The sequence below is a fragment of the Fibrobacter sp. HC4 genome (genome assembly GCF_023373925.1).
Classification (GTDB): domain Bacteria; phylum Fibrobacterota; class Fibrobacteria; order Fibrobacterales; family Fibrobacteraceae; genus Fibrobacter.
On record NZ_JALCZV010000007.1, the window covers coordinates 1 to 57671 of the forward strand.

42 protein-coding genes and 3 pseudogenes (1 of these 45 running past the window's edge) are annotated in these 57671 nt (G+C 48.2%); 30 read left to right on the plus strand and 15 right to left on the minus strand.

Annotated elements, in window-relative coordinates; all coding sequences use genetic code 11:
• Positions 1-376: 376 nt before the first annotated feature.
• The 7 genes from MMG03_RS06045 to MMG03_RS06075 all read left to right on the plus strand — a co-directional run bounded on the left by MMG03_RS06045 (position 377) and on the right by MMG03_RS06075 (position 7486).
• A complete protein-coding gene (locus tag MMG03_RS06045; protein ID WP_158236700.1) occupies positions 377-2233 on the plus strand; it encodes an alpha-amylase/4-alpha-glucanotransferase domain-containing protein in 1857 nt (618 codons plus the stop codon).
• A gap of 2 nt (positions 2234-2235) precedes the next feature.
• Positions 2236-2925, plus strand: coding sequence for a hypothetical protein (locus MMG03_RS06050; protein ID WP_073160230.1), 690 nt, complete (start codon positions 2236-2238; stop codon positions 2923-2925).
• An 85-nt stretch (positions 2926-3010) separates the two neighbouring features.
• Positions 3011-3619: a transglycosylase SLT domain-containing protein gene (locus tag MMG03_RS06055; RefSeq protein ID WP_249505877.1), complete on the plus strand. Its 609-nt coding sequence runs from the start codon at positions 3011-3013 to the stop codon at positions 3617-3619.
• A 156-nt stretch (positions 3620-3775) separates the two neighbouring features.
• Positions 3776-5095: a TolC family protein gene (locus tag MMG03_RS06060; RefSeq protein WP_249269474.1), complete on the plus strand. Its 1320-nt coding sequence runs from the start codon at positions 3776-3778 to the stop codon at positions 5093-5095.
• Positions 5096-5103: 8 nt separating this feature from the next.
• Positions 5104-5685: a phospholipid-binding protein MlaC gene (locus tag MMG03_RS06065; protein WP_249505878.1), complete on the plus strand. Its 582-nt coding sequence runs from the start codon at positions 5104-5106 to the stop codon at positions 5683-5685.
• 5 nt (positions 5686-5690) lie between these two features.
• On the plus strand, positions 5691-6755 hold the full coding sequence (locus tag MMG03_RS06070) for a hypothetical protein (RefSeq protein ID WP_249505879.1): 1065 nt from the start codon (positions 5691-5693) through the stop codon (positions 6753-6755).
• Positions 6755-7486: a pseudouridine synthase gene (locus MMG03_RS06075; protein ID WP_083539831.1), complete on the plus strand. Its 732-nt coding sequence runs from the start codon at positions 6755-6757 to the stop codon at positions 7484-7486. Before MMG03_RS06070 ends, MMG03_RS06075 begins: the two co-directional genes overlap by 1 nt.
• 101 nt (positions 7487-7587) lie before the next feature.
• On the opposite strand, the gene MMG03_RS06080 is transcribed toward MMG03_RS06075, so the two are convergent.
• Positions 7588-7962 (minus strand): HU family DNA-binding protein, encoded by a 375-nt coding sequence (locus MMG03_RS06080; RefSeq protein WP_073160238.1) that lies wholly within the window; start codon positions 7960-7962, stop codon positions 7588-7590.
• A 105-nt stretch (positions 7963-8067) separates the two neighbouring features.
• Here MMG03_RS06080 and MMG03_RS06085 point away from each other — a divergent pair, with 105 nt between their 5' ends.
• On the plus strand, positions 8068-9237 hold the full coding sequence (locus MMG03_RS06085) for a tRNA-dihydrouridine synthase (protein ID WP_249505880.1): 1170 nt from the start codon (positions 8068-8070) through the stop codon (positions 9235-9237).
• Between the two features lie 157 nt (positions 9238-9394).
• On the opposite strand, the pseudogene MMG03_RS16060 reads toward MMG03_RS06085, so the two are convergent.
• Positions 9395-9663: pseudogene (locus MMG03_RS16060) on the minus strand (ATP-binding protein); the annotation flags it as partial.
• Positions 9656-9976 (minus strand): annotated as a pseudogene (locus MMG03_RS06095) (virulence RhuM family protein); the annotation flags it as partial. The pseudogenes MMG03_RS16060 and MMG03_RS06095, both read right to left, overlap by 8 nt.
• Positions 9977-10218: 242 nt before the next feature.
• On the opposite strand from MMG03_RS06095, the gene MMG03_RS06100 reads away from it, so the two are divergent.
• Complete coding sequence (locus MMG03_RS06100) at positions 10219-10740, plus strand: hypothetical protein (RefSeq protein ID WP_249505882.1); 522 nt, start codon at positions 10219-10221, stop codon at positions 10738-10740.
• A 370-nt stretch (positions 10741-11110) separates the two neighbouring features.
• Here MMG03_RS06100 and MMG03_RS06105 read toward each other — a convergent pair whose 3' ends face one another.
• From MMG03_RS06105 to MMG03_RS16320, 5 genes are all read right to left on the minus strand, one after another.
• Complete coding sequence (locus MMG03_RS06105; protein WP_249505883.1) at positions 11111-13120, minus strand: glycoside hydrolase family 5 protein; 2010 nt, start codon at positions 13118-13120, stop codon at positions 11111-11113.
• A gap of 735 nt (positions 13121-13855) precedes the next feature.
• On the minus strand, positions 13856-14095 hold the full coding sequence (locus tag MMG03_RS06110) for an AAA family ATPase (RefSeq protein ID WP_073238781.1): 240 nt from the start codon (positions 14093-14095) through the stop codon (positions 13856-13858).
• A gap of 175 nt (positions 14096-14270) precedes the next feature.
• Positions 14271-16292 carry a glycoside hydrolase family 43 protein gene (locus MMG03_RS06115; protein ID WP_249505884.1) on the minus strand — a complete coding sequence of 674 codons (2022 nt, stop codon included), beginning with the start codon at positions 16290-16292 and terminating at the stop codon, positions 14271-14273.
• A gap of 812 nt (positions 16293-17104) precedes the next feature.
• The gene (gene rhuM, locus MMG03_RS06120) at positions 17105-17668 is read right to left on the minus strand and encodes a RhuM family protein (RefSeq protein ID WP_249269473.1); all 564 of its coding nucleotides are present in this window, start codon (positions 17666-17668) and stop codon (positions 17105-17107) included.
• A 5-nt stretch (positions 17669-17673) separates the two neighbouring features.
• Positions 17674-17949, minus strand: a complete 276-nt coding sequence (locus MMG03_RS16320) for a hypothetical protein (protein ID WP_212668384.1) — start codon at positions 17947-17949, stop codon at positions 17674-17676.
• Positions 17950-18748: 799 nt separating this feature from the next.
• Here MMG03_RS16320 and MMG03_RS06130 point away from each other — a divergent pair.
• The 6 genes from MMG03_RS06130 to MMG03_RS06155 all read left to right on the plus strand — a co-directional run bounded on the left by MMG03_RS06130 (position 18749) and on the right by MMG03_RS06155 (position 26881).
• A complete protein-coding gene (locus MMG03_RS06130; RefSeq protein ID WP_088659018.1) occupies positions 18749-19606 on the plus strand; it encodes a Dam family site-specific DNA-(adenine-N6)-methyltransferase in 858 nt (285 codons plus the stop codon).
• 13 nt (positions 19607-19619) lie between these two features.
• The gene (locus MMG03_RS06135; protein WP_249505885.1) at positions 19620-21353 is read left to right on the plus strand and encodes a hypothetical protein; all 1734 of its coding nucleotides are present in this window, start codon (positions 19620-19622) and stop codon (positions 21351-21353) included.
• Positions 21346-22785, plus strand: coding sequence for an LlaJI family restriction endonuclease (locus tag MMG03_RS06140; protein WP_249505886.1), 1440 nt, complete (start codon positions 21346-21348; stop codon positions 22783-22785). Before MMG03_RS06135 ends, MMG03_RS06140 begins: the two co-directional genes overlap by 8 nt.
• A 163-nt stretch (positions 22786-22948) precedes the next feature.
• The gene (locus MMG03_RS06145) at positions 22949-23260 is read left to right on the plus strand and encodes a UPF0175 family protein (RefSeq protein WP_212668386.1); all 312 of its coding nucleotides are present in this window, start codon (positions 22949-22951) and stop codon (positions 23258-23260) included.
• Positions 23253-23738 carry a DUF3368 domain-containing protein gene (locus MMG03_RS06150; protein ID WP_249505887.1) on the plus strand — a complete coding sequence of 162 codons (486 nt, stop codon included), beginning with the start codon at positions 23253-23255 and terminating at the stop codon, positions 23736-23738. Before MMG03_RS06145 ends, MMG03_RS06150 begins: the two co-directional genes overlap by 8 nt.
• 98 nt (positions 23739-23836) lie before the next feature.
• Positions 23837-26881, plus strand: a complete 3045-nt coding sequence (locus MMG03_RS06155; protein ID WP_249505888.1) for a discoidin domain-containing protein — start codon at positions 23837-23839, stop codon at positions 26879-26881.
• 86 nt (positions 26882-26967) lie between these two features.
• Here MMG03_RS06155 and MMG03_RS06160 read toward each other — a convergent pair whose 3' ends face one another.
• From MMG03_RS06160 to MMG03_RS16065, 4 genes and pseudogenes are all read right to left on the minus strand, one after another.
• A complete protein-coding gene (locus MMG03_RS06160) occupies positions 26968-27465 on the minus strand; it encodes a hypothetical protein (protein WP_139258404.1) in 498 nt (165 codons plus the stop codon).
• A gap of 89 nt (positions 27466-27554) precedes the next feature.
• Complete coding sequence (locus MMG03_RS06165) at positions 27555-28844, minus strand: citrate synthase (protein WP_073160268.1); 1290 nt, start codon at positions 28842-28844, stop codon at positions 27555-27557.
• A gap of 230 nt (positions 28845-29074) precedes the next feature.
• Positions 29075-30370 (minus strand): aminotransferase class I/II-fold pyridoxal phosphate-dependent enzyme, encoded by a 1296-nt coding sequence (locus MMG03_RS06170; RefSeq protein WP_249505889.1) that lies wholly within the window; start codon positions 30368-30370, stop codon positions 29075-29077.
• A gap of 216 nt (positions 30371-30586) precedes the next feature.
• Positions 30587-31387, minus strand: a pseudogene (locus tag MMG03_RS16065) (virulence RhuM family protein).
• Between the two features lie 162 nt (positions 31388-31549).
• Here MMG03_RS16065 and MMG03_RS06180 point away from each other — a divergent pair.
• The 13 genes from MMG03_RS06180 to MMG03_RS06240 all read left to right on the plus strand — a co-directional run bounded on the left by MMG03_RS06180 (position 31550) and on the right by MMG03_RS06240 (position 46105).
• Complete coding sequence (locus MMG03_RS06180; protein ID WP_249505890.1) at positions 31550-32743, plus strand: hypothetical protein; 1194 nt, start codon at positions 31550-31552, stop codon at positions 32741-32743.
• A gap of 617 nt (positions 32744-33360) precedes the next feature.
• Entirely contained in the window at positions 33361-34071 is a 711-nt protein-coding gene (locus tag MMG03_RS06185) for a PDDEXK nuclease domain-containing protein (RefSeq protein WP_212668369.1), read from the plus strand.
• Between the two features lie 550 nt (positions 34072-34621).
• Positions 34622-35644 carry a branched-chain amino acid aminotransferase gene (locus tag MMG03_RS06190; RefSeq protein ID WP_073160365.1) on the plus strand — a complete coding sequence of 341 codons (1023 nt, stop codon included), beginning with the start codon at positions 34622-34624 and terminating at the stop codon, positions 35642-35644.
• Between the two features lie 195 nt (positions 35645-35839).
• Positions 35840-38680 carry an ATP-binding protein gene (locus MMG03_RS06195; RefSeq protein ID WP_088665952.1) on the plus strand — a complete coding sequence of 947 codons (2841 nt, stop codon included), beginning with the start codon at positions 35840-35842 and terminating at the stop codon, positions 38678-38680.
• Positions 38681-38715: 35 nt separating this feature from the next.
• Positions 38716-39243 carry a DUF177 domain-containing protein gene (locus tag MMG03_RS06200; RefSeq protein WP_073160276.1) on the plus strand — a complete coding sequence of 176 codons (528 nt, stop codon included), beginning with the start codon at positions 38716-38718 and terminating at the stop codon, positions 39241-39243.
• 17 nt (positions 39244-39260) lie between these two features.
• Positions 39261-39446: a 50S ribosomal protein L32 gene (gene rpmF, locus MMG03_RS06205; protein ID WP_073160278.1), complete on the plus strand. Its 186-nt coding sequence runs from the start codon at positions 39261-39263 to the stop codon at positions 39444-39446.
• A 72-nt stretch (positions 39447-39518) separates the two neighbouring features.
• Entirely contained in the window at positions 39519-40505 is a 987-nt protein-coding gene (plsX, locus tag MMG03_RS06210; protein WP_088665951.1) for a phosphate acyltransferase PlsX, read from the plus strand.
• Positions 40506-40806: 301 nt separating this feature from the next.
• Positions 40807-40956 carry a hypothetical protein gene (locus tag MMG03_RS06215; RefSeq protein ID WP_158535511.1) on the plus strand — a complete coding sequence of 50 codons (150 nt, stop codon included), beginning with the start codon at positions 40807-40809 and terminating at the stop codon, positions 40954-40956.
• Between the two features lie 270 nt (positions 40957-41226).
• Positions 41227-42147 (plus strand): ACP S-malonyltransferase, encoded by a 921-nt coding sequence (gene fabD / locus MMG03_RS06220; RefSeq protein WP_073160283.1) that lies wholly within the window; start codon positions 41227-41229, stop codon positions 42145-42147.
• Positions 42148-42266: 119 nt separating this feature from the next.
• The gene (fabG, locus tag MMG03_RS06225; protein WP_101479784.1) at positions 42267-43007 is read left to right on the plus strand and encodes a 3-oxoacyl-[acyl-carrier-protein] reductase; all 741 of its coding nucleotides are present in this window, start codon (positions 42267-42269) and stop codon (positions 43005-43007) included.
• A 52-nt stretch (positions 43008-43059) separates the two neighbouring features.
• On the plus strand, positions 43060-43296 hold the full coding sequence (gene acpP, locus MMG03_RS06230; RefSeq protein WP_073160288.1) for an acyl carrier protein: 237 nt from the start codon (positions 43060-43062) through the stop codon (positions 43294-43296).
• Between the two features lie 154 nt (positions 43297-43450).
• Positions 43451-44281: a ribonuclease III gene (rnc, locus tag MMG03_RS06235; protein ID WP_073160290.1), complete on the plus strand. Its 831-nt coding sequence runs from the start codon at positions 43451-43453 to the stop codon at positions 44279-44281.
• Between the two features lie 12 nt (positions 44282-44293).
• Positions 44294-46105, plus strand: a complete 1812-nt coding sequence (locus tag MMG03_RS06240) for an extracellular solute-binding protein (RefSeq protein WP_249505892.1) — start codon at positions 44294-44296, stop codon at positions 46103-46105.
• A gap of 76 nt (positions 46106-46181) precedes the next feature.
• Here MMG03_RS06240 and MMG03_RS06245 read toward each other — a convergent pair whose 3' ends face one another.
• The 3 genes from MMG03_RS06245 to MMG03_RS06255 form a co-directional block, all read right to left on the minus strand.
• A complete protein-coding gene (locus tag MMG03_RS06245) occupies positions 46182-47759 on the minus strand; it encodes a hypothetical protein (RefSeq protein ID WP_158236695.1) in 1578 nt (525 codons plus the stop codon).
• Between the two features lie 80 nt (positions 47760-47839).
• Positions 47840-48634, minus strand: coding sequence for a hypothetical protein (locus tag MMG03_RS06250; RefSeq protein WP_073160296.1), 795 nt, complete (start codon positions 48632-48634; stop codon positions 47840-47842).
• A 164-nt stretch (positions 48635-48798) separates the two neighbouring features.
• On the minus strand, positions 48799-49557 hold the full coding sequence (locus tag MMG03_RS06255) for a transporter (RefSeq protein ID WP_073236916.1): 759 nt from the start codon (positions 49555-49557) through the stop codon (positions 48799-48801).
• 301 nt (positions 49558-49858) lie between these two features.
• Between MMG03_RS06255 and MMG03_RS06260 the strand changes: the two genes are divergently transcribed.
• Entirely contained in the window at positions 49859-55219 is a 5361-nt protein-coding gene (locus MMG03_RS06260; RefSeq protein WP_249505893.1) for an InlB B-repeat-containing protein, read from the plus strand.
• 167 nt (positions 55220-55386) lie between these two features.
• Positions 55387-57671 carry the 5' portion of a T9SS type A sorting domain-containing protein gene (locus MMG03_RS06265; RefSeq protein ID WP_249505894.1) on the plus strand. It continues 1921 nt past the right edge of the window, so only the first 2285 of its 4206 coding nucleotides appear in the window; the start codon lies at positions 55387-55389; its stop codon lies beyond the right edge, outside the window.

Sequence of the window (57671 nt, forward strand, 5' to 3'; positions counted from 1 at the left end):
TTCACGGGCCCCCCGAGGAAAACCTCGGGGGGCCCTTTCTTGTTTATGTCCATCGCCGTCGCGCCGGGGCGTCGACGTGGGCATCGCCCGCCGTACATGACGGCTTCGGCCCACCGCACCTGCCATCGCCAGGCGCAGGCCATAAGCTGTCGCGGGAGGCTTACCGGGAAAGGCGTACCCTGCCGGCGGCCTTTCCGCCTGTCCCCAGGTTTGCGGGGCCTGCCCGACGATTCATCCCCTCAAAAGAATACTTAAAAAAATTTCTTTGAGCCCTCGCCAGGGGGCTCTTGTTTTTTACCAAGGGACTTCCACCTGGGAATGGTGATTGTGGTGCTCGTGCGAGCTTATGGCGTACGATTTTGCTATCCTTTATCTTATGAAACCGTCTCTGTCTATAGTATTGCAGCTGCCTCCGTCGACCGCTTACGCAAAGCTTGATGCTGTTGCGGAAAACTTGTTGTCTGGTATGAGCAAGGTGCTTGAATCTGGCAAGTTCCGTTTTTCGATTTTTATGGATGGACCTACGCTTGAGGCTGCAGGACGTGTTGCCAGGCCTTTGATGTTCGGTAAATTCCGCAGGGCTGTTGAAGAGGGATGTCTTGAATTTTTGGGTGGCGGTTTCCATGATGCGATGCTGCCCCTGTTTCCTACGGAATTGCAATCGATGCAGCTTCAGAAGCAGGCGGAGTTGCTCTGGAAATATTTTTCCATTGAGCCGACCGGATACTTTAACTCGTCCATGGTTTGGGAAATGGACATGACGGAACTTCTGGAAAAGCATCGGTTTGAATATGCCCTTGTGCAGGAGTCCGCCCTTCAGGATGCTCTTGGACGTACGACTCCGGTTTCTGGCTGGTACTCGGTAGAGGACAAGGGGTCCTTCTTGCGGGTGGTTCCTGTTTCGGAGGTTATCACCAATGCGATTCAGAATGACGATTACCGCTGGCTGGAATTGGCGGAACCTTATTGCCGTGGTGGCAAGACTGCCGTTGTGTTACTGGATGTTCCTCCTATGCCGGGCGACATCGTGCCGTTCTTTGAAAGGCTGCTGGATTTTGTAGAGACTAATGATCTGCAGACCAAGACTGTTTCTAGTTTGGTCAACGACCAGAGTACGGAAGGTCGTCTGAGTTCCCTGCTTTCTGCGGGTAGAAAGATTGGTTTGCCTGCAGCAGCTAAGACTTGCCGCGAGCTTCTGATCCGTCGCCCCGAGGTGAATCTGCTGCACAAGTGCCTGCTATCCTTGTATAGGCGTGCGGTTGGAAACCTGAAGGATAAGGCGAAGCAGGATTTTTTGGAAATGTTGTTGCCGCTGATGTCTCCGATTTATTATCGAGATATGCAGGATTGTGAAGGTATGCGTTCACCCCTGGTTCGCTGGTGGGGGGCCAGGTTCCTGATGCAGGCGGCAAACCGCTTGTCAGAGCTGGTTTCCTTTGATGGAATCAGGCTGGAAGTGGCTGACTTTATGTTGGAAGGTCGTAAGCAGATTTGGGCTGAGAACCATTCCTACTCGTTTATGCTTGATTATTTCGGTGGCGGTTTTCTTAGAATTCTGAATGGAAAGAATTCAGAAAACAGTCTGCTAGGTTCTTGGCGAGATGATGGTGAAGCTGCCGTGGGTTTTATGGACTTCATGATTCCCAATGTGGAATTGAGTGCGGCCAAGCTTGATCAGATTCTTGAATATCGTGAGGGTGCTTTGCGAGAACCCTACGATTATCAGGTGAAGCGTCATGAGGGGGGTACGGATATTCTCCTTTTGGGGGAACAGCATTTCTCGTTCAGCGAACAGATGGGAGTCCTTCTTGTGGAGAAGTTCTATGAACTTTCTTCTGAAGGGTCTGATTTTGATCTTCGTTTTAAACTTACGAATGCGGCCTTCTCCTTGGCCAAGGGATTCTTTGGCTCCCTTCTTGAAACAGGACTTCTTGCATGTAATGGCCGACGTCAAATTCTTGTGAATGGCAGCGCCATTGCTTTTGATTTTAGTTCTCCGTTGGTTTACCCAGAAGCCAAGGTTATTGAAATCCTTGACAAGGTGACTACCAGTCGCATTAGACTTGAGTTCGAGACTCCGGCTTCGTTGCTGGTGTCTCCGATGTTTGGTGCTTCGTCGTCTGCGGCGCCGGAAGCCTTGCAGGGCATTCGACTGTTCCCCTTCTGGAAGGTCGAGCTGGAATCCAATGCCGAAAAGAACCTGAACATGACCGTTCGATTTTCTAAGAGGTAACCGTGAAGTCTGACTTGATTGACATCCAGGTGGAATCTAGCGGCGATGATGTGGAAATCACACTTTCCGGCTCTCTGGGTTTTTCCCAGTTTTCTGCCGTGAAGGAAAAGTTGGCCATGCTTGTTGAAGGGCCTGGTTGCTTCTACTTTCTGAATTTGCAGAATTGTCATTTTACCAGTGAGCGGTATCTTGACTTCTTTCTTGACTTGTTGAATCGCGTAAAGGCCCGCAAGTCTTCCCTGATTCTTATTTTCGACAAGAACGAACTATTCCAGTATTTTTCCAGGTATCAGAACATTTTCGAGATTTATGAAAATCGTCGTGCCTACAAGAAGTCTGGAACCAAGAAACAGCTTCAGCAGATTGGCCTTTATTATGGTTTGCGTTCCGGTATTACGCTCAGTCCTGGTGTGGCTATAGCCTTTTTGACCTTGATTCTTGGTTGGATTGTTACTTTGTTCATTGTCGTATCGACGCAGGGGCGAGACTTGGCTGATAAGCAAGCCCAGATTATTGCCTTGCAGAACCAGAAAGATCGCTACATCCGCGAAATAGATAAACTGGAATCAACGATTGGTCCTTTGCGTAAGCTTGGGGTGATGCAAGATACCACAAGGCTCAGTTCCTTTGGCTTGATTCAGGACTGGGTCGGTTACCTGGAGTATCTGGAAAATACCCGCCGCGAGGAATAGGCTTCCTATGAAGACCAGTGTTCGTTTTCCTGCGTGGTTATTGGGCTTGGCGCTAATCCTATGGTTTGGCGCTTTGGGTCTTTTCGTGTCCAGGTGGTTTACCCAGCAGCGTGCGTTATCTGAAATTGCTGCACAGGAAATAGAATTACGAAATGATCTAGATAGGCTGTCTACCTGGGGAAAATGGACTATTGATTTTATAAAGATAGACAAGGCTTTGGCTTACCTCTCGAAGGACCGTCTAACAGAAGAACAACGTGCTCTCCTGTCGGAACAGATTTGGCAGATTTCCAGGTCCTATGCCACGGATCCCTTGCTGATTTTGGCGGTGGTGGCCCAGGAGAGTCACGGCAATCCCAATGCCCGCGGTAGAATGCAGTCGGGAAAGTTTTCTGGTGCCTTAGGTTTAATGCAGATCAAGCTGGAGACCGCCAAGAAAATGGGGGAACGTTTTGGCTTGCCTATTGAAAAGGAAGAAGACCTGCTCAGACCGGAAATCAACGTGACTGTCGGTACTGCCTATTTGATGCGCCTTATTGCAAAATATGGAAACTGGAAGGATGCCCTGATTGCTTACAACCTTGGACATTCCGCTGTGGATAAAATGCTGGAAAAGGGAACTCCCTTGCCCACACGTTATTATGAACATGTTGTTTCAAAGTATAGAAACTTGACCCAACTTTCATTCTTGTAAGAATTTGCGAACTCCGTTCGCATTTATTACGGCTCAATCATGGCAAATCGCATAAATGCGATTGCCGTGATCTTCGCCTTTTTGTAAATTTGGTCCATGTTTTGTTTTGGGAAGAAATTCCAAATTTTAGCCACGCTATTTTGTGCGGTTGGAGTCATGGCTGGAGAGGTCCGGTATGACTTGTCTCGCTTTGTAGAAGAGGGCTTGAATTCCGATCCCCAGCTGGCAGAAACAAGGTTTGGTGCCCAGTCAAAACAAGACAAGATTGCTCAGTTGAAGGCCGAGGCTATTTTGCCCACTTTCTATGTGGGTATGATGGTCGGTCCGGCTCCTGGTCTTCGTGATGAAATCGATAATGGCGACACGACCGAGGTCTATGATTTTTCCAAGATGGGGCCTTATTGGGGCGTGCAGGCTCGATTTGTGCAGCCTTTGAATCTGGGACAGTATCGTGCAGGCAAGGCTGCCCTTGAAGCAGACCTGGAACAGAAAAATTTTGAAATTGAACATCAGGTCCACAAGAAAGATGTGGAACTGCAGACTTACTATTACAACTACCTGCTTGCCAAGGAAATGATTCGCATTGCCGCTGATGCCCAGAAGCAGGTGGATAATGCCTACGAGAAGATGGAAGAGGCGCTGGATGATGATGACCCCAGTGTTTCCCAGATGGATTTGTTGAATCTCAAGGCGAAAATGCATACTGTGAAGGAAGGTGTTTCTGAAGCCAACCTGGGTATGAAACGCGTGTTGCTGGCAATTCGTTTTGCGTTGAACATGCGTGACGAAGACACTTTTGCTTCGGAGGATTCTGTCTTGACTCCCCGTAGTGAACGTCTGCCTTCCCTGGAAGAGGTTCGCGATATCACCTTCCGTAACCATCCGGAATTGAAACAGCTGAACGCTGGTCTTAGGGCTCGTAGACTTCAGATGGATCTGGCAGAAGCTAAACTGGCTCCCGAATTTTTCGTGATGGGCGAAGTGGAATATGTAAAGAGCTGGGCTGGTAACCGTAGCATTATGCAGAAGGATGCCTTCTCTGAAGACGCGGTGAACAAGTTGACTGGTGCAGTTGGTTTTGGTCTCCGTTATAACTTGAATTTCTGGAAGAACTGGGAAAAATTCAGGGCTGCGAAGACGGATTATCGTGGCTTGCAACTGAAGGAAGGCTATGCCGCCAATGGTTTGATCGCCAAGGCTGAAGAACAGTATTATATCGTGCAGTCCGCCAAGGAAAAGATGGATGCCATGAAGGAAAGTCTTCGCGCTTCGGAAGCTATCTTGAAGGGTGCGGCCATGCAGTATGACTTGGATAAGTCTAAAACGGGCGACCTGGTTTCTGCATACACCCAGAATGTGTCTATGCAGAAGGACTATTATTTTGCGGTTTGCAAGTACAATGTGGAATTTGCTCAGCTGATCTCCAAGATGGGATTGTCGCTGAAGGACTTCCAGTCGAATTTAATAAAAAAGTGAGGAAGAACATGTTCAAGAAAATGTTAATTGCTATTGCCTGTGCAAGCCTGTTTGCTTTTGCAGCCGAAGATCCCGTCGCTTCTATCCAGAAGAAGGATGCCGAACTGCAGGCCTTGATCAAGAAGTCTAATCGTAGCGTCAAGGAAACTGAACGCGTTAAGTCCTTGCTGAACGAATCCTTTGACTTCGAATTGCTGGCCAAGAAGTCCCTGTCTTCTAGCGACTGGAAGGCTCAGGATGAAGCCTCCCAGAAAAAGTTCGTCGAAGAATTCCAGCGCATGGTCAAGAACTCCAGCGCCAAGCGCCTTGAAGTTTACCGCGCCGACTCTACCGTTTATGAACCGGCCAAGCTGAAGAAGAACGGCGAAGAAGCTTCTGTTGTTGCTCACCTCTGGAACAAGGGCAAGGAATCTGTTCTTGAATACAAGATGAGCCAGGTGAACGGTAACTGGAAGGCCTGGGATCTGGTCATTGACGACCTTTCTACGGCTCGCAACTATAAGGAACAGTTCGGTCAGATTCTTAAGACCAAGAGCTTTGCTGAACTGATTGAAGTCATCTCCAAGAAAGCCGACGAGGCGGAGAAGTAAGCCTGTTGCAGTGGCTTACGCCATGGACTGTTATCGGCGCGGTACTTTGTGTACTGGCGTTGGTTGTCTTATTTTTCCCGTTCATTTTTAAGATTGATTTCGAGGCTGGGCTGAAAGGATTTGAGGCCCGGTTTTCCATATTCAAGAAACAGTTCTATAAGTACGAAAAGAAGTTTTCGGAAGACGAGACCGCTGACGAAAAATATTCCGTAGGGGATTTTGATAGTCGCCCGGATAACGAGGAGGCGGTGGTTCCCACTTATGTGCCGCCTAAGAAAAAGGTGGAAGAACCGAAAATTGAATCGCGCCCTCCGGAACCTGCCAAGGAAAAATTGGAAGCCCCGAAAGTTGTGGAAACTCCTGTAGTCGACGAAGCTACAGAATCTGCTGAAAACGTCACGGAAATCGCTGCGGAACCTACTGAGGCTCCCGCTGAAGTCGCTGCGGAATTTGAAAAGGTTGAACCTCTCGTAGAAGAAGTAAAAACTGAAGAACCTAAAAAGGTTGAAAATTCTAAAAAATTCGAAGAATCGGTAAAAGTCAAAACGTCCGAAGAACCGGAATCTTCTGGAAAGGTGGACGTATCTGAGAAAACCGAAAAAACAGAAAAACCTGAAAAGCGTTCTTTGACAGATACGGAATTCTGGACGATTCTTTTGACGCCGGAGTTTGACGAAACTGCATTCTGGGCTTTGAAGAAATGGTTCTTCTGCTTGCTGCGCCTGTTCCGCATCCGTTTTGTGGATTGTTTTGTGGAAGGTTTCCGCGGCGAGGTGATGCACATGGGTTATGGTGCAGCCCTGAACGGATTTCTGAAGGGTTACCCGTACATTGGCGACTGGGATTTCAGAATGGACTGGACTCACGATCATGAACTGCGCTCTGCCGGTCAGGTTCGGGCCAGCATCAATCTGTGCCGCGTTATAGGACTTTTAATCGCAACGCTGTTTTATGGTGGCATCATTGCCTATAAGTTCTGGCGTCGCCGAGCTTACGTGTTGAAGACAAATGAATTGCCTGAACTGGGCTGGATTAGAAATAAAATTGTTAAGATGATGGCGGAGGAATAATGCCTGCTTTGACTTTGGAACGCCTGGTGGCGTCAATTGGTTTCGGCTCCCGCAAGGAAGCCCGCGCTCTTATCCGCGCCGGTATGGTGGAAATGGATGGCGAAGTGGTGGACGATCCCTTCGTGGAATTCAAGACCCGCCCCGAGACGATCGTTGTGAATGGAGAAGAAATTCCCACGGTTGAAAAATTGTACATCATGATGGACAAGCCTCTTGATGTGGAATGCAGCCACAATGCCCGCGACCATCAGTCTATCTACAGCTTGCTTCCGGATCGCTTTACCGCCATGGGCCTGCAGTCTGTGGGCCGCCTGGACGCGGATTCCTCTGGTTTGATTTTACTCTCTAACCAGGGTGATTTCATTCATAAGGTGGAAAGCCCCAAGAAAGGCTACCTGAAAAAATATCGCGTGACTTTGGCCCGTGAATTTACCGCCGAACAGAAGGCAGAACTTCTGAAGGGCGTGATGCTGAAGGATGAACGTCGCCCGGTTCTTGCCCGTGAACTTTCCGAAGAACGTATTGTGATTGACGGCGAAGAAAAGGATACGGTTGTCATTTCCATCGGTGAAGGCCTGTACCATCAGGTGCGCCGCATGTTTGCCGCCGTGGGCAACCATGTGATGACCCTTTCCCGCGAGGCCATCGGCCCTGTCACCATGGACGGTTCCTTGGGCAGCGGCGGCTGGCGATTTATGACTGAAGAAGAAGTTACTTCTTTGACGAAGTAAAAAATGTTTGCTTAAAAATAAAAGCCTCGGTTATAAAACCGGGGCTTTCATTTCTCTCTCTAAAAACTAAATTTGGTTCGTTAGAAATTTGGTTCGCTTGATTAGGCTTCGTCTTCGGTGGACTTGACGGCGATCATCACGTCCTTGTCTTCGGATTCCAGCTTTGCGTTCACGCCTTCCACAATGGCTTCCAGGGAATTGATCTTATCCTTGATGTCATTGCTGAACTTGAAGGAGGGAACCATGCGTTCCTCGATCATGACGGTTTCGCCGGTGCGGGGATTGCGAGCCGGACGAGACTTGCGAGGCTTGCAGCTGAAAGTACCGAAACCGCGGATTTCGATGGTGTTGCCTTCGATCAGCTTTTCGCCCACCAGGTCGAGGAACTGTTCGATGACGGTCTTAATATCGTTGCGCACAAATCCAGTGGACTTGGCGATTTCTTGAATCAGAGTTTGTTTAGTAATATTAGGCACGACGTAAATATAGGTTTATCAATGAGTTAGGCTAGGTGTCCTGATGAAATTAAATATTTTTTCTGGGCTGATACTGCGAACTTTTTGTGGATAATTGTGATTAGAATGTTGAAAGATGTTGAAAATTTAAAACCTGCTGTTAAGTCCTTTAAACTCCGTGAATTAGAGGTGTTTCCCAATACCATTTTGAGCCCCATGGACGGGGTGACAGATGCCCCTTTTAGGCGTTTATGCCGTGTTTTGTCGGGAAATCGCATGGGATTGTTGGTATCTGAGTTCGTACCCACCAATGCCGACGAGATTTTTAGCCTGACTGGTCACAAACAGTTGAAATTTTACCCCGAGGAAAAGCCTTTCGGTATCCAGATTTTTGGCTGTTATCCCGATAAGATGGCCGCTGCGGCCAAAAAAATCGCAGATGGGCTCCATCCTGACTATATAGAGGTGAATGCGGGCTGCCCGGCCCCCAAGGTGGCGGGAAAGGGTAGCGGATCCGGTTTGCTTAGGGATTTGCCCCGTCTGCAGGAAATTTTGCACGATACCCGTAAGGCCCTGGATACATGTCAGGTGAATGTACCTCTAACCTTGAAGTGCCGCATTGGTTGGGATGACGATTCCATCAACGTCATGGAAACTTTGAAAATCGCGGAAGGGGAGGGGGTGGAACTTCTGGTGGTTCACGGCCGTACTCGCCTGCAGGGCTACAACGGTCTGGCCAACTGGGACTGGATCGGGAAGGTGGCCGCCGCCGCAAAGATTCCCGTGGTTGGCAATGGCGATGTGAATAGTGTGGAATGTGCCCTGGAACGCATCAATACCTATGGCGTGTCCGGCGTAAGCATTGGCAGGGGCGCCATGCACAACCCCTGGATTTTCGGGCAGATCGCCGACGCCTGGGAAGGTAAGCCTGCCCATATTATTACCGCTGAAGAGGCGCTGGATGTGTTCTCCATCTACTACAAGTTCCTGGAAGAAGAAGGCCGCACGGAAATGGGCGCCATGGGCCGTTTAAAGCAACTGGCCGCACGACTTTGCAAGGGATTTGTGGATGGCTCCGAAGGTTGCGCGGACGAACCGCAGACTGGTACGTCGGCCGCCATGGAAGTCCGTCAGACGTTGCTCACCGCCCAGACTCCCGAGGAATTTTTCGAACGCAAGGAAAAGCTGAAAAGTGGCATCGCCAAGAGCCTGCGCTACGAACCCAACCGCCTAGTGAATCTGAACGGCGCCAAGGATAACACCCTGGTTTTCGGGAATCGCTACGAGAATCGATAGGTGGTCGGTGGCTCCCTTGAGAACTGGTCAAAATTTTTGACCAGTTTGTCTTTCTTACACAACGAGGCTATTCTCGTCCAGCAAAAAGTCGAAAACGTTCAAGAATACGATACCGTCTTGATTCTGGTGTTTCTTTATAGGGCCCAGCAAGTGCATCGCGGATTTTAAGTTCGTTATAAACTACGTTTTCCATCAAGTGGGGTTCTTCAATTTGCCTAAAGTTCAATCGTGCATTTCGGAGTCCCGCATCGGTAAAGTAAAACTTCATGGGGGTTCCGATGTAGCTTGCTTGACGTTCTTGAATGTGTCGGACAACTTTTGGGGGGTGGTCAGACTGCCAATATTTGAAGTTAGAACGTCCAGAAGTTCCGAAAGTTCATCCTTTGAACGAATATCGTTCCGTTCAAGAATATCGCCGACGTTTGTCATCTAGCGCAAATCCCTTGACGATGTACTCCTTGAGAATTTGGCTAGCCCATTTGCGGAACTGCGTTGCCCTCGAGGAATTTATTCGATAGCCTACGGAAATGATTGCGTCTAGGTTGTATTCTTCCAGTTCACTTTCCTCAAAGATGTTCTTTAGGTGTTTGCTAATTGCAGGGACACCAACTTCAAATAGCTCTGCCATGGCTTTTTGCGTAAGCCACAAAGTTTCGTTTTCAAGCTTCACCTCAAGATGCGATGACCCGTCATCGGAAACATAGATTACTATTTCGCCTTTCTTATCAGTGGTATTCATTCAATTCTCCGTGACACTGTATACTTTCCGTGTTTATGACCATCCGCAGTCAAACCGCAGTCAAGCTGGGTCATTTCAAGCGCAAATTCTCCCAAAATTGCCTAAATGTAAACTTGGGACAACATTTGGGTAGGATTTAAACATTGTGGGTATACAGTGTCCAGTAAAAAAAAGTGGTTTTTACAAGCCCTTGTTTTTGCATGACAAATCCACCTCGTCGGAAAAAATTATCTTTCCACCCGATGAGACTGATTGTACTTACCTTATGCCTCTTGGCTGCGACCTGTTTCGCTCAAAGTGAAACGACGCCAATTGCAGAAGTAGATTCCGCTGCATACTACGAAAAGGTGTATGAGTACAATCATCAGAAATTTCGCACAGATGAATCCGTTTCGGACGTTCTTTTTTGGACGAGCGTTGGCTTGAGTGCCGTTGCTCCGATTTCGGCCATGATGTTGGGGGCATGGTCGATGGGTTGCAATGTGAACGAGGATAATGATTGCGAATGGTCCGCACTGGAATGGGGGCTAGCGACGCCGCTTTTTCTCTTTCTTCCGTCGTGGACGGCTTACGGCGTTTTCTCCTTGGCGAAAATTCATCGTCATAACAAATATAACCAGTACTACAAAAAACGTGAGGATTATATAAAGCGTAAACAACTTGAGAAAAACGGAGCTGAAGAACAGTTGCTGTCCATACAGGTGTTGCCCTTGGCGGATCCTGTGAAACAACGCTACGGAGCGTTGTTTGCTCTGGGCTTTTAGTCAGGACATTTTTTATGAATGCGGTTCCTGGCCAGGCTCTGTTAAGCCAAGTTGTATTGCTGAGAAAAGATTGTTTAGTTGCTATTAGAAAGCTGCGGCGCCAAAGCCGGTTTCAGCCAAAAAATTGCGCTTCTACAGTAAAAATGCTGTTTTGAAGGGGGCTTACAAAATCCAGAAAGTTTGCTAGCAAGTCCCGACCATACGTTTCGGCTTGACACAGCCAAAAGAAAAAACTTTTGAAATTTTTCAAAGCGCAATGTATTCCGATGTTTTTTTCGCAACAAAATTTTTGATTTGTAGAAATGATAATGAAAAAAAGTCCGGTCAAGTGACCGGACCTTTTTTCCCAAACACCCGGGGTGTATAATAATTACTTCAGGATTACCTTCTGACTGTAAACCTGGCTGCCCTGCTTGATCATGAGGATTGCAGGACCGCGGGTTTCTGCCTTCAGCTGAATGCTGTTGCTGCCAGCCTTTGCGTTGATGTTTTGAGTAGCAATCATCTGACCTAGTCCGTTTATAAGAAACGCCTTGGCCGAACCTGGTTCGTTTCCTATAAAGATTGCGTTTATGAGTCCCTGCTGGATATCAATGGAACGCAGGCCCACTCTAGTAAAGTCTGTGTTTGCAGGCGTTGTAATTCTTGTTTCGCCGTCATTGATGGTAGAGGGAGCAAGGCCGCCTACGGCAATGCCTTCGCACTTCATTTCCTTGTTGTCATTGAAGTCCAAGAACGTTACCTTGGTACCGTCCTCTTTCCACAGGATAATGTTGTCCAATTCCAGGGAGGCATCCACATCTACGCCTTGAACATTGATGCCGATGACTACCACCTTGGAAATGTCTTCAAAATCCATGCCCGGTTCCGAGGAACCATCAAATGCAATCTTGATATTCTGCCATTCGCCTGTAAAGTCGTCAAAGTCACCAAGGCTCACCTGCTTCCATTTCCAATCTGCGGACATGTTGAACAGGGTTACTCCAGACCATGAGCTGCTGGATCCCTTGAACTTGATGTCAAAGGACATGGCTGTATATTGGCTCCAGTCCTGGGCGGCAAAGCCGTAGCTAAGAGTTCCTGTTTCTGCGGTGTCGCTCTGGGCTTTGTAAATCACCTTCATTTCACGATCGCTATTATCCAAGCTCTTTTCTACAAGGGCGTCGATGGAGTTGCCTTCGAACTTGGGCAAACCATAAGCGGCACGCATGGCGTTCAGACTTTCGTAATCCAGGATGCCGCGGTTCTTGTTTCTGCGGATAATGGTCATGTTGCCGTTGCCTTCATCACCGGTATCCCAGATGCAGGGCACGAAGCCGTACTTCTTGGAAAGTTCCGCAATTCTGCCGTAATAGTCGACGCGAGACTTCAGATGCAGTCGAAGGTCTTCACCTTTCAATTCAAGACGCTTGATGACGCCGAATTCACCGATGACCATGGGAATGTCCTTGAAATCTTCTCCTAGCATGGCGAAGACGGAATCCACGTATTCGGGGCTGGCGTAGGCGCCTTTCTTAACATTGTGAGCGACATCTGTGGTGGAGTAGTTGCTTTCGCCCCAGTAACGCACGGTGTTGCCCCAGTCAGCATCCTGTTCCATCAAGGCGAACGTATAGGGATAGAAGTGGAATTCTCCCATCATGTAGTCGGTGCCGGCAGGGTCTGCGGGAAAGTTTCCCTTCAGGTAATTGTGGGCCTTGTTTTCGTCGGTGTCGGGTGCCTGCACGATGATGGTGCGTGTAGCGTTGTTGCCGCCGGAACTGCGGACAGCCTTGATCATGGTCTCGTGATAGGCTTTCAGTGTGTTGGCGTTGTCTTGCTTCAGTCCGTCGCCACTTTCGCCGGGCTCGTTGGTGCTGGCGAACAGCAGATGTTCATCGTAATCCTTGAACTTGGCGGCAATCTGCTCCCAGTAGGATTTCTGGCGGGCGTTGATCTTTTCGTCTACAGACGTTCCGATGTTGTCTTCCAGCCAGCCGTTATCCCAGTGGATGTTGAGGATGGCATACATGTCTCGCTTGACTACGTAATCTACCACGGTCTTTACGGAATCCAGCCAGGCGGCATTAATGGTGTTTTCGTCTCCGTCAGGAGTATAAAGTGTCCAGTTGGAATCTACGGCGATGGCGTTGGAATGGCTGTACCAGGCGCAGGGAATGCGGACCGTGTTAAAACCTGCGGACTTGACGGAATCGATCAGCTCCTGGGTGGGAAAATCGTTTCCCCAGGCGGATGGGTTCATGGGAACTTCCAGCGTGTTTCCGATGTTGTAACCCATTCCCATTTTCGCGAAGACTTCTTTTGCTGTGGGAAGTGCATTGGCTGAACTAAATAGTAGACCCATGCAGCAGGGAATGCTGAAAATTCTTTTGAAATTCATCGGAAGGTCCTCTGTTTTTTGCCTTTCCATAAACTATTCTAAAAAAAGAAAGGCTATGTTCTTTCAAAGTGTATACCTAATATAACTAAGTAAAATATCACACCCTTTTACTTACTGAGATTTACCTATCTAAAAACTGTATCTTAGATACTTGGTCTAACCTAATTTTTTGTTGGTTTAGACCATTTTTTAGTATTTTAGGCTTTGGCGCCGAAGCTAATAAACTGTACTATTTTGGCGATTTTACAGCAGAAATGCAGTTTCCAATGGGTTTACGAAATGAACCTTTTATGCTAGCCCTGACCAAAAGTACGTTTCGGCTTGACACAGCCATTTTGCAGATTATGTCAAGCCATTTTGTATGGCTGCGTTTTTACTATATAATTGTAATGCGACTGTGCCAAACAGTGCAAAAACAGCGTAATTTCGACAATTTATGCTCTTTTGTGTACTTTAGCCTGACAAACCATTTGATGAAAATGGGCAATAGGGGTGCTGAAAAATTTTGAGTGACACCTACTGACATGCAGGATTATCTATATTCCCTGTGTACATAAAGAGTTTTGCTCTTGTCCACGTTTGAAACTTCGACACTTTCATTACCAAAGGACAAGACGAACGCTCACGCTTGCTGCTCGGCTATGTCGGGTGGCATCGTTTTGCTACATGCATATTTTATAGATCTGCCTGTACGCAAACGACTCTTTTGGGTGCATCTTGCACCAGCTGCCGTTTTTACGGCACGCTTTTGGGGCGTGGGTTGTTTGCGTTTATTTGTTCAGGGCAGTCGAAGGCCTGCTTTGCGATGGGATTCTTTACGAAGTTCACTTCTACGAAATGCTTGTAGAACTTGCCTGCGAATTCGCGGACAGCCGTAGTTTTGCCGACCTGGCGGGCGCCTGTAAGCGGCAGTGCCTTTTCATGACCCGACTTTAGCCAGTTTTCTAGGACCTTCGTTAGCTTTCTTTTTAACATTTTACAACTTTTTGCAATGTTTTTTAATGATGTTTTGCAACTTTTTGCTTTGCTTTGACATCAGTCCGCGATGGCTTGAACGAAGAGAAAGCCAGCGTCATTTAGGCGCTGGCAGTAATAACCCCTTAAGGGGTGGTTTGTGATTCTACCAGAATCTGTAGGAAATTTTGAGCAACTAGTTCGCGAACTGCCAGGTATCGAACTGCACATCACCCTTGATTATCAAGTAGACGGTGTGAACGCCGCTTGTGATGCCACTGCACTTTGCTTCCAGTTCCTGCCAGTCGCTTGCAGAACTGTTGACTGTGGCAACGTTTGCACCATCCCGTTTATCAAGACGGAGAGTTACAGAACCCTTGCCCTTCACCAAAGCCTTCAGAGTTTTTGCACTGCTGAAATTTACATTACGAACTTCGATGATGCCTTCTGTAGGTGCGGGACCGTCCTTGCTGGGAGTACCGATTGTAGCCACCATGTGGCCCGGTTCCTCTGTCTGCACGTAGCGAATGCCCAAGGTAGCCGCAGCTGTTGATGCCAGCTGCATAATATAGGGGTCAAGATTCTTGATAGCCTTTACGCCCTTGTAAGTCGGCTTAGCTTCCTTGATGACAACCTTTGCTTCGTCCACCTCGATTTCGTCAACCAAGATGCTGCGGAAACCGCCATGGGAACCGATGGAAGCCTCAAGAATTGCTGCCTGATAGAACAGATACCACTTGTCCTGATACTTATGGAGATGGGTGTGGTTGTTGCCGTAGGTCATGCCATTTTCACCCATGTTCTTGAAGTAGTTTCCGCCGTAGGTCCAGGAATCGGGATTCAGCGGCTCGGTGCTGGTAAAGTAATTCATGCTGCAGGCAGTTGGCGCCTCGCCACCCCAATCCCAGGGCGTATGGTCATCCCAGTCGTTGTTGAAGGTGTACACGTACTTGCCGTTAATATAATTGAGCTCATTAGCCTCGAAATGGAACGGGGACGGAAGCTTGACCGGATCCCCATCGAGAGAGTGCAGATCTGGTTTGAGCTTTGCGATCCAGCCTTGACCATTACCAAACGAAAGCCATCCATCGCCATTGTCGTCAATTACAGCACCCGGGTCAAATATGGAACCGCTGCCCTTTACAACAGGATGGTCGCCATCGATAAGGCTCTTGCTCAAAGGAGATGTCCACGGGCCTACCGGAGACTTTGCCTGGATGACACCGGTGCCAAAACCGCTATTGGAGAAATAGAGGGAGAAGAGGGTGCTGCCATCGGCCTGTTCCTTGCTGATGATGCTTGGTGCCCATGACGCCATAATCCAGGGAGCCACCTCGCCGACAGGAATCAATCCGTGGTAAGTCCAGTTGACCATATCGTCGGTGGACATCATTACCAAAGTCTTGATCTTCTCGTAAGTATTGCTGACGCCTTCTTCGTACTGCTGATGGTCATTGGTTCCATACACATAGAGGCGTCCCTTGTATTCAATGGCGGTCGGGTCTGCGCAGTACTGGAAATCCAGAATAGGGTTGCCATTGCCCACGCCCAGTTTTGGGGACTTCACTGGCATCTTGCTTACTGTGCCGTCAGAGTCCTTTGCGCGGATAATGATTTTACCGAAATTAATGGTCGCTGCATCACTAGGTGTGTTGGGGCTTACGACCAGTGCCAAGCTAACGAGAGTTTTGCCCGGTTCAAAGGTCAATGCAAAATTTTTTGCACCGCTAGAGATTCTTTCCGTTGTCTTGGTTTCGTCGCTGTAGGTTGCGATTACGTCAATATTGTCGTATTCGACGGCCTTGGTAAAAGCTATCTCAACCTTTGTGAAAACGTCCGTATCCAGGTCGTGAATATCCCAATAGTTGTTGGCGTATTGCTTGTAGGTAAAGCTGTTGTTAGTTGTGTCCTTTTCGCCGCCGCCGCCAAACCAGTCCACGATGATATCTTCAATAGTGAGTGCGATATCGTACTTCGCCACGTTCTTTATGCCATCATCCTTGTCGAGAGGGTCGCTAGGCTGCTCTTGAGAGACGCTGTCCTTAGGCTGAATAGGATTGAGGGAATCCTTGGGCTGTTCCGGGTTGAGTGTATCCTCGGGAAGTTCCAGAGAGGGGTCGTCATCAAGGTTCTTGTTTACGGATTCATCGTCTCCGCATGACATTACCATGGACGAAACGGACACAAGTGTTGCCGCAAGAAAGATTTTCTTATTCATATTCGCACCCAATGTTTTGGTAATTACCTCTTATGAAAATACGCTAAATCCATAGGTTGTGAAAATATGGAGGGTGGAACCTCAAATGTTTCGTTGAGAATTTCTAAACGCTTTGCAACAACGTAAAAAACGGAATCTTACACAATATATGCGGAAATGTTCCCTAAAAGCAAGATGATCAAAAAAGCCCTTGATGAAAGAGGTTCTGTGATTCTTAACTTCAAAGAAATGATTGCCTCCTATCTTGTGTTACAATTGATTAAGACCCATTTAAACCCCTCGAATTCAATGGGTTTAACGTGGTTTGAGAACGCGTCAAGAATTTGTTAATATAACGGAAATCAGTAACATTGCGATAAATCTTCATAAAGTTGTCAAATTCGACCACTTTAAAATATGGCGAATTCGACATATTTATGAATGCAATATCTTTATAGTTTCCATTAATAGGGGTCGAATTCGACCCCTTTAAAACTTTAGTTGTTCTTTTTCCCGGACGCCTGCGACACCATTTCCAGCAGTTGCTGCTTTGAAACAAAATTCAGCACGGAGAATGCGGTCAGTTTTTTCCCGACTCGGGCTGATACACGATGATTTCGTTTTTCTCTTCCATATTTATTCCTTTGTGTTACAAGCTGGATATAAAAATACAAATTTAATGCACAAATGTTCTAGTGAACAAAATGCAATCGATTTTATTAACTCTGTCAAGCTAAAGCACTCATTTGTGTAGAGCTAGCATAAACTCAGCCATTTATCACCCCTTCCAAAACTGTTTATTGGCAGCATAAACGCAATAAACTCGCTGTATTCTAAAATTTCTTCTTGACTCTACTTTTGCGAGCCGCATTTGAGGACTTGCTTTCAATTTGCTTGATCGTTTCAAGGTAAGCCTTTTCTACAGGGCTTAGTGTATTGACTTGGTATTTGCGATATTCTTCAAGGGCTTTGTCTACAGCCTGCTTGTGAGTTACTTTTCCTGAATTATTCAAGACGCATTTCCCGGCGGCTGAGATTACTTGGTCTAGCTGTTGCACGTAATCATGCATGTACATGAGGCGATGCTCAAGAGCAGCAACTTCCGCGATATCAAAATATGCACTCACTAAATTGTTGAGAATTTTCAGTTCATTTTCGTTGAGATAATTTTTTGCGATGATCACATCGGCTCGAACAGGTAACTCTCCACTAAAAGATTTCAATCCCATGAACGGCTTTTCACTATCGACACGATTATAAATCACTTCTGCGGCAGTATTTCCATGGGCCGCAAAATGAAACTTATTCTGAACCATCTTGAAGAAGGCGATGCTTTCTGCACTTGTCGGGTTGTAATCTGCGCTGGTCGCGTAAAGATCAAGAACCTGCCTGTACATGACTTTTAGAAAGCGGTTTCTCTAGTTTGCGTTTTACCGTCAATTGCTCCATGCAGAGTGGTTGTTTCCATTTTGGAAATAACCATAGATTCTTCCAGTTCTCCTTCCTCAAAGATGTTCTTTAGGTGCTTGCTAATTGCAGGAACGCCAACTTCAAATAGCTCAGCCATGGCTTTTTGCGTAAGCCACAAAGTTTCGTTTTCAAGTTTCACTTCAAGATGCGAGGAACCGTCATCGGAAACATAGATTACTATTTCGCCTTTCTTGTCAGTGGTATTCATTCAAACCTCCGTACTGCACAAAAATACACTAAAACAAAAACTCTGTCAAGCCAGTGTACACGGTCGGGGTGAGATTGTGTTCCCATTGTTTTCTTGCTGAATAATAACAGCAAGGTCGGATTAGGATATGTCAAGCCATTTCGTAAAAAATAGGCAATAGGGGCACCGAAAAAATTTGAGTGACACCTACTGACATGCTGGATTATCTATATTCACCGTGTACATAAAGAGTTTTGCTCTTGTTCCTCACCCGAAACTTCGACAATTTCTGAACAGGGAATAAGGCGACGCTCACGCTTGCTATTGGGCTTTGCTTAATGGCATCGTTTTGCTACATGCATATTTAATAGATCTGCCTGTGCGCAATGCGACCCTTTTGGTGCTTTATGCACTAGCTGCCGTTTTTACGGCACGCTTTTGGGGCGTGGGTTGTTTGCGTTTATTTGTTCAAGGCAGTCGAAGGCCACAGGTGAGTAAGCGCATTCAACCTCACGCCTTTTTTCATTGATATCGTGTGGAAGTTTCGCAACAAGAGTGACTCTTGCTGGGTTTGCTCTTATTCGCACCTGAAACTTCGACACTTTCTGAACACGAAATAAGACAAACGTTCGTTGACCTATGGTTACATAGGCCATGCTGTACCCTGGGCGTACTATATCCATTCGGTGCCCGGGGAATTCGTGCGTGTATCCACACGTGCGTTTGCGAGCGTTTTCTTTGCTTGTTTTGACATCGCAGTTTCTTGCTCCCGACTGAGGGTGAACTCGTTCACCTTCAACTCGAGGAACGAGATACATACATGTCTGGTCTAAAGCCTCTTATAAAATATCGTGGAGGAAAATCTAAGGAGATAGTTTTCTTTGAAGATTTAATACCCACCAACTATTCTCGTTATGTAGAGCCTTTTTTTGGTGGCGGATCGGTTTTCTTTCACCTTCTTCCTCAAAAAGCAATAGTAAACGATTTGAATTCTAAATTGATCGGTTTTTATAAAGGTGTGAGAAACCATTATGATGATTTGATGAGCGATTTACATCGTATTGAAGGTTTGTATAAGGAAAATCAGCAGTGTTTTGAATCGCAAAAGAAAATTTCAAATGGAAGTTTCTGTGAAAATTCAAATGAAGCTTTGTACTATCGACTTCGCGATATGTTCAATGGAAAAATCAATTCCGAATATACAGAGGCTGCTCTTTATTTTTTCATAAATAAGACATCCTATTCAGGAATGATTCGTTACAATACAAAAGGTGAATATAACGTCCCCTTTGGGAGATATAAAAATTTCTCAGTTTCTGGTGTTACAAATCAGCATGTCAAAATTTTAAAGAAGGCGCAATTGTTCAATCTTGACTACGCAAAAATTTTTGATAAATGCCAAGAAAACGACTTTGTCTTTATTGATCCACCGTATGATTGCATCTTTACTGAGTACGGAAATTTAAATGGACTTGATTTTAATGAAGAAAGACAAAGGCAACTTGCAGAAGATTTTAAGAATTTGTCTTGCAAAGCAATGATTGTTATAGGCAATACACCTCTTATTTCCGAGTTATATCAGGGATATATAAGACGAGAATATCATAAAAAATATGCGGTCAATATACGAAATCGATTTAAATCCCAGGCAAATCATTTGGTAATTACGAATTATTAGGAGCGAACAAATAATGTCATCCATAGATGTAATTAGAAACTACCTATCAAAAAATATTCCTCAATGGAAAAAACTTGAGGAACATAATCTTCCCAAAGATTGTGATTTGCTTTCTATTAATTCAACAGACAAAGCTTTGTTTGCCTACACAAACATCAATATCACAGGCACGGAAAGGGCGAAACCGCAAATACGAGTTTTTCTTGATAAGACAAGACCGTGTTTTGAATTCGCCAAAAGAAATAATTGCAAGTTTTTCTTGTTCACAATTTTTACACAAGATTCGTCAATGGCAACGGGCTTGACCGCTTTTGACCCACATGAATTTTTAGTGTCTCTTGAAACAAATTTAGACAGCGAAACATCACGTCGTGATCTTCGCAGTCTGTACGATTTTGTGCAAGAACAATTAAATGGGAAGAACGTAAGGGATTTTATCAGGTGTCCACAAAACAAACATAATGCAGGAATCAAACAGGCTTCTTTTATTAGAATTATAGAAGGAGATGTGGAAAATCCTGAAACATTAAAGAAATATGTAAAATATTTTGACAGTCGTCCTTATTTAGAAAGTAAAGAAAGTGTTGATGGTGAACTTCTTGAAAACTCAGTTTTTTTTAATGAAGAAGCCTCTTTCACCCCCTCCCAAATCATTTACTATGGTGTACCAGGTTGCGGCAAGAGCTTTGAAGTCAATAAAATTATTGACAAGAAACTTGACGAATGCGGCATACTCGCTAGCGAAAAAGAGTACCATAAAGTTCGTTGCGTGTTCCATCCGGAGTACAGCAATGCAGATTTTGTAGGACAGATTTTTCCGTATGTGAAACCTAATAATGGCGGTGTTGAATATCGTTTCAAACCGGGGCCGTTTGCAGAAGTCATCCGTAGGGCTTTCCGCAACCCGACTGAGCCCTTTTTCTTGGTAATCGAAGAAATCAATCGCGGAAACGCAGCGGCAATATTTGGAGAGGCTTTCCAACTGCTGGACCGCATCAAGCCTGGCGACGCCGTTGATAATTCAACCGGAAACGAGTACGGAGAAGGTTGGAGTTCTTACGGAATCGACAATATCGATGTCAATGGCTACATCCGTCAAATAGACACAAACAATCCCGAAACCGTAGAATACGACGAAAGTGTTTCTTATAGTGAAAAAATCAAACTGGAAAACTACACTTCAATCCGTCTTCCGCCAAATCTATCCATCTACGCGACAATGAACACAAGTGACCAAAATGTGATAGCGACGGATAATGCGTTCCAGCGTAGATTCAAGTCTAGGATGATTCGCAATAAACTTTCCAACGAAGTCTTTCCAGGTAAGGCTCAATACAATATTCAGATTGATGGCACCGAAGTTTGTTGGGGTAAATTTCGAGACTGGGTAAACGAAAAAATCCTATTGCCAGAAAATGGAATTTCAAAAGCAGACGACAAATGTCTTGGCGGATGGTTCATAAGCACTTCTGTCAAAGAAAAAGATGCAAATGGAGCTGTCGTTAAATTTGAAGACATTTCAAGGGAAGATTTCGCCGAGAAAGTTATCAAGTATTTATGGGACGATGTTTTTAAGCGCAATGCGGCAAACAATATTTTCAACAAGGACAAGTTCAAGTCCCTCTCGGACTTGATTGACGCCTTTGAAGAAATGGACGGCGAATCATATAAACTCAAAGGGTTTGATGCGTTTGATACGATTTTCAAAATATCAGAAAACGAAAAAAACGTCTTAAGAAATGGATAATTCCGCTATTCACAAATCCGTTAAACGTCAGAAATCCTTCAAGGATTTTTGCGTTTACTTTGATCCGGCAGTTTCTTCTTTTGACGAAGACGAAACTTTTGTCGGCGTGAAGATAAGAAAAGCGGATGAACAGGATTCCTTTGAACCTAGGATTTACTTTCCTCGCGGATATCGTCCAGATCATGATGACTCCGAAGTCGAAAAACTGGATGCAGAACTTAAATCAGATTTTTTGAGATTGATTTCTATCATCAATGACGTTTCTCTGCAAAATCGTTTCCCTGACAATGAAAAAAGTGACTTGAAAACGGGTTTTCCGATTAAAGCATTCTTCTCCATTGTACAATATTATTTGGACTATGGTTATTTTGCGGAAACAGAAACGGTTTATAAAAAGGGTTGGTCTGGGAAAATAAGCTGGTCACGAACAATAAAGCGAATCAAGCCTCAAGTAGTAAAAGACGAAGACGACAACCACAGCGTTGTATACCTCAACTTGATTACACGACGAACAAACTACAAACAAGACAGCCTGATTACGCTTATTCATAAGTTCTGTGTTTATGAGGCAGCAAGATTAATCGGTCCTCTTTTGGGCGTTATCGAAGATGAATTTGATTCACCGGAACTGGATTTTGATTACGAACTTTTTGTTGAAGTTCTGAAAGATAAAATTGCATCAACATTCAATGACAAGTTCCTGGAATTATTTCATTCGTTACTAACTGTTGTGGATTTCTTTGAAAATAAGGAGACCCTTGTCAATGATGATTCTGAAATCTGCTTCGGGTTTAAAAAGTTCGATCACGCTTGGGAAGGAATGATCGATAGTATTTTCGGGAATGTTAGCGACAAGACGAAATACAATCCCCATCTGAAATTCATTGCGATGAATTCCAAGAGTGTAGAAGGGAAAATCATTGATTACGACGATGACAAGGGAGATGGCAGACGCTCCACTTTGCGTCCCGATACAATCATGAAGCTTGGCGATTCCGTCTTTATTCTTGACTCCAAGTATTATAAGTTTGGAGTAAAGAATGAAACCCGTTACTTGCCCGGTGCAGAATCTGTCTGCAAGCAGATGGCGTATGCGGAATATGTTGAAAACCATATGGGTATAAAAGCCGATAAAAATTTCAATGCATTTATCATTCCGTATTATGCGAAATCAAACGTATTGCCTTTCGGTATGGAAAATAAAGGCTTTATTTACGGGGAATGGAAAGTTATCTCCAAAAAGGATGATACCGAAAAGCAGAATATTTGTGAGAAACGCCCTTACCACTATATCGCTTGCGTTTGCCTTGACATGAAGTCCGTAATGCGAAACTACCGTCGCAACGAAATTGCTCAATTCAGATTGGCGGAAGTTGTGAGATCCGGGGCAGAAAGCATCCTGGAATACGCAACAAAAGAAATTAACGCATGATGGTGCCAATCTTGAAATTCCATGAAGTCAAGTTTGAGGTGTTCAAGAATTTTTGAAAAATAGCTCTTGACAAGGAATAATTTGCAATTTATATTTACAGTGCTCGAATGAGTACTTGTGCTGTGTCCCGCATTTTAAGCTTGTATGTGGGGAAGGAGTTAAGATGAATGAAGTTGCAAACGCCACGGATTTAACGTATATTGTACGGCAGAGGTTCCCCGTGTGCCAATTATCCATGGACATTCCAGAAGAAGTGCTGTTTGATACGCGCATGAATAAGGAAAGTGCTCTTTCCTTAGCTAAACGTGTTGTTGCGCTTGAATTCTACAAGAATCATGGAGTCTCTGTTGGATATTGCGCAGAAATCGCGGGAATGACCGAAGAGGATTTTATAAAGTTCCTTGGTAGCCGAGGCATTTCCATATTCCATTTTGATGATGCAAATGAGTTTATGGAAGAAATGAAAAATGCCTAGAGTCATTGTCAATTCCACTCCATTAATTGTCCTTGGAAATTTAAATCGGCTGGAGCTGTTGCGCCAGTTGTATGGGGATGTTGTGATTCCGCAAGCTGTATTTCGTGAGGTTTGCGAAAAAAATGATGCGGCGAGTAAGCAGATTAGTGACATTGGTTGGATTCATGTCGAGCGAGTATTGGATCCGATCAATAGAAGAATTTTCCAAGCGAAGTTACACGATGGGGAGGTTGAAGTTATGCTTCTAGCTATGCAATCTCCCAAAGCGGATTTAGTTATTATTGATGATAATGCAGCCAAGAAAACTGCAAAATTTCTTGGATTGACAGTAACAGGGACGTTGGGGGTTATTTTGAAGGCGAAACGAAATGGTTTGGTCCCGCGTGTTACGCCAGTTTTAAAAGATCTTGAAAATCTTGGATTTTTTATTGGCGATGATATCCGTTCCTTGGTTTTGCAGCAAGCTGGAGAAATTTGATATTTGATAAAATCTTCATTCTGGCAGGCCAATAAGGACTCTTGCTTTTTTTAGATTGCTATTATAAAATCTGAAATAATTAAAATCCGAAAAGTTTTATGAAAAAGAAATTTGTTTTGTCGGCGGCGATGTTGGCCGCGTTTGGCTTGTCCACGACCGCTCAGGCGGCACAGACGGTGATTAAGGTGGATGATACCAAGCCGGGTGTGGTGATCAACAAGAATAATATGATGTCTGCGGATTTGGCCATCTGGAATCCGCCTAGCCGTTATTATGATATGACCGACGCCCTGGTGGATGGCGGTTACACTTTGTTCCGCTTCCCTAACGGCAGCTTGAGCAATGATTACCATTGGAATGGTATTGGCAAGTATGATAGCACGGGCCTTTGGATCACTACGGAAGAAGAGGGCAAGTACGCTCCGGGTTTCTTGGGTGAAACTATTTACCGCGGCACCACCAAGGACAATTACGGTTTTGTGCGTCGCAGTCATTTGGCTGACGGCAAGATGGAAACCATGTGGTGGGGCGAGATTCTGGATCCCAACGATCCGCCTTGGGTTGTGGTGGAATTCCCCGAAAAGAAGAACATTGACTCCATCCAGATTAGCTGGGGTGACCTGCGCCCCAAGGCTTTCCAATATGAATATTGGACTACGGATTATGCGGAATATCCGGGTGTGCATCAGGCTTTGACCAACGACCTGAAGTTGGAAGCCAAGGTGAAGGTGACTGGCGCCGAAACCATGTACAAGGGTAAGACTGTGCGCACTCGTTATGTGGCGATCCGCTTTAAGTTGCAGGACTTGCCGGGCAAGGGTGTGCAGATTCGCGAGATGAAGATGTTCAGCAATGGCGAGGATTTGCTGGCTGGAAACGAATACAAGATGTATGCCATGTCCACCCGCAATGGCGATAAGGCCCGCACCGACTGGACCAACATTCCCTGGCATTTCGAAGAGTTCATGAAGTATCTGGGAACGCTGCCGAAATCCGCCGACGGTAAGCCTGCCCAGGCTGTGATTTGCGTGAATGCCGGTACCGGTACTTCCAAGGAAGCTGCCGCCTGGGTGCGTTACGCCAACAAGGTGAAGGGCTACAATATTAAGCAGTGGGAAATCGGTAACGAACTGGATGGCGAATGGGAAGAATCCGGCCCCATCTCTGCCCGCCATTATGCCGCTCGATTCCTGGAATACGCCCGCGCCATGAAGGCGGTGGATCCCACAATCATTTTGCATGGACCGCTGCTCAGTACTCACAAGATGATGCAGAAGGGCGCAGGCATTCTGGATGGAAAGTACTGGATGGAAGAATTCCTCCGTATTGTGGGGGAGGCGGAAATTGCCGATGGCAAGCGCTACCTGGATGCAGTGGACTTGCATAATTACCCGTACTGGACTCCCAATGGCGCCAACGCCAAGGACATGCTGAAAGCAATGCTGGATGTGGGTCCCAACATGGATACGCTGGATGTCTGGATGAAGCGCCACTTGCCTGGCGTGGACAAGGTTCCTTCTGCTTCTGGTGAAGAAAAGCGCCGGGTGTTCCTTTCGGAATTCAGCACCAACGTTCAGGGTTACAGCTTGTTGATGGATTACCCGCAGGCAACGGCCATGGCCATGATTTTTGCGCAGCATGCGGTGCGTTTTGGTGACCGCTTGCAGGTGCTGCCCTGGGACGCTTTCGGAAACCTCTTCAAGAGTCCGGACGATACTTGGGGTACCATCAGTATGACTGCCCTTCTGAAGGAAGGTTCCTGGAACAAGTGGAAATCTCTGGAGCCTACTGCGGAATACTATGGCGTGTATATGACTTTCAAGCAGTTCCTGGAAGACGGCTTTGCTGTGGTTCCTGTGGAAAGTTCCAATTCTGAAGTTGTGGCTTATGCCTTGGCGAAGAAGGGTGCTGCAGGTGTTGGCGACTCGGCCCGTGTTCTTTTGGCAAATTTGTCTGACGTTGCGCAGGTTGTACAAATTGATCGCGCTTCCGTGGGGTCCAAGAAGGAAAATTCCCGCATTGAAGTGGACGTGTTTGGCGAAGATCAGTTCAAGTGGATTGGTGATGGCAAGAATGCCTATCCCTATCCGAAAATGGGTCCCAGTGGCCGCCGCCTGAATCCGGCAAAGTCCCGCGATGTTATGATTCCTCCTTTCGGTATGGCGGTGGTGCAAATCAATCCCCGCGTTGTTGGGGCTGACAAGGCCTCCGCAAAGAATGCCGCAACGCCTGTAGTCCTTGCCGCAGCTCTTGAAAAGAAGGTCATGATGCGTGGCGATACCCTGGACTTGTTTGGGACTGTCACCCAGCAGGATGGTGAAATTACTGGCGCATCCATTAAGATTCCTGATTTTGGCCCCAAGGGCGGTTCCAAGACGGTGAATATTACGCCCGATGACGGCAAGTGGAACGCGTCCATCGAAAGCTTCCATGTGAAGGTTCCCGTGCCCGAACATGCAAAGACGACGCCTGTGGTGGTACAGGGTACCGGTGCCAAGGGTACTGAAATTGAATTAACGGTTGCGGGCCTTGGCGGCAAAAAGACTGTGCAGAAGATTCCGTTCCGCGTGCGTGGCGCCTACCGTACCACCAGCATTCTGCAGAACTTTGATAACGGCGTCGATGCCGTGGATTGGTTCCCGGTGGTGGGCGAAGGCAATACAGAAATGGGTGCCAAGGTCTTCAACGGAAATCCGCCCCATGGTGGCTTTATCCGTCATGATTTCCACATTGAGCAGCCGCCTACTCTTGGCTGGCCCAACTACTCTGGCGCCTACTACGTTGTTCCCCAGGAAATCAAGCAGTCTGTAGGTGTGGTGTTTGACTACGCCACCAACCACAACAATCCCGACGGATACATCGAAGTTCAGGTGCAGAGCGACCAGGTGAAGGATTACGACGAGTTCATGGTCCGTCTGAAAAACACCCGCGGCAACTGGGTCCGTGACACCCTCATCTGGGAAAACATGACTCAGGAAGGTTGGGGCAAGAACGTTCCTCAGCTGGATCCGAGGCAAATCAAGAACTTCGCCTTCCGTGCCCGCTGGAGTGGCAAGGGTTTCATCAGCCTCGACAACATCTACCTGCTGCAGGAAGACGGGAAGGAAGTTCCCATGCCCAAGGGCCTGAGAAGATTGCGGTAAGTTTCACGGTTTCGGAAGAACTTTAAATAAAAAATCCGGGCTGCAAAAGCTCGGATTTTCTTTTCAAGAATTGTATTTAGTAGTGTTTATTCGTATGTTCCTACGAATAAATGTTCCTTGCGTGCGTTCTTCAGGTATTCTACATAAAAGTTTGTGGTCCCGGTTTCGATGCCGTCCCGGCATATGAAGGAGACGGCTATGTCGGTACAACCATATTTCTTGATGTAGCGGTAGCCCACGAATGAAACGAAGTTTCCTGAGCCTACGGATTCTGAAGCCTCTTCTGTCCATCCGGCAGCCTGCATGATGGCTGGGTAGGTGGTGTCGCACATGGCGGTATTGAATTCCTTGTGAGAAACCTTATACATGGGAGTTTCTGCGTCAAGGGTTTCTACGCCCGGTGTTGTGGTGGAAAATTTGAAACTTTCAAGAAGGGTTTTCATTTCTTCCACCGTCATGGGGGATTCCGTGCAGGAGTCTTCAATATTGTTGCCGTTGGTGCTGTTTGACGGGGATGAACTGTCGTCGGAACAGCCTGCCAATACGCAAAGGGCGATTGTTGATATAAGGGATAAAATTTTCATCTTCATTTTCTTGGCTGATAATCTCAAAATAAAAAAAGCCGCAGCTTAATAAACTGCAGCTTTTTGATAAGGGTGCTGTTGCAACGTTTTTAGCGAGCTTCGCGGTCCACCCAAGGTCTTGCGTTGAAACCAGTGTAAATCTGGCGGGGACGGTTAATCTTGGAGTTGGGATCGTCGTGCATTTCCTTCCAGTGGGCAATCCAGCCGGGCAGACGACCGATAGCGAACATCACAGTCAGCATGTCGGTGGGGATGCCCATGGCGCGGTACAGAATACCGGAGTAGAAGTCCACGTTGGGGTACAGCTTACGTTCGATGAAGTATTCATCCTTCAAGGCGGCTTCTTCAAGCTTCAGGGCGATGTCCAGCAGCGGGTCGTGAACGTGTTCGCGTTCGAAGACCTGGTACATCAGCTTCTTAAGAACCTTGGCGCGAGGGTCGTAGCTCTTGTAGACGCGATGACCGAAACCGGAAAGACGGAACGGGTCGTTCTTGTCCTTGGCCTTGGCCATGACCTGGTCGATGGTCATGCCGCTTTCCTGGATGCGGAGCAAAGTTTCAAGCACAGCCTGGTTAGCACCGCCGTGGAGGGGACCCCACAGGGCGCAAATGCCTGCGCAGATAGAAGCGTAAAGGTTAGCCTGGGAGCTGCCCACCATACGCACGGTAGAAGTGGAGCAGTTCTGTTCGTGGTCGGCGTGAACGATGAGCAAGGTGTTCAGGGCCTTTTCCATAATCGGATCCGGGTGATACGGACGAGCCTTGGAGCTGAACATCATGTTCAGGAAGTTACTGCAGTAGCTGCGTTCTGCTTCCGGGTACACAAACGGTTCACCGATGCTAGCCTTGTAGGAGAAGGCTGCAATGGTGCGGATCTTGGAAATAAGACCTGCGGTTGTGAGTTCGAAAGCGCTGGCGATGTTTTCGTCGTCGTAGAAGCGGGGGGTGAACAAGCCCACGGCGTTCACGATGGAGCTAAGGATACCCATGGGGTGGGCGTTAGGCGGCATCTGACGGAAGAAGCTCAGCAGGTTTTCGTGGAGGAGTGCGTTTTCGGTCAGCAAGGTGCGGAAATGGGACAGCTGCTGAGATGTGGGCAGTTCGCCGTAAATCAGGAGCCATGCAGTTTCCGGGAAGGTGGCCTTTTCAGCCAAGTCTTCGATGGCGTAACCGCGATAGCGGAGAATGCCCTGTTCACCATTCACGTAGGTGATAGAGCTCTTGGTGCTACCGGTGTTCAGGTAACCGTAGTCAAGCGTTACAAGGCCAGATTCCTTGCGGAGCTTGCTGATGTCGAGACCGTGTTCGTTCTCAGTACCTTCACAGACGGGGAGCTCGAAGCTCTTTCCGTTGTAGTTCAGTATTGCGTTGTCGGACATTGATCCTCCAGTGTGAGGTTTGAGGTGTGAGGTCGCTCGCGATGCTCGCTTTGAGGGGCGAGGCCTCTTGCCAAAACCTTTTTGTTCATCGTAAAATGTGTTTTGCAAAGATAGCTAACACAAAGTACTTATGCAAAATCCATGCCATGAAACTAAAGCAATGAAGTCGGACTCTAACCTCAAAGGGCCGAAGGCCCGACCTCATACCTCAAAGCCTCATGGCTTCGCTCTTACTTCTGCAGGTCCTTCACAGCCTTGTAGATGTTGTCGAAGAGCTTGCCCAACTTTTCGGTAGGCACTGCGGAGAAGGCCAGACGGATAAGACCACTCAGCATGATGGTGCCGGTGCTGTAATCCTTGATGAGCTTCTGGCGGAGTTCTTCTGCATCGACGCCCTTGGGCTTTACGCACATGAAGTAACCGCTGTTGAAGGGCATGGCTTCGAAGGCTTCTGCGTATTCCGGATGGGAAGCGAGGACTTCCTTGATGATATCGTAGCGCTTCTTGAGGGTTGCGTACTTTTCAGCCTTCTGTGCATCGTATTCTGCAGACTGGTAGGCGGCGAGAAGAATCTTCTGGCTGATGGACGGACCGTTGGAGATGTTGCCACGGACGGTACCGGCGGCCTTGTCTTCCAGAGCCTTCAGCTGTGCTTCAGTTGCGCCCTTGAAGCCGAAGCTCATGAAACCAACGCGGAAACCCCAAACGTAGTCTTCCTTGGTGGGGCCGTCCAGCTTCACAGCCAGCAGGTTTTCGTGGGCGTCGACAATTTTTGTAAAGAGGGATTCGCGAGTGACGCCATCTTCGTAAACCAGTCCGAAGTATGCGTCGTCCATCAGAGCCACAACCTTGTTACCTGCAGCTGCGCATTCGGTAAGGATCTTTGCGATTTCCACGGCTTCGGTTTCGGTAGCGGTATAGCCGGTGGGGTTGTTGGGGAAGTTCAGGAGCACGACCTTCTTGTCGCTCTTGCCTGCAGCGAGGGCTGCCTTGAGAGCTTCGGTGTCGAAACCACCGTTCTTGAAGGTATTGAAAGTCTTGATTTTTGCGCCGCGGGCGTTTTCAAAAACCAGTTCGTAGTTGTCCCAGTACAGGTCCGGAATGATGACTTCGTCACCAGCGTCCAGGAACATGTAGCCGGCGCAGCTGATAGCGTGGGTCAGAGCGCAGGTCACGACCGGGTTGGAGAACTGCTTGGAAGCGAGGGTGGGGTTCTTCTTGATGACCTGTTCCTTCCATGCCTTACGCAGGTCCGGATTACCGAAGCTGGGGGCGTAGAGGAAGGAGTTCTTGGGGAGGTTCAGGGACTTGAGAACGCAATCCAGAACCAGCGGAGAACCGTCGTCTTCGAGAGCGGTACCGATGGTAGCGTTGATGTCGGAGCCCTTGGCTTCGGCACCCTGGCCAAGAATACCCTTGCGGGGGAAGAAAATGGCCTTGCCCTGTTCAGAGAGCATATCGAGGACCTTGCAGCCGTTTGCGGAAAGTTCGGCGTTCAAGGCAACTGCGAGAGGATTGTAGTTCATTTTTCGTGTCCTGTTGAAAAATTAGTTTAACCGGGGGCAATTTAGTTTTTTTTGACCCCACTCGCAAGGTAGGAGGGGACTTCCGCGAACACAAAAACAGCCCAAAAACGGCAAAAAAATGTTCGTCTTTTTCACAAATCGTATTACAATATTTGTTTGTAAGAAAAATGTGATTTTTTAGGGGGGGGGGGGCTCCCCCGCAACGCCCCCGGCAAATCAAGTTGATTGTAGAGGAATCATGTTCAGCAATTGCTCTTTCGTCAAAAATTCTAAAACAGAAAATGCGGTCAGCTTGTTGCCCAAATCCTTTATGGATGCTCCTACGTGATAGACTATGTCGTCGACGATGATAAAACGGTCGTGAACATCTCGAATATTCAGGACCTGTACGGTGGGGTTTTGACGGTTTAATAGATTTTGCCGGGAGTCGTAGAGTCCTGTCGTCTGCATAGGGATCGATGATAATGATTTCTTGTTTTGCTGAACGGACGAGCTGGGCTGCGAATTCGTAGCCGCTCCACCAGGATTTCGCAGGAATTGCGCCTTCTGTGGGAGGCGTGTTTAGCTTGACAAAGAAATCTACTTGCTTTTCGAGAGCATCAAACGCTGGTTGATGCTGTAGCCTTTGAGAAGGTGGTTTTTAAGGACTTGGTTTGCCCAGCGACGAAAAAGGGTTGCATTTTTGCTGTTTACCCTATATCCGACGGATAATATCGCATCAAGATTGTAGTATTTCGTTTCGTAAACCTGTTGGCTTGCATTACCCATATGTTCCAAAACGGAACATGTGCTATGTTCATCTAGTTCCTGAGATGCGTAGATGTTTTTTAAGTGTTTTGTAATTGCGGGCCGTTTTGTGCCAAATAGCTCTGCAATTTGAGCCTGCGTCAGCCAGGCGGTTTCGTTTTCGAGACGGACATCAAGATGCAATTCGCCATCGGCATGGTAGGCGATGATTTCGCCTTTCTCAGGCTTTTTTTCCAGATGATTTTCCATCGGAAACTCCGCGGAACGCATTTCCCATGATGCGAGGAAACTCGCGGGCCCCTGTCGGGGGATGTAATAAAAACCGGCGTTTCCGGCTGGGATAAATATACAAATTGCAAAAGTCAAATTATGACAGTCTGTGTTTTTTGACTATATTTTTTTTTGAGAAAAGGGAATAAATTAGGAGAACATATGAATATAGGCCGCCTGCGAACTATTCTGAGCGCAAAACCGCGTGTCGCTCAGCTCGCTATGCTGTTGTTCGTGGCAACAATGCTTATTGCCTGCGGCGACGATAATGGCTCCAGCGCTACGGACGAAAGTGGTTCCTCCCACATGTCATCCACGACCGAGCCTGTCCCTGACCCAAATCGGGGAATTGAGGATTTGGATGAATCCTCCTCCAGCAGCCCTAACTCGGAATCAGCTGTTTTGTCGGCATCGAACCTTGAGCCTGTAGCGAATTCATCCAGCAGCTTCGTCTGGTTGCGTGAAGATATGGTGGATTCCTCTCGTCTGACCATTTATCGATTCCTGTATCCCCGCGCAGACATGTCCTTGGACACCGGGTACTTCAACGGAGACGAATGCCGCTTTGAAGCTGAAGGAAAGTTTCTTTGTGAACAACGTTCCTGTATTGCCTATGATGGTGGTGAAATTCGTATCCCGCAAAGTTATGGGATTCTTGGCGTTAGCGCAAGAGACAAGGACGGCGCCTATAGAGAGTACTTCCACACCAGCACAGATATTACGCGACTGGTGGATATAAACTTTGGCGATAGCGCACTTACTACATTCATTCCGTTTGCAGACATTCCCGAGTTTGATAGGGATGGCTTCTTGGAACAACTCTCTGTTTTACCTGCCGAGCCATGTTCAACTTTATTTCATTTTGAAGGAAATTATCAATTGCAAGCGGATGGATTGCCTGAAGGAATTGTACTTTATCGCGATGGCCAAGGAATCAAGGGGCGTGGAGATTCTCGGGAATACTATTCGGCTTTATTCCCGAAGGATGAATTGGACGCCGTAAAGGCACACATTTATGAGACCGGTCAAGATGAAAAGTCTTCTTACAACAAACTCATGGAAGGATATTACTGTGAACTGAAATATGCTCCAGATAGAGGACTTGATATCTCCAACCAAACGATTACAGCAGAGATTAATGATTTTGGCTGCGGAATTGTGTTGACATCCTATAAAACGGATATGATGGCTGGACTTTGTGAAGGCTGGAAAATCCCCGAAGATGCAAAGGTGTTTTCCTATCGTCTAATCAACATTTCTGGCAAGGTCCCTGAAAATCCTGTCCAGTGGAAGTTGACCTATATGGATCAGTATGGCCGAGGTGGCTCTTTGGATATTGTCACCCAATTTGAATAGGCAAAAATCTCAAATTTTAATTTAGCAGTTTTATTTAATGTACTCCTTTTAGTTGAAGTATTGGTTGTTTGTTCTCTATAACGACATTTGATGAGCTCTTAATGGGATGGGTGCCATTGACGAAATAGGACTCTTTTTTCTGCAACTTTTTAGTATTCCCTTTTTTTATTGAATTTATTTTAGCTGAGTAGTTGCATTCAGAGGGTATCTTAGAAAATGGAGCAAAACGAAGACTGCCGTCATCTTGATATTGACAAGAAATTGATGCTGGACGATCGCAAATCTTTCCGGTAAATGGAATCGAATGAAATCGAGTCGTTATTAAATAGTATGAACTCCATGTTTTCGCTTGTAAAAGAGAAATTGAAAAATAAGAATCAATAGTATTGGTTTCAATTTTTTTGAAAGAGCTAGAGGATTCCCATTTTTACAATTATTTTACATAAAATCATGCAACATTTCCTCGTTCAAAACGTGTTATAGTATGTAGGGCGAAAACGCCCTGCGCTATTGCGGGGGCGTTCCCGCCTGGATAAAACTATGGCGACATTTGATGAAAAAGTCGAAAATTCGATGGCACAACTGTGTTGAACTATGCCTAATTGCAGGAGGTCTTTTTGACAAAGAAAAGTGTTGAAACTATTAACAAGAGCTTTGTTCTTGATATTCGCGGAATCATTGAGCAGTCTCGTAGGAATGCTGTCCGTAGCGTAGATTTTTGCCGCGTTCAAATGTATTGGAACATCGGGCGGCGCATTCAAGTAGAGGAACAGAAAGGCAAGAAACGGGCTGATTATGGTTCGTTTCTCTTGAAAAACCTTTCCAAGGAGCTGGAACCGGAGTATGGCAGCGGATTTTCTGTGCGTCAGTTGGAAATGTGCAGGCGTTTTTATACCCTGTATCCAATTGCGAACGCAGTGCGTTCGCAATTGAACTGGACGCAATATCGAGATTTGATTAAGATTGATGATCCTGAAAAACGTGAATATTATGAACTGGAAACGATCAATAACGCCTGGACCAGCCGTGAACTAGAACGCCAGATTCATTCTCAGCTTTATGAACGTCTCTTGATGAGTTCTGACAAGGAAAAAGTCCTGGCTGTGGCTCGCAAGCAGCGTATTCCAGAAACGCCTCAGGAAGTTATCAAGGATCCCATGGTCTTGGAATTCCTGGGCTTGGAACGAAACCCTGAATATTACGAGAGGGATCTTGAAACAGCCATCATCAATCACCTGCAGCGTTTCTTGTTGGAACTTGGAAACGGTTTTGCCTTTATCGCAAGGCAAAGAAGAATTCTCCTTGAAGATGACCTTGCCCGAAGATAACGAGACAATTCTAGCAAGTGAGTTCAAACTTTACATGCCGAGCAAGGAACAGCTGATCGCTGAAGTTAAACAGATCCGTGAGGATTTTGAAAAAATACATGCTGAAAGGTCCTAGGTTTTTAAGAAATTACCTATAAATTTCCCAAAATTTTGGTGTTTATAGGTAGGATTTTAGTTTGTGCGTGATGAAACGAGGCGTTTTCGGGCAAATGAACTGTATTTTTGGCCAAAAACGGCCTTATTCAGGTGCTTTCCAAGAGTGTTTTACAAGAATTTTCTTCTTTAGCGTGAATTTTTACCTATAAATGCGATTCTTTTCGGCAATTTATGGGTAAAATCAGCATAAACAGGCTAAATCGATGAAGCCCTTGGCTTTGGGTTGAATTTGAAAGCCTTCGACTTGTATCCCTTGAATGTTTTGCCATAAAAATCACAGGGTTTTTATGATTTTTTGTTGCCGATTACGTGAACTTTTATAAATTTCAAACAGAAATTTTTAACTCTGGCGCCTTGTGACGCCTTATAAAAGGTCGCAAATATGCAGATTGATTTGAATAATGTCGATTGGAAGACTCTCCCCTTCGGTTACTCCGACACCGATTACAACGTTCGTTGCTACTACCGCAATGGCCAGTGGGGCAAGATTGAAGTCTCCTCCGACAAGAACATCAGCATCCACATGGCCGCTACCTGCCTCCACTACGGTCAGGAAGGTTTCGAAGGCCTCAAGGCTTACACCGGTAAGGATGGCAAGGTCCGTCTGTTCCGCGTTGACGAAAATGCAAAGCGCATGCAGAGCACTGCAAACCGCGTCCTCATGGCTGTTCCGCCTATCGAACTTTTCCGCGAAATGGCTCACCTGGTGACCAAGCTGAATGCTCGCTTCGTTCCGCCCTATGGCCATGGCGCAACCCTTTACATCCGCCCGCTCCTCATCGGTACTGGCGCAGAAGTTGGCGTGAAGCCTTCTGACGAATACCTGTTCATGATGTTCGTCTGCCCGGTTGGCCCCTACTTCAAGGATGGCTTCAAGCCTGTTGACATGATGATCAGCCGTAACTACGACCGCGCCGCTCCTCAGGGTACCGGTACTGTCAAGGTTGGCGGTAACTACGCTGCTTCCCTCCAGTCTCTTGCAGAAGCCAAGAAGCTGGGCTACTCCAGCACCATCTATCTGGATGCCAAGGAAAAGAAGTACATCGACGAATGCGGTCCGGCAAACTTCTTCGGTATCAAGGGCAAGTCCTACATTACCCCGAAGTCCGAATCCATCCTTCCGTCCATCACCAACAAGAGCCTGCAGCAGCTGGCCGAATACCTGGGCTACACTGTTGAAAAGCGCCCGGTGGCTTTCGAAGAACTGGCTGAATTCTCTGAAACTGCAGAATGCGGTACCGCAGCTGTGATTACCCCGATCAAGAAGATCGTGGACCCCGTTGCAAACAAGACCTTCACCTATGGTGACGGCGTAAACCCGGGCCCTGTCTGCACCGAACTCTTCACCAAGTACACTGCAATCCAGTTCGGTGAAGCTGAAGACCCGTTCGGCTGGACTGAAGTGGTTGACCTGTAATCAGGTCGCTGCGCTTTGAGGGCGGCCTTTGGCCTTTGAGGTATGAGGTCGCCACTACGTGGCTAGAGGCTTTACGAAAAAGCTCGCGATGGTTGTCGCGGGCTTCTTGTTTTATGACGCTTTTTCCTTAAGAAAAACTTACAACGCGGTGTGAAAATGTTATATCTACCTCTGTAAGGAGTATTTGAGGTATTTATGACGATGTTCCAGATTGGCTTTCTGGTAACGGCCCTTGGCTTTATGGGGCTCGACATACTGGGGGCCGTGCTATCGTTTAAGAAAGGCGGACCGGCAGGTAGACTGCTGGGTGTTACCTGTACTTTCTGTTCTTTGGTTGTCTTGACTTATTTGGCAAGCGTTATGAGTGTGGAGTATTTTTCCTACTCCTGTTTTACCAGTTTGCATTACATATGTGTGATGTCCATGTTGGTTTGCGTGGTGGCATTTACGTTCCATCTTGTGGAACTGGCTGACCGGCCTTTTGTGCCCTATGTAAATAAGTTGCTCCTGATACTGGTTAGCCTTGATGCGGTCTGCTGGATTATCAATCCTTTTAAGGAAATCATGTTGAGCTTTGCGGCTCGTCCAGAGGGATTCAACCGGTTTGACCTGGTTCCAAGTGTTCTCTTTGGGTTGCATCTGACGTTTACCTACGTGATGGCCGCTGTGGTAGTTTGTTTGCTGGTTTACAAGTGGGTCCGCTCCGATAGGGATTATCACCGCAAGTATCGTTTTGCATTGCTGGGCTTTTCAACGGTGGTCATGTTCAGCGCCGTGTCGGAACTGTTCCCCGGATTCTTGGGCTCGTCCCGTCTTGATTATACGGTCTTTGCGCTCAGCTTGGCGGCTGCCGCTTTTTACTGGTCTGCGTTTATCTTCTCGACGGAACGTTATGTCTATGACCACAGTGTTCCGCTGGAACAGCGAACCAACACCATGTTCGTGGTGACTGGTATTATCGGTACCACTTGCGGTTTGCTGATTTGCCTTGCTGCGTCAGTCAGTTTTGCGGGAATCATGGCGGTGGCTTCGGTTGTCCTCGCCATGATGGTTATTTCGGTGGTGGCACGTAAGACGGGGCACGAAGATCTTGGGTTCTGGATCCTGATTGCCTGTATTCTGGTGGCCATGCCTATTGTCTGGCTTTCGGCTGGAGGTGTGAGTAGCGGCGTGAACAGCTGGTTCGTTTACGAATTCTTCTATATCGCCTTTGCCCTGAAGGGGCGCCGCATGTACATCGCCATGGCAATCGCCTTTGTTCTAGATGGAGCCAGCTATGGCATTGGCTATTACCGCCCCGATTTCGTCTACCTTTTTACGAACATGGCCGACACCTACATCAGTACGGTGGCCTCCACCTTTGTGGTGGGCATAACGGTGGTGGTTACGGTACTCTACCAGAAGAACATCTATTACGATGAACAGGCCGCCCTCCAGGAAGCCTACAAGACCCAGGAACTGCTGAAGCGCGAAGCCGAAAAGGCCAACAACGCCAAGAGCGACTTCCTGGCCAGCATGAGCCATGAAATCCGTACGCCGATCAATGCGGTGCTTGGCATGGACGAGATGATCCTGCGCGGCGGTACGCCCGAAGAAATTGCGGAGTACGCCCGGAATATCAAGCTGGCAGGAAACATGCTGTTGTCTCTGGTGAACGACGTCCTTGATTTCTCTAAAATTGAAAGCGGCAAGATGAACATCGTCCCGGTGGAATACAGACTGTCTAACGTCCTGGCCGACTTGAAGACCATGATTGCGACGAAGGTGGAAGAACGTGGTCTGGAATTCAAGACCGAGATTTCTCCTGATTTGCCGTCGGTGTTGGTGGGCGATGATTTCCGCCTGCGCCAGATTATCATGAACTTGCTGACCAATGCGGTGAAGTATACGCCTAAGGGTTCCGTGATATTGAAGGTCTGGGGCGAGACCGCAGACTCGAAATGCAAACTTTATGTGTCGGTCAAGGACACGGGCGTCGGTGTTCGCGAAGAAGACAAACCGCGCTTGCTGGAATCCTTCAAGCGACTGGAAGAAACCCGTAACCGTGGCATCGAAGGGACCGGCCTTGGACTTTCCATTACCGAGAAGTTGCTTGAACTGATGGGGAGTTCTCTCCAGATCAAGAGCGAATACGGCAAGGGCTCCGAGTTCTATTTTGTGCTGTCCCAGGATGTGGTGGATGGGGCCGCCATAGGAAACGCAGACCTTGAAAATGCAGATGGGCAAAAGTCTGTAGGCGTATTCCAGGAATGCTTCGAGGCGCCTGAGGCGAAGATTCTTGTGGTTGATGATAACCGCATGAACCTGATGGTGGTTAGGGGACTGCTGAAAAATTCCAGGATGCAGATTGACTGCGTGGAGAGCGGTCAGGAGTGTTTGAATAAAGTAGAAGAAAACTGCTACCAGGTTATCTTGATGGACCATATGATGCCCCAGATGGATGGCGTGGAAACTTTGGAACGGTTGAAGGCGAAGTCCAATAACAAGTCCGCTGAAGCCAAGGTGGTGGCGCTGACGGCCAATGCCATGTCGGGAGCCCAGGAGATGTACCTGGCTCGCGGCTTCGATGACTTCCTGGCGAAGCCTGTCCGCGGCTCCCTGCTAGAAAAGGTGCTCCTGCGGCACCTTCCGGCAGAGATGGTCCACATGAAGTCAGACGAGGCGGGTGTTGCGAAACCTGAGGCGAAAACGGAATCGGTGTTGATCGATTTCGAGAAGGGGCTGGCCCTTTGCGTTAATGACAGGGGACTGTACAAGGAAGTGTTGCAGTCCTTGCCCGACGAACATTTTGACTACTACCTCCAGGAGTATTACGAAAAGTCTGACTGGGCCAACTACCGGGTCAAGGTTCATGCCTTGAGGTCTTGCCTGGTGAACGTGGGGGCCGACAAGGTCTCCCTTATGGCGAAGAAGTTGGAAGATGCCGCTAAGGAAGAGAATTTCAAGGTGATTTTTGAGTCCCATCCGGCCTTGATGGAAGAATTCCGCAAGGTTCTGCTGGATATCCAGCGTTATTGCGATGATACCCTATGTTGACTTAAATACCGTGATTTACTAAATTTGCGCTCACTGTGAGAATAGAAATTGCACAAACCTTGACTGAACCCGAAGACCGCCAGGTGGTCTGGTCCCATGCCGATGCCCCTGAACTCTTCGACGAACTGCACCTAAAGGGCGATCTGGTAGCTCAGGTGCTGGTTAGCCCCGAAGGCGACAACAAGTGGCTTGTGACTGGCTCTATCTCTGGCGTTCAGACGCTGACCTGCTCCCGTACTCTTGAACCGTTCGATCGACCCTTCTCCACTGAAATCGTGGTCGAAGTTGAACGTCTTCAGGTGGCCAAGCAAGAATTGGACGAGGAAGATGTAGACGTTTTTGCCTACAAGATTCCCCAGGGGCAGTACTTCGTCGATGTTTCCGAGTGCGTTCGTGAGCTAATTATACTGCAAGAACCGCAAGCACCCGTGAAAAATCCCGACGAAGATTTTATCTTTGTAACAAACAATCAAGCTGGCGAAGAATCCGATGGTGAAAAGCCTATGGATCCTCGCTGGGACAAACTCAAGGCCCTCAAAGACAAAATGTCTAAGGGTAACTAGACTAACAGGAGTTAAAAATGGCAGTACCTAAAAGAAAAACCTCTACCGCTCGTCGTGACAAGCGCCGCACCCACTGGAAGATGGACGTGCCCGCTATGGCTACCTGCGATCATTGCGGTTCCGTGAAGCGTCCGCACCGCGTGTGCCCGGTTTGCGGTTTCTATAACGGTGTCGAAGTTGTCGACATGAAGGCCGAAGCCTAATTTAATTGATTATATTAAGGTAAGTTCCGGCATGCGCCGGGGCTTACTTTTTTTGATGTATAAGGAGTTATTGTGGTTAAAGTTGCACTGGATGCCCTGGGTGGCGATTTCGCTCCCGACGTTGTGATTGAAGGCGCCATTAACGCTGCCAACAAGGATGCCGATCTGCATATTGTTTTGTGCGGACCTGAGGCCGAGGTCAAGGCTGGTCTTGAAAAGCGTGGCTACACCGGTCACGGCATTTCTGTGGTTGACGCACCGGATCCGGTGGCCATGGATGAACATCCTGTACAGGTCCTCAAGAAGAAGCCTCATTCCGGTCTGGTGACTTGCGTCGCCCTCCAGAAGAAGGGTATGGTCGATGCTTCCGTCAGTGCCGGTAACTCTGGCGCCATGATGGCCAGCTGCCTTATGCTTCTTGGCAAGACCACCGAAAAGTTTGGCCGTCCGCCTATCGGCTGCGTGATCCCCACCGCCGAAAAGCCCATCGTCCTCGTGGATGCTGGCGCTAACGTAGATGAACGCGCTTCTGTACTCGTAGACTTCGCTATTGCAGGTTCTGCATTTGCCGAAACCTACTTCGGTCGCGAAAAGCCGAAGGTCGGTCTCGTGAACATGGGCGAAGAAGAACACAAGGGCCCCGCAGTTTGCCAGGAAGCCTACCAGCTCCTGAAGAACGCTCCCGTGAACTTCATCGGCAACATCGAAGGCGAAGACCTGATCATGGGTAAGGCCGACGTGGCTGTTACCTCTGGCTTTACAGGTAACGTAATTCTCAAGATGATCGAAGGCTTCTACGAAATGCATCACAAGATGTTCGGCAACATCGATTCCGAAGCTGGTCGCAAGTTCGACGAAATGTGGGACTACCGCATGACCGGTGGCGCCTTGCTCCTGGGTCTCAACGGCACCGGCATTATCGCTCACGGCCGTTCCGACGCTCTGGCTATCGAAAAGGCTGTTGAAGTTGCCGCCAAGTACGCTCGCCTCGGCGTGGCCAAGGCTGTGAACGCTCGTTTGTCTGAAATCAAGGACGACGCAGCTCCCGCTCAGGCATAATCCGCGGATTGTCATCCTGAGCGGAACGAAGTGAAGCGAAGGATCCAGTGACGAACGAAAAAAGACAGGACTGAAATCCTGTCTTTTTTTTACAAATTCAATTTTACCCTCGATACGCCTTTTGCGTATCATTATCATTTAAACTTGGGAATGGGAGCCCTCACCAGAGGGTTCCCTAGAATCTTTTTTGGGGAGAATTGTTTAGGAGATTGGTGTTACTCCACCATTACACAACGGACGGAGAAGCCATTGGACTTATTTATCGAAACGATTTGAAATACAGAGCTGGAGTTACTTGCCCATGACGCGCTTGATCTCTTTTCCGCTTTTTCCTCGGGATAATTTCGTCGTCCTTGGCGCTGGAACCGTTATCGCCTCCGCAGGCAATAAGCATGATCGCGGCGATGGACATCACGGCAAGATTCTTGAATATATTTATATGTTCTCCTAATTTATTCCCAGAAAAAAGATGTAAACATTCAACAAAAAGGCTCCAGGACTAGGCCCGTCCCGATGATGTTTTGCGTAAAATATAAAATCCTTGACCTTGTTCTAATGCGCTTAATCCTTTGATGCTCAAAGAGATTGCCTTTTTGGTGACGTAAGTCTTTAGACACCTTTTTATATCATTGAATTTGGACTGGCCCCTCCTGTTTGCGGTATGATTTTTGTAATTTTGTGACGTATATTACAAGTCGTTGTTTTACACTCAAGGAAAAACATGTCTAAGACCATTCTTCTTTTCCCGGGCCAGGGTGCCCAGTATGTTGGTATGGGCCAGACTCTGGCTTCTACTTTTGAACCTGCCAAGAAGATCATGCAGGAAGCTGACGAAATTCTCGGCTTCTCCCTGTCCAAGCTCATGGCTGAAGGTCCGGAAGACGTTCTCAAGAGCACCGACAATACCCAGCCCGCTCTCTTCACCGTTTCTGCAATGGTGATGGAACTTCTCAAGTCCGAAGGTTTTGAATTTGACTACGTTGCAGGTCACTCCCTGGGTGAATACTCTGCAATCTATGCCGCTGGCGGTTTCAGCTTCGCCGACGGTCTCCGCCTGGTCCGCACCCGTGGCGAACTGATGGCCTCTGCCGGTTCCAAGAACCCCGGTGCCATGGCTGCCATCATGGGTCAGGACGAAGCAAAGATTATCGAACTCTGCGAATCCGTGAAGGATGCAGGTGTCGTGGTTCCGGCAAACATCAACTGCCCGGGCCAGATTGTGGTGTCCGGTGCCGTCGAAGGCGTGAACAAGCTGGTTGAAAACTGCGCTGCTGCTGGCATCAAGGCTATCCCCCTGGCCGTGTCCGGTGCTTTCCACTCTCCGCTGATGCAGTTCGCTCAGCCGGGTCTCGCCGAAGCTATTGCAAAGACTACCTTCAACGATGTGGCTAAGCCGGTTATCGCTAACGTCATTGCAGAACCTGTGACTTCCGGCAAGGAAATTGCAGACCTCCTGGTCCGCCAGCTGGTGTCCCCGGTTCGCTGGAACGACTGCATGAACAAGGCTATCTCCCTCGGTGTAACCCAGGGTGTTGAAGTGGGTTCCGGCAAGGTTCTCATGGGCCTCATGCGCAAGATCAGCCGCGACGTGAAGGTCACCCCCGTCGAAACCATCGAAGCTTTTGCAGCCCTGAAGGGCTAATAGCGTAAAGCGGAAAGGATAAAGCATAAAGAAACCCCTTTATCCTTTATCCTTTATCCTTTATCCTTTAACCTTAAACATCAATCTTTAACCTTTAACCTTTAAACTATAGGCTAAATATGGGTAAACTTACTGGCAAGAAGGCTATTGTTACTGGCGCATCCCGCGGTATCGGTCTCGCCATTGCGACTGAACTGGCACGCGAAGGTGCCGATGTGGCCATCCTTTCCACCTCCGTGAAGGAAGACTTGGCTGCCAAGTTGAGCGCCGAACTGGGCGTGCAGGTCAAGAGCTATGCCTGCAACGTTGGCGACTCCGAAACTGTACAGAACGTGTTCAAGCAGATCATTGCTGATATGGGTACCGTGGATATCCTGGTGAACAACGCCGGTATCACCCGCGACGGCCTGCTGATGCGCATGAAGGACGAAGACTTCGACGCCGTCATCCAGACCAACCTCCGCTCCGTGTTCCTCTGCACCCGCGCCGTGGCCCGCACCATGATGGGCAAGCGCGCAGGCCGCATTATCAATATTACCAGCATCAACGCTATTCGTGGTCAGGCTGGCCAGGCCAACTATGCCGCAGCCAAGGCCGGTATCATCGGCATGACCAAGTCCAACGCCATGGAATTCGCTTCCCGCGGCATTACCGTGAATGCTGTGGCTCCTGGCTTTATCGGCACCGACATGACTGCCAAGATGGACGACGCTACCAAGGAAAAGTACGCCGCTTCTATCCCCCTGCAGCGCATTGGCAACCCCGAAGATGTGGCCAAGGCTGTGGCATTTTTGGCATCCGACGACGCTTCCTACATTACCGGACAGGTATTGGGCGTTGACGGGGGCTTGAACGCTTAACGATTTTTTACTAAATTAAACTCAAACACTTAATCCAAAAATGGAGACTAAAATGAACGAAGAAATTTTTAAGAAGGTTGTCGACGTTATCGTTGCCAAACTCGAAGTTAAGGCTGAAGATGTGAAGCCGGAATCCGAATTCGGTAACGACCTCGGTGCTGACTCCCTCGACCGCGTCGAACTGGTTATGGCTCTCGAAGACGAATTCGAAGTCGAAATCCTCGACAGCGATGCAGAAAAGTTCCAGAAGGTTTCCGACGTTGTCGCCTTCATCGAATCCAAGAAGTAATTTCTTGATTTGTTGGAATTAAGCAATCGAATTTAAAGCGGTCCCTGGAACTTCCCGGGGCCGTTTTATTTTTGTGCGGTTGGGCTGTCTTTTTATCTTTACGTATTATATTCAGTATGCGGATCCAACCCGCGTTTCCCCATAGGAGATAAATTTGGAAAACGAAAATTTATTGCACAAAGTATTAAAGCTCTGGTTTCGCCAGAAGTCCGAGGACGGGCTTGAGGCAAAGCTTGGGTACAGATTCAGAGATCCGGAACTGCTGGCTCATGCCCTGGTGCATCGTTCCTTCCTGACAGGAAAGGATATGCCCTACGAGAGCAACAACGAACGTCTGGAATTTCTGGGCGATTCCGTGCTCAACATGCTTACCACCGAGTATCTGTACCGCAACTATCCCAACGACCCGGAAGGTGATCTTTCCAAGCGCAAGAGTGCCATCGTGTCGGGTCACGCCTGCGCCCAGTCCAGCAAGGAATGGGGCTTGAGCGAATATATCAAGATTGGAAAGTCCGAGATGAAGATGGGTGGCCGCGGCAAGGAAACTATTGTGGCTGACGCCTACGAAGCCGTACTTGGTGCTGTATACCTGGATGGCGGTCTGGAAGAAGTCCGTGCCATTCTCAACAAGTTCCATTTCCCTCGCATCAAGGAAATCATTGTGGCCGACGATTTCGTAAACCACAAGAGCGCCTTGCTGGAATACCTGCAGGGGAAGCGTCGTACGTCGCCGGTTTACGTCTTGATTGGCGAAGACGGCCCGGAACATCAGAAGGTGTTCACCACCGAAGTCCACATCAACGATAAAACCTACGGTCGTGGTTCTGGCCCCAACAAGAAGAAGGCCGAACAGGAAGCGGCCCGCGTCAGCCTTGAAATGCTCTTGGCTGAAGACGCCGCCAACTCCGCTGATGATGCAGACAAGTCCGCCGACGCAAATTCCAAACCCAAGAAACAATCCGCACGCCACGTTGGCTTGCCCTAGTTGAGACGAAAGATGAATTTTAAGAAAGTTGCTTTTGGTTTAATGATGCCTCTGGCGGTGTCCGCCGTTTTGATAGCCTGCAATGAGTCTGGTTCCAATTCGGGTAAGGGCTCTGCATCAAAGGCTGCCGTTTCTGAAGCGGATTGCCCGATTCTGCCTATGGATCCCGAAGCTACTGGCGAGTTTGACCCGGTGGCTTCCAAGGAGGCTCGCCCCTGCGGTGCCATTACCTTGTGGGGTTCCGCCATGCCCAAGTCCTTCAACATGTGGGAAGACTACAACAGCTTCTCTGCAGAGTTGATGGGCATGATGTTCGAACCGCTGGTCTCCCTCCATAGTACCGAAGACAAGGAAGTGGGCGTATTGGCTGATTCCTGGAGCGTGGGCGAAGACGGCAAGACTTTTACTTTCCACGTGGACCCTCGCGCCAAGTGGAGCGACGGCAAGTCCATTACCGCCGAAGATGTGCAGTACTACTACGACGTGATCATGGACGAGAAGAACCTGACTCCCATTTTCAAGGTGGGACTTTCTCGCTTTGACCGTCCCGAAGTTGTGGATAGCTTGACCATCAAGATGACTGCCAAGGAAATTCACTGGGGCAACTTCTGGGAAGCGGCCGGTATGCTGGCATTCCCCAAGCATGCCTGGCAGGGCAAGGACTTCAACCAGATCCGTTACGATTTCCCGGTGGTTTCTGGCCCCTACATCATCAAGACCTTCCGTGAAGACCGCTATGTGGAACTGGCCCGCCGTGCCGACTGGTGGGGCTTCAAGAAGAACTGGAACCGTGGCAAGTACAACTTCCAGAAGATCCGTTACCGCTTCATGAACGACCAGACCAAGGCCTTGGAAGCATTCAAGAAGCAGGACTTCAACGCCTACGCTATCTACACCAGCAGCATCTGGATGAAGCAGACTGACTTCGATGCCGTGCAGAAGGGCTGGGCCGTAAAGCAGCGCATCTTCAATAAGGAACCTATCGGTTTCCAGGGCATGGCCATCAATATGCGCAAGCCCGAGTACCAGGATGTTCGCGTCCGTCGTGCCCTGAACTTTATGCTGAACCGCGAAGCCATGAACGAAAAGTACATGTACGGTCAGTACTTCCTGCAGAACAGCTACTATCCTGACTTGTGGCCCAACAATACCAACCCCAAGGCCACTATGTACAAGTTCAATCCGGACAGTGCCCGCGCCCTCTTTGCGGAAGCGGGTTACAAGGTCAACGGTCAGGGTGTTCTGGAAAAGGATGGCAAACCTTTTGCAATTAACTTCATTACCAGCAGCGAAGACCTGCGTCATCTGACGCTCTTCCAGGAAGACCTGAAGAAGATCGGCGTGGTGGCCACCATCGAACAGATGAGCCAGAGCACCTTGCGTAAGCGTCTTGACGATGCGGACTTTGACCTTTACTGGGTGAACTGGGGCGCAGGCCGACTTCGTGATCCCGAGGCCAGCTGGTCCTCCAAGACGGCTATGGACAAGGGCACTAACAACTTGAGCGGTTTGCAGGATGCCGTGGTGGACAGCCTGATTGAATTGCAGAAGACTGAATTTGATTTGGCGAAGCGCAACGAAATCCTGAAGGCACTGGATAACCGTCTTTCCGAGATTGTGCCTTACGTTCTGATGTGGCAGTGCGATCACCACCGCATACTGTACTGGAACCGTTTTGGCATGCCCGAAAAGGTTCTGGACAATTTCAATCGCGAAGACGCCATCCCCGTTTACTGGTGGGTGGATCCGGTAAAGTCTGCAGCTCTCGATAAGGCTATGAAGGCTGGCGAAGCCCTGCCCATTCCTGAATATGATGTAAAGTAATTGCGGATGACCGCCATGGTATAAACGAAATGCCCGTCAAGCGACGGGCATTTTTAAGTCTGCATTTTTTTTGCGGTTACTTCTTTTTGGAACCTGTTTCCTTTAGTAAGTCGCTCAAGTGTCGGGGCGGGAGTCTCAGGCTCAGCCCCATGTAGATATTGTCCCATAGACCGTCGGCGTGGGCCCATCCCAGTTCTATTCCTAGAACGTTTCCCAGTTCCGCGAACCCCGCCAGATAGGTGGTGGGCATGTCCTTGTCAAAGATGTAGCTGAAGCGGACGCCTCCGTTCAATCCTTCGCCGATATTGATTTCTGCGGTGGCCATTGGGGCTGCTGCCTGGTGGATGTTTTCTTCATCGCAGCTGGTGTCAAAATGCCCGTTGCAATGTTCGTAGGTCACGTTGTTCCAGGAGATTCCTCCGCCTAGGCCGATGGCGAATTGCCTTGTGAATTCAAAGACAAGCAAGCCAACTGCGTATCCGGTGATGGCTGTGACGGAATCATTTTCGGTTTCGAAATCCTTGAACGGTTCGGCTTCGCTTGCTTCCCCGAAGGTGAGGTTGATGCCGCCTAGAGCCTGGAGGTAGATTCCGAAGGAACTTGGTGTACTGCTGGTCTGTACAGATGAAGTGCTGTTATGATTTTCCCAACCGTCATCGTAGGATTTGTATTCTGCGGCAGGAGAGCTTGTGGAAGGCTGCTTGGTGTCGAGCCAGGGATTGCGGGGTTTACCCCACACGAACCTGCCCATGAGTCCGTCCCTCAGGTCGCTGTCGTCAAATATGACGCGGTCTCGCCAATGGTCTCCCTGAACAAGGTCAGCGCTTGACCGTCTGCCGTCCAGGTTAATCGAAAAGACGACCCGGCTTGACTGGATTTTATAGTTGAACAGTTCTCGGCCGTTCAGGTAGTAGACTCCCTCGATGCCGTCCTTTGTTTTTACTAGCAGTCTTTTGCCGTATCCTTGTTCCAGTTCAAAATACAGGCCGCCGTTCGCCTTGCTTGCGTTAGCGCGGCTCTGTCGGACCAGTTCCACGAAAATGGGGGCCAGGGCGCCGCTGTTGTCGCTGTGGTGGATGATCTTCCCGCAGGCGTTGTACCATTGGCGGATCCGGTCGTTCAGGTCGTTGATGGCGCCTCGGTTTTCTTCTAGGCTAAAGTTGTAGCTGACTTCGACGCCCTTGGAAAGGGGTTCCGGAGTGTAGCTGCCTTCGAGAGTGAAATAGCGGGTGGGGTAGAAGGCGTCGACCTGCAGGGCTTCATAACACTGGTTGATGGCCTGGCGCCTTTGTTCGATAGCGTTTGAAAGTCTGTTGGGGCTCAGGCGGATTTCGCCGGTGAGCTTGAAATACTGGGTTTCGAACTTGGGAAGTTCATACTGGTAGAAGTTTCCGCAGGATTCATCGATTTCTTCGGTAATGGAAATCGTGCCGCATCGGTCATTCATCACCTCGATATCGGCGGCGGTGCGCCACAGTTCATCTAGCTGCTCCCTTTCGGCTGCGGAGAACTTGCCGCTGTTTCGCATTTCCCTCAGTTGGGAAATGTATGCCTTGAGTACGGCAGGGTCCTGTTGGGACATCACCAGTTGAGGGCTTGCGAAGGCAATCCCGGCCGCCAGGCTGAACAACACCATAACCAATTTGCGTATCATGCTGAATGTAAATATAAGTTAAACAACAAAAAAGAACATCCCGCAATGGGATGTTCCTTAAAGCTTGTGAGATTTTCAACTTAGAAGTTGAAGTCTACGCCTGCATAGAGACCGGTTGCATCGCCGTCCATGTCGCCAGAACGGAAGATGAGACGTGCATCCAGGAGGATCTGCGGGTTGAGGGCGAACTTACAGCCCAGCCACAGGTTGAACTGGGAGTCGCCGCTGTCGTCAGCGCCCCATTCGTTACCCTTGTCGTCTTCCCAGGTATCTTCGGTGAGCTGCAGCTTGAACTTCAGGCCCAGATAGGGGATAAAGATCTGGTTGGGAACGGCGAAGTCCATTTCGCCAGCAATGTGGATTTCGAGACCGCGTTCGTAGTTGTCGTGTTCGAAACCCCAGTCAAGGCCGGCTTCGGTACCGAAGGAGAGGCCCTGAACGCCCTGGATCGGCATAGAGAACTGGCCGCCCAGGTAAATGGAAACTTCGCTATTGGAAGGCGGATGGCCGTTGACGCCGTCGTCATCGTTACCGATGGGGAGACGCAGGTCGATGAAACCGCTAACCATGGGGGTAATCTGATAACGGCCGCCGATGGTCAGGTCGCGGAGACCGTCGCCACCGTTGGTGCAGCCCTGGCAATCCACTTCGCTCCAGAACTGGTAGCCCCAGCCCTGCAGAGAAAGTTCCAAGTTCTGGATGACGGTGTAACGTGCGCCCAGGTTGAGGCCTGCCTGAGACCATTCATGGTGCCAGTCGTAGTAGAGGCCGCCATGGAGGGTTCCCTTGCCTGCTTCCTGAACCGGGAAATAGTCCCAAGTTGCGAATGCTGCAGAGGCTGCGATAGCTGCTGCTGCGATAATTTTCTTGAACATAAACATCTCCTTAGTTTTTCAAACCAGTCCAAAATGTAGAAAAGGTTAGACGTTTTTATATGTTAAATAATATTATCGTAAGTTTTTGTGACCGCCACCAAAAAAAGGGCCTGCCTTGCGGCAGAACCCTTTGTAATTCCAGTCTAGCGAGCGCTAGCAGGGAATTAGAAGTTGAACTTGGCGTTCACGTCGATGGACATCGGAGTGTCTTCGCCGTAGTAGTCTTCGCCGATACCGAAGCCGAAGGAAGCGTCGAGGCTGATCATCTGGTTGATAGCGTAGCCAACACCAGCATAGATCCACAGACCGAGAGTACCGCTTTCGTCAGAACCCGGGAGTTCGTCGCCGTCGTGGGTGTATTCACCCAGGAGCATGTTCATGTCAATGCCGACGTACGGGGTAACAGGGCCGCCGAGAACGAAGTCGGCTTCTGCACCGATGTTCAGTTCCCACGGAGGAGAAACTTCGTCATCACCTTCGGTGGTGATAGCGAGACCGGCTTCAGTACCCAGGTCGATCATGCCGAATTTCTGAGAGAACTGGACACCAGCGTGGAAGTTCCATGCGTCGTCGTTGTAGGAATCGTCACCAACCGGGAGGTTCACGTCAACGAATGCGTTCATGGTGGGCATGAACTGGTAGCGAACCATGAGAGGAATGTTGCCGAGACCGTCTGCCTTCAGGTCGTTGCCGTCGAAGTCAGAGTAGAAGCGGAACGGAACAGCGAGACCCAGTTCCAAGCCCTGGATAACGGTGTAGCGAGCGCCGGCATACATGCCGAGGTCGCTGTAGTCACCCTGCATATCGTAGCCTACGCCAACCTTAGCCTGGCCCTTGCCTGCTTCGAGAACGGGGAACTTGTCCCAGGTTGCAAAGGATGCTGTTGCAGCCAGAGCGCCTGCGAGTGCAATCTTCTTGATCATCTTTTTGTCTCCTTGATAGGGTTTTGAAGTGTTTTCGTAATAAATATAATATGTTGAATGTAATAATGTAAAGAGATTACGCTTTTTTTGGGTGATTTTTCTCACAAATGATGACGAGTACGCTGACTCGTTGTTTGTCGACGGTTTACGGCTTGCGTAAAGACGGACGGAATGGTGCGCATGTGTGATGTGTGAACAGCTGTTGCGGTATGTCACAATGGAAGACCCATATTAAGTGAAAATCCCCTTTTTTACGAAATAATGGGTATCTTTGTAAAGTAAGGATTACAGAGGTGGAATTATGAAGATGAGATTCAATTTTATCCTGTGTGCCATGCTGCTTGCCGCCAGCATGGTTTTTGCTGCTGGAAACAGCTTTTTTTCCTTGAATTTGCAGGTTTCTTCGGTTGTTTGCGGTTTTGGTTGCGTTACGCAGGATTCTGTGTTCTACCTAAAGCAGGAAGCTGCTAGGTGCGGGGGCCCCGCAGGGCCTGCTGGTAAGACTTGTGTGCAGTCTGTAAAGGCAACACCCGATAGCCTTTACTACCTGCTGGAAAAGCACTGGATCGGTGCAAAAAGCAAGCACACCCTCAGATTGGAATCCAATATCGACCTGGGAGAAATTTCTGCCGATGGTTCCTGTGCCGTCAATCATAAGCCGTTGCCGTTCCGTGTTAGCAATGAATTTTATGGTGATGGCAAGAAAATCACCAATTTGTGCTACCATAGTTCCAAAATGAGCGGACCGGTCGGTCTTTTTGAATCAATCGACAATGCAAACATCTCTAACTTTACCATTGAAAACGTCCGCATTATCATTGATGGCGAAAGTGAAAAGGGCGAAGATTATTATCCGGTGGGAGCCCTTGTTGGTCGAATCAGCCTGTCTTCTATTGACAAAGTCAAGCTTTCCAATGTCCAGATTGATGCACCTTTTGCAGGTGCCCTCGTTGGTGTACTGAACAATTCCACTGTCAAGAATTCTGTTGTGGAAGATGGTATCAGCATTATCAACAACACCAAGATCACTAGCGGTTTTGCCGGTTCCAAGGTTATGGGGAATGCCTATAACTCCACGGTCAAGAGCACGAACTATGGATATGGAGTATTCCTTGGCGGTATCGCCGGTGTGTCTGTCCGTTCTCAGGCAGACCCTTCTTTCAAGGATACTCGTGTTAATGCTGTTGTGCAGAACATCCCTGCAGATAATAATTCTGCCCTGGGTGGCGTTGTGGGTATGATGGCCGCCTCCTTCGACTCCGTTCTCAATGTGACCTCCGGTTCCCAGGCTGGCGAAGAAGTTGCCAGGATTTCTGGCGGCAGCGCCATGGGTGGCCTTGTTGGTTTTGCCGGCGTGCTTTATGAAAACGGTTCCCAGCAGGAAGGTTCCATTAACATCATCAAGTCCTCTTTCAATGGTGAAATTTCTGATGGTTCCGTGGGAGGCGTATCTGTTAATAGCGTTCTCCAGAAGAATATCTTTGCCGGTGGCCTTGTGGGTCGTGATTCTCTTCTTGGTATGTCTAGACTGCTTATCAAGAATAGCCAGGCGGAACTTTCTCTGAAGGATTCTCTCAAGGTTGAAGGTATTTACCGCTATGCAGCCGGTGGTATCCTTGGTGCAAGTAACCGCTGTCTCGGCGGTGATTCCGATACGATTTACGTTTCTATCAAGGAATCCCGTTCTCAAGGAAATATTCGTATTGCCGGATCCGCCAAGGATGTTGATGGCCTTCATGTTCAGGCCTTTGTGGGTGGCATTGCCGGTGACGCCTGTTTTGCTACCAATGGCGATGGGTTGTCCAAGGATACGTCTTCTGTGAATATCGATGTTCGTACAAAGACCGCCTATGGTGACTTGATGTCCAACGGCTTTACCGTGTTTGACTCGGTTGTTGTGGGCGGCGTGGTTGGCTTTATGAATTCTGCCACGGCCAAGGCTCTGCCTCTTACCGAAATTTACTATGACGGTGCCATCGAAGTGGCTGACAGTTTGAATACTGTTGTTGTGGGTGGTGTTGTCGGTACGTATCCGAACCTTAATGGCGGAAAGGCTGTTGATTTTAATGGCATCTTTGTTCGTTCCGAAAACCTGATTAAGTTGAATGCGGTTCACGCCGATCCGGTAACTCGAACCTATAATGACAATCAGGTGGCTAAAATTGGTGGTGTCTGCGGTGTCTGTCGCGAACTCCACGATGTGTCCTCTGTGGCCGTAGTTGCAAATATTACTGCAGAGGGTACTTTCTCGGGTGACACCCTTCTTATGGGTGGCATGGTTGGCCAGTCTGTGAATGTGAATGAAAAGGATACCGTGTCCATTGTAGGTGCTTTTAGCGTTGGTAACATTCTGGTAAATGCTACAATGGAAGGTAATTCCAAGAATGACAAGGGTGTTAAAAGGTTGGCTTACCTTGTGGCCGATCAGCAAACGAAAGCATATAGCATCAAGTCCTGCTACCACTACGGTGAAGACGATCTGGATGTTGGTCCCTTTGGTGGAAAGGGTGTTGCTGGAGACTGGACCGAAGACACCAATATCAAGTTCCTAATCCGTAACGGTGACGAGGCCAATCTCAATGCCAGCTACAATGGTGTACAGAAAAGTGCTGATGTGAAAAAGGAATCCTTTGCGGGTCTCCTGAACAGTGCCTTCGAAAACAGCAAGGACTATATCTGGTCTTTTGACAAAGATTACTATTTGGGAACTTTGCCCTTCCTTGCTCATGGTAGTTATTCTCCGACAATTCCCGAAGGAAAGGTCTCGTTTAAGGTGACCTTCCTGGGCTTTGACGACAAACAGTTGGTTGTGGTGAATGCAGATCCTGGTTCGGCTGCCAATGCTCCCGACGTTCCCGAAGTCGCAGGCTACACCTTTGTGAAGTGGGATAAGGATTTTTCTGAAGTTACGGGTAATCTGACTGTTAGAGCTATCTATGAAATCAACTCCTATACCGTCACCTTCCTTAAGGCCTTGGACGACACTATCTCTACGCAGCTTGTTGAGTATGGTAAATCTGCCGTTGTTCCCAGCGGTGTCAAGAAGATTGGCCATACCTTTACTGGTTGGGATAGCGATGACTACAAGGATGTCAAGAGCGACATCACTGTCTATGCAAAGTTTACGGCTAATGTTCATCAGCTGGTCTATATGGATGATGAAGATGGTGTGCTTGAAAATATTGAAGTTGCTTACGGAAGCGCAATCACATTGATGTCTGACATCGAGAAGGCTGCCGACGAAAAGTATTCCTATACCTTTGTCAAGTGGGTAATGGAAGATGGCTCTGATGTGATTCCTGCAACCATGCCCGATGAAGACGTGGTGTTGAAGGCTGTCTTTAAATCTGAAGCCGTTATGTATAAAGTTGTATTCCAGGATTTTGATGGAACAGAGCTGCTGACCAAGGAAATAACTTATGAAGGTTCCGTTGAAACTCCTGCCGATCCGTCCCGTCTAGGTTATAAATTCATTAGCTGGAGCAGTGATGAATACAAGCAGGTAAAGGCAGATCTTGTAATCAAGGCTGAATATGAACAGCTCAACTATGCTGTTGTGTTCGAAGATTACGATGGCGATACCCTCAAGTTCCTGTCGCTGACTTATGGTGCAGAAGTGACTGCCCCTGCAGTACCGCGCCGTCAGTCTACAGAACAGTATGATTACACCTTCAAGGGTTGGACTCCTGCTGTAGAAAAGGTGACCGACAATGTTGTGTATGTGGCCGAATACGATTCTTCCCTGGTAAAGTACACCGTGTCCTTTGTAATCAATGGAACGGTTTATGAATCTCAGGTAGAATATGGCCAGGCAGCGGTGGCCCCCGAAGCTCCTGTTATTGAAGGTCTGACTTTTGTGGGTTGGGATTCCAGCTACACCGAAATTGTCGGTGATCTCAAGATCAACGCAATCTATGATACTATTAAATACAAGGTAGTCTTCAGGGATTACAAGGATAGCATCGTTTACGAAATGATGGTTCCCCATGGCGACACCATCCACTTGGCCAACAGCATGGCTCTGGATCGCAAGGCTACCGAAGATTATGTGTACTCCTTTAAGGGCTGGAGCGAAACTCTGGGCAAGGTTATCCGCGACATGAATATAAAGGCCGTTTACGACTCTACCTACATTGGAAAGCCCAGTTCTTCCGCCTCTGAAGAACCTGCCTCCAGCAGCTCTAATCAGGTAGAAGTGCAGATAGTCTCTCCGAAGTTTGAACAGTCTGGCAACGCTATCCGCCTGTCTTTCAAGACCGAGGGTTCCGACGAACCTGCCACGGTGACTGTGCTTGACGAACTGGGAATGGTTATTGCTACGGCTACGGTCACTGACGGCTACTGGGAAATGGTGCCCGCTCCCAAGGGCAAGTCCTACGTAACTGTTGAAGTGGGTGGCAAGGTGATTTACCAGGAGTCCTACGAGGTAAAGAAGGAAGTGGTCATGCAGGCCAAGAGCTGGCAGATGGTTTCTGTAGTGGCAATGGATGAAAGCACCTTGAGCGCTTCTGAAATGAATTTCTACTGGTGGGATGAACTGAATCCTGTCGGAGAATACTGGCAGTATCGTTCCTATCGCGGTGGCCCCATTGATGAGACCCGCGGTTACTGGGTTGGCTCTGCAAGGGAAGTTGCCATTCCCCTTCGTGAAGTGGAAGTTTCTGCAGATGCCGAAATCCAGTGGAAACTGGATAACAAGTATAGCGGTTGGAATCTGGTGGCAAATCCCTATGGCTGGTACGTAGACCTTTCTAAGGGAAAAACGGAAAGTGACGCCGAGGTTGTCTTCTGGCACTGGGATTCCGAACTGGGTGCCTACAGCGTTGCCGAAGTGGTTGGACCCTATGAAGCGGTATGGGCTCGGGTGGATCACTCCACGGTGTTCAGCGTGAAGGCTGACCCTGATTACAATTATGCCGAGAAGAATGACCTGTCTGTTGCTGGAAAGGTTGCCTCTATGCGCAAGGGTTCCGCCCGTAAGGCTTCTGCGGATAACTGGAGTGTGGTTGTTGCCCTTTCCGACGATAACGGCAAGGTGGACTCCTGGAACATTCTGGGTGCCGGCAGCAGTGCCGAAACCTTGGATGAGCCTCCTTCTGGCATGGGCGACCGCGTGAATCTCTCGATCCGCGAAAGTGCCAAGGGTTCTGTTCTGGCCAAGAGTATCAAGGCTGTGGCATCGGAATACGAATGGATCCTGGACCTGAGTGCAAATACCGCCCGCGAAGGCAAGCTCACCTTTGAAGGTGTTGACGCCCTTAAGGAATTGGGTTACGTCATGTATGTGACTGTTGACGGTGAAACCAAGGAAGTGACCGACGGAAAGTCCCTGAATGTCGCCCTGAAGCAGGATGCCAAGCAGGTGCAGGTCCGTGTGGCTGCTCGCAGTGACATGGCTGTTGCCTCTGCCGCCCTGAACGGATTCAAGGTGTTGCAGAACGCAGGATCGCTGCAGGTTGGCTTCAATGCGGCCGACGCATTGGCTGGGGCCAATGGCCACTACGCTCTGGTGAGTGTAAACGGCAAGAGCGTGGCCCGCGGCAACTTTGCCGCCCGCGCCGGCCAGAACGTACTTGATCTGCAGGCTCCCAAGTCCGGCCTTTACTTCATGCAGGTGAAGGTTGGAAGCCAGACCATGAACGCCAAGGTGATGGTGAAGTAACCTTTCGCGGTCCTAATAGTTCTTGTTTAACCGTATGAGTCTAGCCACTGGGGTTTTGCCCCGGTGGCTTTCTTACAATACTCTTACAAGTAGCTATATTTCCTATCGGAAGTATGTACTGAATAAAAGGGACTCTTATGGTGAGATTCTCGAAATTTTTGTGTGCCATGGCCTTGTCCGTGGTGAGTTTAGCAAGTCTTGCTATGGGGCAGGATGAAGAAGTCTATACGGTTTACTTCGACCTGAATCAGAAAAGTCGGCCGGGTAATGTTTTCCTGTCAGACGGTTTTATGCAGTCTTTTGAGGGTCCCGTTGATGATCAAGGTGGGGCCGAGTTCCCCAGTATAGATCAAATTTTTAGGACGGATGGTTACTGCTTTGATGGTTGGACTTTGGAGCCTGAGAACAGCCTTGCTAGTTCATACGGTAGGATAACTTCGGCTTTGGTGGCTGCTTCCGGGACAGATGATGGCAATATCCAATTGTACGCCCGATGGACTGGTATCAATTGCATTAATCCGGCTACTGTGCCTGTAGAGATTGTTCCTGAGAACGAGGGGGCTAGCTTGCATGGAAGCATTCGGTTGCAGCAGTATTATTATTCGCAGTTGTCTCCGAAATTGGAGATGGATTCGATCTCAATTGCTCCCAACTCCACGACTTTTGAGATTCCCTGGAAGTTGATTTTAGTCGGCACTACAGAAGGGAATTCGGAATATGCTTCGTTTACGTTCCATGTCCTGGATTTGCCTGATGCGGGTTATGAACTTAGCGATATTGAGATGGTTCGTGATGAGGCTAGTGCTGTAAATGGATCCGTTTGTGATGATAGCTTTTCTTATGAGCGTGAAACACGGATTCTCAAAATTAAGCCGATAAGAGGTTGTAAGTACAAGCTGAAGGCTTCGTATTCCGCTTTGACCTATTCCTTGTCTTTTGAACATCCCGTCGATGGTCAGGGCCTATTCTACGTGAATGACGAATATGGTTTTGGCTGGCCCAGCGGGGCCGTTGGCTATAGTATCGGGAGTGGGGATTTCCCCATTGTTTACGATATGAATGGTTGCCGATATGGCTGGGTTCCGGCCTCCGAGGAATTGGCTGAACAGTATAAGGGTGGCGTTGCCCTGGGGATGACTGCCGAACTTGCCGCAATCATGAATGCCGAAGATTCCTATTCCATGAAGTTGTCTAAGGTAGGCCAGTGCAACATGGTGATGGACAAGTGGGAAAATGTTTTTTATGCGGATGAAGGGGGCTCTGTAGAAGTTGTACAGACTTACCCCAATGGCGATGAAGTAGACCTGGTTAAGCTTGAATTGAAAACCAATGTCAGCGGCGTTCCGGAATTGGATCTTCCTGTTCTATGGGGATATTCTATCCCTGTTACGGTTGTGCCCAAGCCTAAGGATGGTTACTCCTTACGTCAGATTTCCGTGGAGAAGGTAATCGATGGAGTTTCTGGAACCTTCGTGTTTAACGAAATGGCCAACGTCAATTTGATGGAAAGTGCAAACTGGACTATTTCTTTTGAAAGGAACTCGCCCCGCTATTACGCTTATGATTTCGAGTTGACTCCCGAAGAAATGGAGGACCTGTTCTTTGAAAGTGCGGTGATCCCCCAGCCGGATACGGTTTATTACGGCCAGTCCCATAGTAGGATGGTATTCCACAAGACAAAGGCTTTTTTGGGATGGTCCTTGATCCGCGCGAGTCGTAGGAGTGCAACCGACCGTATTTATGTTGACTTGCAGGAATTGCAGGATTATGGAAGCATGAACCCCGATGCGCCCACGACCCTCTATGCCGTGTGGAAGGACAAGGACGCCAGTGATGCAAAGGAAATTGCTGTTTTTGAAGAGGGCCATGCATCGGTCTGGGCTTACCAGTTTTTGGGAAAGGATACCTTGTTCCATGCCTTTGACGAGAATGGCAAGCTGTTCGCTTCCGATACTATGGGAGTTCAAGTCTGGTTCAAGGTTGTGCCTGACGAGAAATACGAATTTGTCAAAAACAGCGTAAAAGTTTACGCAATGGAATGTGAGACTGAATATAACTCCCTCGGAGAATCTGGCAGTGAAGAGGACGGGATGAGTTATAACTCGTTAGAGGAATTTCTTGAATTCCGCGAGTGTTATCACTTCTCGAACGAAGAGGAGGAAAACTATTATCTTGGCTGGGGTAATTTAGCGAAGGTCGTATTTGAGATTAACAAGAAGCCTGAAGAGGAAGAGCCGGTGGATGTAGAACTGGTCTTTGACGTACTGTTCGACGAAAAGACAACAGCCCTTGATAAAAAGCAGATTTATTATGGCTATGACTGGGTGGACAGTGCCCGTTACACATTCGCCAATCAGAATGATACAGCGACCTATAAGCTGCCGGCTTACGTCTATACTTCTGACGCCTGCGTTGTTGGCTGGTCCGAAAAGACGGAGCTTTCGGAACAGGA

Bases quoted from the DNA above. Each gene is read 5' to 3' on its own strand.
- MMG03_RS06045 (WP_158236700.1), top strand. From the start codon at position 377: ATGAAACCGTCTCTGTCTATAGTATTGCAGCTGCCTCCGTCGACCGCT.
- MMG03_RS06060 (WP_249269474.1), top strand. From the start codon at position 3,776: ATGGCTGGAGAGGTCCGGTATGACTTGTCTCGCTTTGTAGAAGAGGGC.
- MMG03_RS06065 (WP_249505878.1), top strand. From the start codon at position 5,104: ATGTTCAAGAAAATGTTAATTGCTATTGCCTGTGCAAGCCTGTTTGCT.
- MMG03_RS06075 (WP_083539831.1), top strand. From the start codon at position 6,755: ATGCCTGCTTTGACTTTGGAACGCCTGGTGGCGTCAATTGGTTTCGGC.
- MMG03_RS06085 (WP_249505880.1), top strand. From the start codon at position 8,068: ATGTTGAAAGATGTTGAAAATTTAAAACCTGCTGTTAAGTCCTTTAAA.
- MMG03_RS06100 (WP_249505882.1), top strand. From the start codon at position 10,219: ATGAGACTGATTGTACTTACCTTATGCCTCTTGGCTGCGACCTGTTTC.
- MMG03_RS06105 (WP_249505883.1), bottom strand. From the start codon at position 13,120: ATGAATTTCAAAAGAATTTTCAGCATTCCCTGCTGCATGGGTCTACTA.
- MMG03_RS06110 (WP_073238781.1), bottom strand. From the start codon at position 14,095: ATGTTAAAAAGAAAGCTAACGAAGGTCCTAGAAAACTGGCTAAAGTCG.
- MMG03_RS06115 (WP_249505884.1), bottom strand. From the start codon at position 16,292: ATGAATAAGAAAATCTTTCTTGCGGCAACACTTGTGTCCGTTTCGTCC.
- rhuM (WP_249269473.1), bottom strand. From the start codon at position 17,668: ATGTACAGGCAGGTTCTTGATCTTTACGCGACCAGCGCAGATTACAAC.
- MMG03_RS16320 (WP_212668384.1), bottom strand. From the start codon at position 17,949: ATGAATACCACTGACAAGAAAGGCGAAATAGTAATCTATGTTTCCGAT.
- MMG03_RS06130 (WP_088659018.1), top strand. From the start codon at position 18,749: ATGTCTGGTCTAAAGCCTCTTATAAAATATCGTGGAGGAAAATCTAAG.
- MMG03_RS06135 (WP_249505885.1), top strand. From the start codon at position 19,620: ATGTCATCCATAGATGTAATTAGAAACTACCTATCAAAAAATATTCCT.
- MMG03_RS06140 (WP_249505886.1), top strand. From the start codon at position 21,346: ATGGATAATTCCGCTATTCACAAATCCGTTAAACGTCAGAAATCCTTC.
- MMG03_RS06145 (WP_212668386.1), top strand. From the start codon at position 22,949: ATGAATGAAGTTGCAAACGCCACGGATTTAACGTATATTGTACGGCAG.
- MMG03_RS06150 (WP_249505887.1), top strand. From the start codon at position 23,253: ATGCCTAGAGTCATTGTCAATTCCACTCCATTAATTGTCCTTGGAAAT.
- MMG03_RS06155 (WP_249505888.1), top strand. From the start codon at position 23,837: ATGAAAAAGAAATTTGTTTTGTCGGCGGCGATGTTGGCCGCGTTTGGC.
- MMG03_RS06160 (WP_139258404.1), bottom strand. From the start codon at position 27,465: ATGAAAATTTTATCCCTTATATCAACAATCGCCCTTTGCGTATTGGCA.
- MMG03_RS06165 (WP_073160268.1), bottom strand. From the start codon at position 28,844: ATGTCCGACAACGCAATACTGAACTACAACGGAAAGAGCTTCGAGCTC.
- MMG03_RS06170 (WP_249505889.1), bottom strand. From the start codon at position 30,370: ATGAACTACAATCCTCTCGCAGTTGCCTTGAACGCCGAACTTTCCGCA.
- MMG03_RS06180 (WP_249505890.1), top strand. From the start codon at position 31,550: ATGAATATAGGCCGCCTGCGAACTATTCTGAGCGCAAAACCGCGTGTC.
- MMG03_RS06195 (WP_088665952.1), top strand. From the start codon at position 35,840: ATGACGATGTTCCAGATTGGCTTTCTGGTAACGGCCCTTGGCTTTATG.
- rpmF (WP_073160278.1), top strand. From the start codon at position 39,261: ATGGCAGTACCTAAAAGAAAAACCTCTACCGCTCGTCGTGACAAGCGC.
- MMG03_RS06215 (WP_158535511.1), top strand. From the start codon at position 40,807: ATGACGCGCTTGATCTCTTTTCCGCTTTTTCCTCGGGATAATTTCGTC.
- fabD (WP_073160283.1), top strand. From the start codon at position 41,227: ATGTCTAAGACCATTCTTCTTTTCCCGGGCCAGGGTGCCCAGTATGTT.
- fabG (WP_101479784.1), top strand. From the start codon at position 42,267: ATGGGTAAACTTACTGGCAAGAAGGCTATTGTTACTGGCGCATCCCGC.
- acpP (WP_073160288.1), top strand. From the start codon at position 43,060: ATGAACGAAGAAATTTTTAAGAAGGTTGTCGACGTTATCGTTGCCAAA.
- MMG03_RS06240 (WP_249505892.1), top strand. From the start codon at position 44,294: ATGAATTTTAAGAAAGTTGCTTTTGGTTTAATGATGCCTCTGGCGGTG.
- MMG03_RS06245 (WP_158236695.1), bottom strand. From the start codon at position 47,759: ATGATACGCAAATTGGTTATGGTGTTGTTCAGCCTGGCGGCCGGGATT.
- MMG03_RS06250 (WP_073160296.1), bottom strand. From the start codon at position 48,634: ATGTTCAAGAAAATTATCGCAGCAGCAGCTATCGCAGCCTCTGCAGCA.
- MMG03_RS06255 (WP_073236916.1), bottom strand. From the start codon at position 49,557: ATGATCAAGAAGATTGCACTCGCAGGCGCTCTGGCTGCAACAGCATCC.
- MMG03_RS06260 (WP_249505893.1), top strand. From the start codon at position 49,859: ATGAAGATGAGATTCAATTTTATCCTGTGTGCCATGCTGCTTGCCGCC.